We start from the raw sequence: 57,671 nt of genomic DNA on the forward strand, positions 1-57,671 counted from the left end.
GCTGGGGTAAAGCACCCGAAGAATTGAAGTTTGCAGGTGCTGATGGCTTCATCAAATTTGCTTTGGGAGAGAATGTGAAACAAAGTAATTTTGGTTCTGGAGCCCGTTTTCCGGTAACACGTATGGGCGTGGAACAAACATTTGCAGATGAATTTACCCGCGCAAAAGAATATGAAAAAACAACTGCGGTAAAGGGAAATAACGTTCGCCGGGATTTAGAACTGGATGCGATTGTAGAAATTTTAAAGAATAAACGTTTCATCACCTGTCATTCTTATGTGCAGAGCGAAATTAATATGCTGATCCATGTTGCTGATAGTCTTGGCTTTAAAATCAATACGTTCACTCATATTCTGGAAGGCTATAAAGTTGCCGATAAGATGAAGGCTCATGGCATTGCTGGTTCAACCTTCTCAGATTGGTGGGCTTACAAAAATGAAGTCGCAGAAGCTATTCCTTATAACGGAAAGATTATGCATAACGTAGGGATTACAACAGCTTTCAACTCTGACGACGCAGAAATGGCCCGTCACTTAAATCAGGAAGCTGGTAAAGCAGTTTTATATGGAAATGTGCCGGAAGAGGATGCCTGGAAATTCGTGACGCTGAACCCGGCAAAAATGCTTCATATCGCTGATAAAGTGGGTAGTTTAAAAGCCGGTAAAGATGCTGATGTGGTGATCTGGTCTGCAGACCCGCTTTCGATTTATGCCAAAGCAGAAAAAACTTTTGTAGATGGTGTGCCTTATTGGGATATCGATAAAGATGCACAGCTGATCAAAAGCCAGCAAACAGAAAAAGCCCGTTTAATTCAAAAAATGTTAGACAGTAAAACCAGTGGTTCCAGTACACAGCGCCCGCTTGGAAATGCCCCGCGTCTTTACAATTGTGAAACTTTAGAAGATTATTCAGCAGAATTAAATGAATCAGAACATGTACACTAATATGAAAACATATCTACTGACCCTGGCTCTATCAACAGCTGGCCTGGTTTCTTTTGCACAGGCTAATATATCGCCTGCAAAAAAACAAAGTAAAACTATAGCCGTTACAGGAGCAACCATACATGTCGGAAACGGATTGGTCATTGAAAACGGGACTCTCCTTTTTGGAAATGGCAAGATTATATCGGTCATAGCTGATGGACAGGTTCCTCAGGATGATGTGATGAGAATTAATGCCAGCGGAAAACATATTTATCCGGGATTTATTGCTGTCACAACTAATTTGGGGTTAACAGAGATTGAAGCTGTAAAAGCGACGCTTGATTTCTCAGAGATTGGAGACTATAATTCGCATATCCGTTCGATTGTTGCCTATAATGCGGATTCAAAAGTACCTGCAACTTTGCGCAGCAATGGTATCCTTCTGGCACAGACAACCCCGCAAGGCGGAATAATTTCAGGCAGTTCTTCTCTGGTACAATTAGATGCATGGAACTGGGAAGATGCAGCAATTAAAATAGATGATGCGATGCATATGAGCTGGCCAACTACCCCCCGTTTCAGAGGTTTTGCCAGGAGTCAAACCTCAGCAGAAACACTGGCAGAACGTACACAAGCAACAATCAATCAGCTGACTTCCTTCTTTGCAGAGGCTAAAGCTTATGCAGAAATGGGTAAACCTGAGGTGATCAATACAAGGTTCGAAGCTATGAAGCCTGTTTTTACAGGTAAAGAAAAACTGTTTATAGCAGCCGATAAACAAAAGGATATTGTTGCAGCGGTTAATTTTGCAAAGAAATTTAGTATTACACCTGTCATTACCGGGGCTGATGAGGCTTATTTAACTATCCCCTTTTTAAAAGAGAATAACATCACTGTAGTGGTCAAACAACCGCATGCTTTACCCGATAACAATGATGATGATGTGAATATGCCCTATAAGAATGCTGCTGTTCTGGCTAATGCAGGTTTAAATGTGGTATTAAGTATCGATGGCTACTGGCAACAGCGCAATTTACCTTTCATGGCAGGCACAGTGACTGCCTGGGGACTGGATAAAGAAAAAGCATTGTCAACTATTACATTGAATGCAGCAAAAGCTATGGGTGCAGATCAGACTACCGGTAGTATAGAAGCAGGAAAAGATGCTACATTCTTTATTTCAGCAGGTGATGCTTTGGATATGAAAACGAATAAAGTTGAACAGGCTTTTATCCAGGGAAGAGCCATTAACCTTGATAACCTCCACAAGCAACTGGATAAAAAATTCAGTGATAAATATGCCGCTGAAAAGAAATAGTTCACAGCATATATCCTGAATATTTCATATTTCTTCTAAAAAATGCCGCCTGTTAGGGCGGCATTTTTTGTTTATTTTGAATTTATCTAAATAATTTTCTACGCTATCCAGCCCCCAATTTCAATTTCACGTAGAGTATATCAAGATTCGCGTAATAAACTTAAAAGTTAATTACAATGCACTAATTTTGACAAATAAAATAAAATCAATTAATCAAGAGTATCAATTTATTAAACATGTCATTATATCTGCACTTTATAACTGGTTACTATGCTAAAAAGTAACTATATTTTTATTATACCGAACTATCTGTTTATTTCTCTATTTACTATCAGCCTTCTGGCCTGCAAAAAAGATACGCCGGTAAACCAAGTTCCGGTTTCACCTGCAGAGGTCATTGTAAAAAAGAATTATAGTGATTATGAATTCCAGAATATGGCTGCAAAGTCAGGATATTATATTATAGATACGATTTGGAATAAAGATAAAATCTCAGACATTGTCATCAGAAAAAACTTCGAAAATGAGTTCTTATACCCTATCAACGGTGATTATAACGCCCTTTATCTGGGTTCACCAATTGATGGAAAATACTTTATGGAAAATAAAGGGGTATTTAAATCCTATACCAGGTATACAAGAAACCCACTCCGGTTAGTAACCACAAATGCTTATAATTTTAATGCCCCGAATTTCAGATTGGATGTACCAGTAAATAATCTGGCAGGGATGGATAGCCTTGTCCGTGAATATTTGAAGGGGGCGAAACCCAGTCTGTTTGGTTTTTCCCGTTATGAGTATTATCATTTTTCTAACTATAACGAGTTAAAATTATTATTTGGAGAAAATTCAGACATCCGCAATCTGTTTAAAATTAGCAGCAATACCGATTTGGAAAAAGTAGAAAATGGATTAGTTTACTATAACAGAAAAGAAACATTCTCTTTAAGAATGGCCGACACAGAGAAAGATTTTTTTAAACAGCCATATAGCCTTGATGTGCTTAAAAATGAAGAAAGCGGTTTTATTGACAAGGTTACTTATGGTAAAATCTCTATCATGACTATTGACGCTAAGCTGGATTGGCGGGAAATAAGTAAAATCATTCAGAATGTTACCGGAAATCTGCCGGTTTCTGACAGTGACCTTAAAAAATTAAGTACTGCAAAAGTATATACCTATCTCAGGGGATATAGTGCCGTAGAACAAACTAAACTTAACAATAATCTGGGTAATGTACTGGAAACTATTAAGACTTTTTCAGCGATTACCAGCCCTCCTTCAAATTTTGTCAATAGTGGAACATTCAGTTATGAAGACTGTGGAGTCCCTATAGCATTCGAATTAAGAAATACTTATTCAAGTGACAAATTTCTAAAGAATTTCAATTACCCAAAAACCATAAATTTCAATTAAAATGAAGAAAGTACATCTACTCTCTATTCTAGCAATCGGACTAACAGTGTCCTGTAAGAAGGAAGCAAAAATTGCTTCACCTGATCAAAACGAACAATCAAAAGACGGACAGTTAAGCGTTTTCCAGGACAGAAAAATTATCGCAAACCCTATCGTTGAGATTGGAAAAGGTTCAATCCTTAATTTCAACCAATTAATTAATGGCCAGAAAACCAGTGGCGGAATTGTGAGAGACAGCACCTGGTCAAACGGTGGCGGAAAAACACTTTTTGTGGAAACCGACGATGTTATGGTTTCAAACGAGAACGCGGATCTTGCCTACCCTGGTGCAATTTTCAATAGTAAATCTATTGTAAATGGTTATTTATTTAACCCGCTAAGTGTAAGGGATTATGATGCCCTGCCAATACGTGCAAGTCTTTCCATTCCCGGAACTAACGTTGGCGGTGTCATCGAGAGCCCTGATATTGTAAGTACCCGTGATTTTATTGGCCAGGTAGTAGCAAGACAAGGAACTGTTCCTCAGATCAATAGCTTCTCTTATACTTCAAGTGAATTTACGGATTATAATGAACTTAAATACACATTTGGTGCAAACGTAGATATCGGTAAAATAGTAAGTATCGGTGTTAATGGTGGTGGAACTAAAATTAAAGCGCGTACAGGGGTTATTGCCAAATTTGTTCAGGAAAACTTTACTGTTGATATGTCACTGCCTAAAAAAACCGAACTAATCAGCCCTGCTGATGCTAATGCAGTAATGGATGAATATGCACCAGTGTATGTTAACTCTGTTACTTATGGAAGATTCGGGATGTTTATGGCCGAAACTGATGCTTCATACCAGGATTTCAATGTGGCTTTTAAGGCAGGCTTAAACATTGGTATCGTAAAATCTGATGTTAACGTAACCAGCGCTCAGAAAGCATTACTGGATAAAGCTAAAATCACTATTTACATGAAATTTGGCCCGGGCCAGGCTTATACAGCAACAGTAACGGGTTATGAGGCATTCAAAAATGCAATATTGGCTGGTGCTTCGGTAACAAGCGAAAGTTATGGCGGACCAATTTCATTCAGAATGAGAAATCTGAAGAACTTCGCTTTGTTTAAAACGATCTTCAAAATTAACCTTGCCAAATAATTAAAGAATAGCAATCATGGATGTTACTCAATTAAGAAAAACAAGGATCATTTTGTTAAGTGTTTGTTCATTACTGATGATGAGTATTTACGGATGCAAAAAAAACGAATCTCTGACAGCTGGCCAGAGTTCAGTGAATCAAGAGTCAGGAAAGCGTCAAATCCAAAGCCTGGTCGAGTCATCTGATTTCACGGTAATGGATAACAATGCTGACATCGTTTATCTGGGCAACATACTTTCAGGAAAATTGCTGACTGATTCAGCTCAATTCTGGGGTCTGAGTGGCTATCAGAAATTACCAATCAGAATCAGCTGTTCATTTCCAGGACAAAATGTTGGAGATGTGATTAATATCCCAAGAATGTCTTCTTTCAGACAGACTTTGCAAAACATTTTAAGGAGAAACAATTTCCAGAATACACAGATTGGGGCATTTTCCTATACTTACAGACCATTCTATGATTATGATGAGTTAAGAAAGGAATTTGGTTATAATTTAAGTGTAAGAGGACTATTTTCTTCTTCTTCCTCTAGTTTAAATCATAGCGTAACTACCATCAAGAAAAGATTTGGTTTTGTAGCTAGTTTTGAACTTGAAAACTTTACTGTTGATACACCATTACCTAAAAAAACTGAATTAATCGGGGAAACTGAACTCGCAGCTCTGATAGCAGGAGGCCAGGACCCTGTGTATATCAATTCAATTTCATATGGTCAGAGAGGTATTTTATCTGTAGAAACAGATCTCAATATGGAAGAAACAAATAAAGCTTTTACGAAGGTAACGAATAAGATTTTCAAGAAAACTACTGAAACACTTACCGAATATGAAAAACATCTGATCCAGCAGTCTACCATAACTCTATTTTTAGTTGGCGGACCAAATTCAGGGAGTCCGATGTCTATAGACGGATACAATTCATTTATTACCTATGTAACTTCTTTAGGGGATTTTTCTGCCGACAATCCCGGTTATCCTATCAGTTTCAGATTAAGAAGATTAAGTGATTACTCGCTGTTTAAGCTTAATGTAAACCTACCTAACTAATCGTAATAAAAACACGGTTTTTAATTCTTCATAACAGCTTCCTGTAAAAAGGAAGCTGTTATTCATATCTGGTTCCAAAACCTATTAATCCATTTAGTCCTATGAAATTACGCTATACCCTATTTTTAGTCATCATTGTCTTTTCTTCTTGCAAGAAACAGGCAATAAATATCAAAAGTGCCGGCCAAAATACTGAATTAAAATCTCCGGAAGGAGGCAATGTCAGTATTAACAGCGGCTCACTAAATGCGTTCCACAGCTGGATTCAGGAAGGATCATTCATCAAATCCAGGATAAACTCCGGAAAAACAAGTGGTGTGGAATTCCCAGACAGATTAATGGACATTGGTTCATGGAATGACAGAACAATCGGAGCAGTCCATATCAGAAAAGACAGTATGTGGCTTGGCGATTTTGCCGGAAGATCTTTTATTGGTTATGCTGATGAATTTACAATGCTACCTGAATGGCTGGGACAAAAGGACAATTTTTACCTGGGTAACCTGATTAAGGGAAATACGATCTCCAGTCTTGACATGACCCCATTATCAGAAAGACTGGGACAGTATGAATCCAGACCGATCAGTGCTTCTGTTTCTTTACCAGGAAAAACGGTGTCTGGAATCTTTAACCCCAATGAACTCTCGGCCTCACAATTCTACAGTAAATTACTACAGGATAATGGAATGCCAAATACTCAAAATGCAGCTTATAGCTATAGTCTTCAGGAGTTTACCTATTATGATGAACTTAGAACTGTTTTTGGTTCTAATGTAAAAGTAAGCGCATTGTTTTATGGTTCAGGTTCTACAAGTACCAACGGGGTGCTTAGAATAGCCAAAAAATCAGGTCTTGTGGCCAAATTTATACAGAAAAACTTTTCGCTGGACATGGACGTTCCTGAACAAGGTGAATTGTATGCCAATCTTGATCTGAATGCTGTGGACGGTTACTGGCCAGCTTATATCAGCAACATTACTTATGGATCTACAGGTATACTGGTCATTGAAAGTGATGAAAATCAGGATGTAGTGAACAGTACCTATAAGAAAGCATTTAATGTACTGGGCGGATTGGTTTCAGGAACATCATCTCTGACTTCTTCTGAAACAGCGACCATCAATAACTCGATGATGAAAATATATTTTATTGGTCCGAATGGTGCTGAAGCCGTTAAACAGATTTTTTCTATTGATGAATTAGTAGGATTTATTAAAAAAGGTTCTTCTTTCTCTGCACAAACTCCGGGAGTACCTATCTCCTTTAAAATGAAATCTTTGAAAGACAATAAAATAATCAATAATAATTTCAGGATTGATGCCCCGGTTGAAAAAATCTATGTAAAACTGACCAGAACGACTGAAGGAAATAAGTATAGGGCTTATCTGAATTTTTATGCAGATCCGCAGGCAACTTTACCGATTATAGCACCAGCGAGAATAACTTTCAGTCTGAACAATTTTAGAATGGTTCGAGAAGGTTCGCATAGAGACGGCTTTTCAATGGTAAGAGAAGGTGATGCATGGCGTATTAACAATACTGCGCACTTAACCAGAATAGATGCGAATTACCAGGGTGATCCTCCAATAAGGTATGGTAGCTCTGATTCATCTTATGTAGTAATACTTCCTTAATAATGAACTCATTTAATCCTATTGGTTTGAAGCATTTTGTAGTCTTTTTTATATTGCTGGCCTTTGCCAGCTGCAAAAAATCTGAGTCTTTAACTATTGAAAAGGAAAACCCTGGCGATTTACTCGTCAGGGATTCTGTTTTTTCTTATGCAAAGGAAGTTTACTTCTGGAATGATAAATTACCTTCTTATCAGGCTTTCAACCCCAGAGGTTACATTACGCTTGATCAGGAATTGTTTGATATCAGCCAGTATGCAATAAATCCTGAAACACAAAAGCCTTTTGAGTATAATCCTCAGAATCCGAAAGCTTCTAAATACTCGGCGATAGTTGTCAACGATAATGCAGCTGAAAATAAAGTCCCTGATGGCAGCCTGAATGCAGGTTTCGGTTTAACGTTTGTTTCTGTTCAGGAAGATGATATCCGGATAGAATATGTTATTTCAGGTTCACCGGCTGCGAAAGCAGGACTGCAGCGAGGAATGAAGGTTGTTAAATTCAACAATACCCCTGTTGAGACTAAAACCCTTTTTTACAAATATCTTAATTCTATCGTGAGCAGTGCTCAGATCAGTATAACTATTGAAAAATCAGCACTACAACCAGAAAAAACTTTTACGTTGCAAAAACAGCAATTTGTTGCTGAGCCGATAACCAAGGACACTATATTCAATTATAATGGTGTAAAAACCGGTTATCTTTCCTATCTAAGATTTAGCAGTCCAAACGGACAGGATAAACAACTTGACGAGGTATTTTCCCGTTTTGCGAACGAAAATATTACCGAATTGATTGTTGATTTACGCTATAATCCTGGTGGATATATTTCAACTGCTGATTATTTTGCTAACCTGATTATTCCGTCTGCTTTTGATAAACAGGTGATGCGTAAAGAGAGGTACAATGCAGTGATGCAGAGCAATGCAGCTAAACTATTGAAAAATCAGCTCTTAACTGATGATAACGGACGCCCTTTGTTCTATATAGATAACCGCCCGGCAACTATGGCCGATGGTGATTATTCTCTGAATTCAAACACCTATAACTTTGATAAAACGGCAGGAATAAGCTCTTTGAAAAGAGTTATTTTCATCGTAAGTTCCCAGACTGCTTCTGCAAGTGAATTATTGATTAACTGTCTCAGACCCTACCTTGATGTCAAACTTGTTGGAGTTTCAACCAGTGGTAGTCAGCAGGTTAAAACATATGGTAAACCCGTTGGGTTCTTTGGCCTTAAAATAGGTAGAAACACGGTTTACTATTCCATGTTTCAAAACTTAAATGCCAGAGATGAGGGGAATTATTTTGATGGAATGCATACAGACCTGACTACAGATGATGATGCCAGATTTAATTTCGGTGATACCAATGAACCGGGGTTGAAAGCTTCTTTAGGACTAATTTTCCCATCTAAATTTGCCAGACAAGAATCATTCAGAAAAGAGGCTGGGGCAGATTTCAACAGTGTTGAATTCAAAGCTGATTTAGCTATTCCGACAGGATTAATCAAAGAGAGATCTCATATCAGAATAAAGAAATTTTAAAAGAACAGGCTGGTTACTGATCCTCTGATAATTCAGAATGATAAATAACCAGTAATTTTTTTCAGAAAGGTACTTAGGCACCTTTCTGAAAAATTATTATTTCAATACCATTAAAGTATCTTTCAATACTAATTCTTTACTTGAAGAACCAATCATTATTCTGAAATTACCTGGTTCTATAACAGTTTTCATCTCTGCATTCAGCATTTCTAACATTTGAGGCGTAATCTCAAAAGAGACCTGTTTAATCTCTCCTGCTTTTAAGTGAACGCGTTTAAAACCTTTCAATTCCAATACAGGCCTGGCAACACTGCTCAGCAAATCACGGATATACAACTGCACCACTTCATCACCAGCATATCTTCCAATATTACTTAAAGTAAAACTTGCAGTAACAGCCTCTTTTCCTGAAATCTCTTTTTTGGTTATTTTCAAGTCTTTATAGTCAAATTTCGTATAACTCAAACCATATCCAAAAGGAAAAAGAGGTTCCCCGCTCAGGTTATTATAATCATCGCCCCTGCCAGTTGGTTTATGATTGTATACCAGCGGCAACTGTGATTCATGAACAGGATAAGTAACAGGTAAACGGCCCGCAGGGTTGTAATCACCAAATAGTGTTTCTGCAACCGCATTTCCGCCTTCTTCTCCTGGATACCAGATATTCAGAACCGCAGCAGCGTCTGTTAACCAATTGTCCATCGTAATTGCACTGCCGCCAACCAATAAGACCACTACCGGTTTTCCCGATTTTTCCATCGCCCGGATAAGCTGTTCCTGGTTTCCCGGTAAATTCAACATGGCACGATCTTGAAATTCACCCTCTTTTATTCCTGCAGTTACGACAATTACATCCGCATTTGCGGCTAGTTTAATTGCTTCATTTAATTCCTTGTCCCGATTATCTGATACTCCATAGTTCCAGATCAGTTTAATATGTGCGTTGCCTCTGGGTTCTTTAAATTCTATGCGAACAGGATATGTTTTGTCCTGTTCAAAATCAAAAGATACTAATTCGGTATGATATGATATTTTTTCCCATTTGTCAATTAATAGTTTTTCACCCAGATAAAGACGGTAACCGTCATTCCCTTCCAGACCAACCTGATAAGTCCCGGATTTTGGTGCTTTAAGCCCTCCTGTCCACCTTATTGCGTACTGATCTTTAGCCAGACGCTTATCAGGAGAGGAAAGTGTCCACATAAAATCTACATTTTTATCTATTCTGCTAAATACCGGCCGACCACTTAAAGTAAGGTTATCAAAATAAGCAGCAAAAAGACCATGAGCAGTATCTGCTTTTAAAAACTGCTGCGCAATAGGTATATATGAAACAGGATTGCGGCTGCTCCCCTTGCTATACGTTACCTTAATTTGTTCACCTGCCCGTTTCTTTAACCCTTCTACGATATTAATCTTCCCATTACCAGTTCCGCTATAGCCGCCTAAACGAGCCTCCACTGCATCTTCTCCAACAACAAGTATATGTTTGATGTTTTTTAGTGGTAAAATTGATTGCTCATTTTTCAGCAGTACAAATGATTCAAGAGCTGCCTGTTTGGCAATAGCCTTATGACTTTGATCATTTAATGCTTTTTGCGCCTCCTGCTCAGATACATAAGGATTTTCAAAAAGCCCCAGTTCAAACTTTGCTCTTAAAACCCTGGAAACAGCATCATCTATCCGCTTTTGCGAAATCGATCCATCTAAAAATGGGGTAATAAACAATTTATAATGTTCGTATTCAGTCTGAAAGATGACATCCAGCCCGGCAGTAATTGCTTGCCTGGTTGCATCAGCATAACCACTGGAAGTATAATGTAATACATTTGCGCCGCCAACTGCCCCGGCATCAGAGATCACAAAACCTTTAAAACCCCATTCTGTTTTCAGCTTCTGAGTAAGCAGATAGTTGTTAGAAGTTGCAGGAACACCATTTAACGAATTATAAGCAGTCATCAGCGAGCGGCTTTTCCCCTGTTGTATAGTCGCTTTAAAAGGAGGAAAATAGAGTTCTTCCAGCAAACGTTCATCATAGTGAACAGGGTAACTATCCCTGCCGCCATCACCAACATTGGCTACAAAATGTTTGGGCGTTGTGATGATATTCTGTTTTTCAAATGCACTTACAAAAGCCAGCCCCATTGCAGAAGAAAGAAAGGGGTCTTCACCATAGGTTTCTTCTGTACGTCCCCAACGTACATCAGAGGCTATATTGACTACTGGAGTTAAAATATCTCTGATCCCTCTTAACCTGGTTTCCTGAGCAATTGTACCTGCTACCTGCCCCATCATAGCTGTATTAAAACTAGCCGCCAGACCAATAGACTGTGGAAAAGCTGTAGCTCCTTGTCTGACTAAACCATGCAACGCTTCATCAAACGCAATGACAGGAATTCCTAAACGGGTCTCTTTAACAAAATAACGCTGTATCGCGTTTATCTTTTTTGCCAGTGTATATGCATTTTCCTGTGTATTATAACTCAGCATTTGCCCGGCGCCACCGCCACCCTGCGAAACAGCACTCACCTGTAAACCAAAAATACCGTTTTTGTAGCGGTTTTTATCTACGCCATCCAGATCACCGGGGATCATAAACATCTGCCAGAATTTCTCTTCAGGGGTCATTCGGGATAATAAATCCGCTACTCTTTTTTCAATTGGTATCTTTGGATTTTTATACAGCGGAACTTTTTTCTTAACTACGCTGATACTATCATTTGCAATTGCCACATTGCTCAGCAGAACCAGCAACAGCATAATTTTAGTAATTATATATTTCATCAGTCACATTTTATTTTGTATAACATAAAGCTTGTAAAACACTAATTAGCAGGAGTAAATGCAAAAGACAGAGCAGGCTCTGCCCCCACCAGCCCAACAGGTAAGGTTACTATGGTCTTTCCATTTGAACTGCTCCATTTTAGTTTTTTACCATTAGCTACCATAGTCAGTGCCGTTCCCTTTTCAGGTACATTACCAGTCCAGCTGATTGTTCCGGCGGTGTTTTCACCAACGTTTCTGCAATAGATTGCATAGCGGGTTTTTCCGTCTTTACTTTGTGTAAACCAGGTCTGCCCGCTATGATAGTTTTTAGTAATTCTTGTATTGTAAATCGCCTTACCATTTTTTGAGGTCCATTGACCAATATCATTTAATCTGGTAACAACTTCAATAGGTAAAGTCCCATCTGCAGCAGGCCCTACTCCTAAAAGTAAACTTCCACCCTTAGCTACGATTTCCACTAATTTATGAATGACTTCGCCAGCTGGTTTATATTGATCTTTATTCACAAAACCCCATGCACCCCCCAGGGTCATACAACTTTCCCAGGGATGATCTAACTGATGATCTGGTATCTTTTGTTCCGGGGTTTGATAGTTTTCATAAGGGCCATGCACAGTTCTGTCCACCATTAATAAACCAGGCTGTGCTTTTCTGGCCATACCGGCAATTTTAGGCATATCAATATCCTGGCTCCATTTTGGGATATTGGCACCCCAGGAAAGTACTTCTTCGTTGACCGTTTCCAAAGGTCTTACCCAGCCCCCATCCAGCCATAAGATATCAATCCCTCCATAATTTGTCATCAGCTCCTGAATCTGGTTAAAAGTAAAATCTTTAAATTTATTCCATCTCCAGGGGTTCTTTTTGATATCATAATTATTATTGCGGTCGGGAGTAGCATATTTTGACCACCAGTAATACGGGGAGTGCCAGTCTGGTTTAGAAAAATAGGCACCGATCATAAAACCTTCTTTTCTGAAAGCATCAAAAACATATTTGGCAACATCTGCCTTTGGGTTACTCGCAAAAGGGCCTTTGGCAATACTGAAATCAGATTCTTTTGTATCAAACATGGCAAAGCCATCATGGTGTTTGGTGGTAAACACCAGGTATTTCATCCCTGCACTTTTACCAGCCCTGGCCCATTGTTCAGGATTGAATTTTACCGGATTAAAACTATTGCTTAAACCCCAGTACCACTTTTTATAATCGTCATAAGTCTTTGTACTATCACGGTCTATCCAATCTTCAGAACAGATAGACCAGGATTCAATGATACCTGGTACAGCATATAAACCCCAGTGTACAATCATCCCAAATTTCTTATCCTGCCAGTTTTCCAGTTTCTGTTTGACCAGCGGATCAGAAGGCCATTCATAAACTGTTGATTGCTGATGAACCCCATTTTCCTGTGCCGTTAATTTTCCAAAAGCACTAACAAGCAAAGCCGCAATTATAATTCTTGTTTTCATGAGCATCTATTTTTTGAAATGGTTCATTTCCTGAATATAAAAATGTCCCGGCTAAAAAGATGTAACCGGGACTTATAGGTGTTAAAAATCAGCGCAACATTATTGTTGCCAGAATATTTTTGTTTTACGGGTATCCTTAGCCTGCACTGCCTGATAGTTGGCGGCATTTAATACTTTTTCTTGTGAAGGATAAATTAACCTGGTTGGAGGCGTATCAAAACCAGATAATTTACCAGCAGAAGGGAAAGTTAAGACAGGAAATCCTGTTCTTCTGTATTCAGACCAGGCTTCAGTAGATTGAAGAACACCTAAATGTACCCATTTCTGTGTATAGATATTAGCTAGTTTATTTGCCTGAGAGCCAGTATAAGCAGCCGATGACGAGCTTATCCATGCATCAATATCAGTTGCTAAAGGAGCTGGAGGATTAACATACCCACCACCTTTATTTAAATTATTCAGATAATAGTAGAAAGTAACAGACTGTCTTAAAGCGCTTTCATAAGCTGTCTGAGCACTTGCTGAACTTCCCCATCTTTCAAAAGCCTCAGCTTTCAGCAGGTTTACCTCAGAAGCAGTGATCACAATACCTGGTAATTTCTGATTATAAAGGAAAGTTGCTGAATCAAGTACAGCATAATCCGGGAAACTGGTCTCCTGATCTGATCCGCTCATCGTAACCGGCATTGCTTTGTAAGTCTTATTTGGTATAAATTTACCATTTACTGTTCTGCCATACTTATCATAGATTACCGGAATACGCGGGTCATTTGCAGGCACCATCACTGTATTCAACATATAATCTGTAGCATACCAGCTTCCTTCCATAAAGGCAGCACTTAAATCGCTCGTACTATTGGTTTGTGGCTGCAATAATACGTCAGATGAACCTGGATTATATAAAGCACTGTTCGCACCGTCTATCAGTGGGTAATTTGCCGAATTGCTTAGCATATCCATTACCGCAGTTCTTGCTGTTCCTTCATCTACTTTTGAAATACGCATTAGTAGTCTCAAACGTAATGAATTAGCATAACGGGCCCATAAATTCATGTCACCTCTAAGCAAAATATCAGCTTTGGCAAAATCTTTATTCGTAGAGTTTGCTTTAAAATAAGCCGCTACTGTTGCTAAATCACTGATAAAACCAGTGTATAATGCTTTTTGATCATCAAATTTAGGGTTCACAATTGTACTGTTTTTTTCCAGACTACCAGCTTCAGAATAAGGAATATCACCCCATAAATCTACCATTTTTGCAGCCTGTTCAATTAAAACAACTTTAGCAGCCTGCATCAGCGCACTCTGACTTGTTTTGTCTGCATCAGAAAGGGTGCTGAACTTTGTTTCCATAGAACGATATTGTGCCATAACCCCGCTTCCATTACCACCTGTGGCATAAAAGTCATCCCAATAATTTTGAGAATAACCATCGCTCTGCTGATACACTGAATTTGCATTTGGGAAATACGACGTTTGTGCATATACACCAGGCATCTGACATAAAAATGTACGTACGTTCCAATATTTGGCAGCAACCCTGTCATTATTTAACATGGCTGTAAAAAGTCCGGAAAGACTTGCATTGATTGATTTTTCCGGGTTATAGAATTTTTCATCAACAGCTTTTTTGCAACTCACCAATGATGTTACTGCAACTAAAACAAAGCTTATATTTATAATTAATTTTTTCATGTTATCTGGATTAATGCGATTAGAAATTCGCGCTTATTGAAAAACCATAGCTTCTTGATGCAGCAGTCGAGCCCACATCTACCCCTTGTGACCACCATCTGCTTCCTAACGGAGCTTCTGGATCCAGGTCTTTCAGCGTACGCCAGATATAGAATAAATTACGGCCGGTAAGTGCAACTCTCAGGTTAGTAATTTTAAGTTTGCTGGTAAATGAAGCAGGTAATTTATAACTCAATACGGCTTCTCTCATTTTAATGAAACTATTGTCAAAGATCTCCCCTTCTGCTAAAGTTCCCTCTCCCCAGTTATAAGTATTGATGTAATAATCAGCAGCAGAAATAATTTTTGTATTTGCTAAACCTGTAGTTTGATTTACGCCAGGTAACAATACGCCATCATCATAGGTTTTACCATTACTTGTATACGTTAATCCACCATGTGCAGCATCTCTGTATTGCATAGAGTTTTCCAGCATTCCTGCCCCACGCATAAATTTAAGATTTGGTGAAACCATCTTTCCGCCAAAGCGGCCGTCAATAGTGAAAGTCAATGATAAATTACCGTAGCTGAAAGTGTTAGAAATACCGCCAACTACTTTAGGCATAATGTTTCCTGCTTTCACATAGGTACTATTATCCATCACATACAATCCGTCATCATTAATAATATAATTGCCCTTTGCATCAGTTGCTCTTGGACGGATATAAATATTACCTAAATCTTCGCCGGCTTTAGCAACAATTTTAGCAGTAGACTGATCTGAAGAATAGAAATTCAAATCAGACATTCCCTCCATTAATGAAATTACTTTTGATTTATTAGAAGAGAAATTCAAACGGGTATCCCAGCGGAATTTTTCGCCTTTTACTGGTGTTCCGTTTAAGGCTACTTCCCATCCTTTGTTACCAATTCTTCCCACATTTACAAGCTGGCTTTTAGCACCATTAGTCGTACTTATCTGTAATGGCAGGATCTGATCTTTGATATAGTTAGTATAGTAACTTACATCAAGTCCTAAACGGCCATCTAAAAAGCGGGTTTCAAAACCAAACTCAGTCTCATACTTCATTTCTGGCATTAAGGTATTATTCCCATAAGCACTAGCAGTTACCAGTGAAGGAACTGATCCGTTTATAGTTTGAAGAGAGGACTGCGTGTAAACGATATTTGCTTCGTACGGAGGCGGCGCATTACCTACTACACCGTAAGACGCTCTTAATTTACCATAGTTCCAGAATTTCGGTAATTTGATAACATCACTGAAAACAAAGCCACCATTCATAGAATAATAAGAGTATTGATTATTCTGAGGAGGCAAAGTAGATGCATACTCGCGGCGTGCAGTACCTTCTAAAAACAAGAAATCTTTATAGCCTAAGTTTAAAATTCCTAAATAAGCATATTTCAATTGTTTTTTTCTGGTGTCAGACGTTTCGGCAATACCGTACGAATTACTTATTGAAAACCAGTTTTCTGATACTAATCCATCTTTCGTGTTGGATTGCTGATCTTTATAAGTCTCGTTTCTAGCCTGATAACCACCACTTACCGATAAATTCAGATCTTTACCAATTTTATTAGAGTAAGTCAGTAAAGCGTCTCCATACAGAATAGCATATTGCCCTTGTGTAGTAGTATATCCCCCTGTACTGGTATTACCGTTCAATGCTATCGGCACTTCTGTATACTGATTATTCTCAGATCTCAGTCCTGTATAATCATTACCGATACGTCCTCTAAACTTTAAGTTTTTAGCAACATCCCAGTTTAAAGTGAAACTTGACAATAAACGATTTTCATTTTCAGTATACTCGTTTTTTAATTGCTGCCAGTAAAAGTCAAGTAAATTGGTTGCTCTGATATTGTAAATAAATGGCTCAGGGCGATCTAATTGATTAAATTGCGCATACTTGTATCCATTGCTGGTCTGGAATTTTTCTTTCATTAAGTTCATGTCCTCAGCACGGCTGAAGTAACCGCCAAAAGAACCTAAAACCTGCCCAAGCTGATAAGGTCTGTTTTTAGTGATCGTGTTTACATAACTTACAATCACATCTGCTGACACTTTAGATCCAAGCTTAACAGTAGAATTTAAGTTAAAGGAATTCTTTGAACCTGTATTTCCTGGCTGTGTTCCTCTATAATCAAGACGTGAAGCAGAGAAGCGATAATTGATCGCATCACTTTGATTTGAGATAGCCACATTTGCATTTGAAGTATAACCAGTTTGATATACATCTTTATAGTTATCAGGCTGTGGAGAGTAAGAACGGATTGATCCATCCCACCACTTTACCTGCTGGCCTTCCATTTTTGGACCAAAATTCGCATAAGCTCTAAAATACGGTCTTAATCCTGTTGGAGAACTCGCATCAGCAATCCAGCCATCTTCACGGCCAGCATTGGCTAAATTTGTTGCTCTATCGTAACCCGGACCATATACATTCTGAAAGTTAGGCAAAAATGCAACTTTATCTATGGAACCCTGGTAATTGAAATCAACTCCCAGTCCTCTGTCTTTTGATCCTTTTTTAGTTGTAATCACAATTACACCACTAGCTGCATCCGAACCATATAAGGCAGATGCACTGGCTCCTTTTAAAATGGTCAGACTTTCAATATCTGCTGGGTTGATATCCAGAATACCATTTCCCCGGATACGCTGATCACCCCAGTAATCATTGTTATTAGCACCTTTCGCCCCGTTTTGTGCGTCATTTCTAATCATTACCCCATCCACAACATATAAAGGCTGCTGATTGTAATTGATAGAATTGATTCCACGGATCTGGACATTGACCGCACTGCTTGCGCCACCTGGCGCTGTGGTAATTTTCACACCGGCAGCTTTACCATATAATGCAGATGCAAAGTTTGTATTTCCGGCTTCTGTCAATTGTTTAGCTGTTACCGTACTTACGGCATAACCAAGTGATTTTTCCTGGCGTTTAATACCCAGCGCTGTGGTCACCACAACTTCATTCAGACTATTTTCACTTTCGGCCAGGGTAACGTTCAGTGAAGTTTGGTTGCCAACAGGAACTTCTTGTTTAGCATAACCTACCGCAGAAAAAGACAGGACATCATTTGTACTGACGGCGATGGAGAATTTTCCGTTACCATCTGTCTGGGTAACTTTGTAGCTTCCTTTTAAGGAAACACTAACTCCGGGAATCGGCCCCGAAGCATCCCTTACTGTTCCAGTAAGGTTTTTTTGTGCAAAAGCGCTGACTGTCAACAGAGTTAACAGAAAAACACTTAAATACTTTAAGTAAATTTTTCTCATGTTTGGTGTGGTTTAGGTTATTAATTCGATTTAGTTTTATTTTATTAGAAACGCATGTGTGAATTCAAAAGATAATTATTCAAATAGACTATGTTCAATCACCAGGCTGGCTGATGCCAGTAATTCTGCATCTGCTGCAAGTTCTGAAAGTACAACTGTGGTCTGAGCTGCAATTCTTGGAATACAGAATTCATTGATAGCCTGCTGAATAGGCGGCAGAAGTATTTTTCCTGCTGCTGCACCGCGCCCACTCAGAACAATGCATTCGGGATTCATAATATGGATTAATGTAGCTACCCCTTTTCCTATATGGAACGCTGCTTCAGAAAGTATAGAAACTGCCAGAGGATCGTGGTTGCGGGCAGCCTCCAGAAACAATTCTCCAACATTTCTGCTTTTGTCTTTAAAAAGTTCGGTCATACTGGTTGCTGCACCGGCTTCTATTTCTGCTTTTGCTTTTTGCGTCATTACTAATAAAGACGTCTCCACTTCCAGACAGCCGCGTTTACCGCAAGAGCACAGTATCCCGGTATTGGTTGACAATGGAATATGGCTAAACTCACCTGCATAACCGCTGTTTCCACGATATAACTGACCGTTAATGATCATCCCCAAACCTGTACCCCAGCCAATATTTACCACCATGACATCCTTCATTCCTACCGCTGCACCGAAATAAAGTTCAGCATTTGCAATCAGGCGTGAATCGTTCTCCATGAATACAGGAAGGTTCAGTTTGCCAGTCAGATATTCACCCAGCTGTGAGCCATCGTTCGTTTTCAGATTAGAATAATTTGCGCCCTCTTCCGAGCTGATAAAACCCGGCATACCGATGCCTACTCCCAGGAGATTTTTCTTATCGAGACCAGAAGCTTCAATGTTTTTCTGAATAAAGGAAACTAGTTTATCTACGGCTTCCTGATCATCTGAGAGTTCAAGCTCCATCATTTCAACAGGGTGGATAATGTTATTAGCCAGATCGTATATAATCATACGTGCAGTAAACTGATCGGTCGCTACAGCAACAACATATCTTTGTTTTTCAAGGTTCAATAAAAAAAGAGAAGCTCTTCTGCCCCCGGTTGAAGGGCCAAGGCCTTGTTCCTGAACATATCCTTCTTCTACCAGGTCATTTACGACCTTAGTTACAAGCGGCAAACTTTTCTGAGTGAGTTTACTCAGCTCTGTAAGAGAGAGTGGATTTTTATAATAAAGTTGCTTAATAATATCAACCCTCAGGAGCCCTCTATTTTTCATCAGTATAATATGTTGGTTTAGTTGCCTTTACCAAACTTAATAATTTAATATTAAACAAATGCAATACTTATTATTTTTTTTAATAAGTATATGGGTACTTAAAAATATATTTTAATTCTTTGAGGGATTATTGTTGTATTTAAGGTTATTTCCAAAAAACCATTTTCAGTCAGGTTTGTTAAGCTGGAAATTCATAGAGAAACAATTATTAACCTTTTAAGATAAAATCCTAAAATTATGGCCAAATACTCAAAAAAGGCTTCAGAGAAGTTAGAAGCTACGATGCACGAAATGAAAGAAGGAAAATTGAAATCAGGAAGCGGGAAAAAGGTAACTTCTAAAAAACAGGCTGTCGCTATTGGTCTTTCAGAAGCAAGAAAAGAAGGGGCAAAAGTGCCCAAAAAGAAATGAGGTGTTTATCCTGCCTGAGTTATTTCAGGCAGGATACTATTTACACTGTTCATCAGAGCACTTCATGCCATCAGACTTTTATCCAGGATAATGATTAAATCACAACATTTGCTGGTCATGATACAGATCAATTTCATGTCCTATCTGTTCAGCCAGATATTCAGTAAATTTTAATTCCAGATGTTCACCTTTTAAATCTGGATCGTATAGAGGTAAATCTCCAGCCGGAATATCTTCTGGCTGAACCATTACCCAATCTTCTCCATCAAAATACAAGGCACCAAGTATACCTCCAAAATAAATTACTTTATAATACGCTTTCTGATCAGGCTCTGGTAATATAGTCAAAGTAACATCTTTTTGATGATACTCAAGCTTAATATTGAATGGTTCCATATGCTAATTGTTCCCTCTGTTAATAGGTGAAACGATTAAACAAGACCATGCTTAAAATGTTTTTAATTTCTACAGGATAAGAATTTATTCAGAAAAGCTATGTAAATATAAAGAAGGCCGCACCGAACCACTTCCGTTCCATCCTGTATGAACTCCAGCCTTTTTAAAAGCCTCAACAACTATTCCTGCAACCCTTTCTGTATCTTTAGCTTTCCCCTCAGGGGCTCCCCAAACAGCTAAAGGAAGTTCACTGGTTCTTTTAGCACGGTTAATATCTTGTCTGGTATAAAAACAAAATCCGACAATTGACTGCTGATCCTTATGTTTATGGAATTCTTCTGCACAATCCTCAAAACCATCTGATTGTGTAGCCCCTGCATCCTGCAAAGCAATTAAACCAGTATTTTTCAATTCATTGAATACGACGTCAAGAGCTAATTTTGCTTTTTTCCATGCTGCAGCATTCATCTTCAAAGACTGTGGACCGGGTTCAGGCTCCGCAGGAACCGCTACTCCGGTTAATTCAGCTAATAATTCTTTGACCTCAGGCAGAAATGCATTATGAACAATATGGTGGTCATTGACATAAATATCAGGATTGGCACCTGCTCCTATAAGAAACTGAACGGGTTTTATCGAAGAAGAAAATTCTGCACATAGATAAAGCGGGGTCCTCCCATCACTGGAAAGGATTTCTAAAGGACTGCCTGCATCAACCAAAAGCTTTAATACTTCCAGAATTATATTTTCTTCTACAAGATTACTTCCCATTGCAGCACAATGTAAAGCTGTAAATCCATAGACATTAAATGCAGACAAATCCGGTTTTGTTAATAATATCTCTTTTAATAAAGGAATGTTTCCCTCGTTTGCTGCTTCAAAAATGTCTTTATTTGCCATGTGCTATATCTTATTAAAACTATTTATCAAGTTTACAATTTCAGTTTGTCCGGTTGCCATTGCCCTTTCTAAAGGACTACCATCGTAAACCATCATTTTACCTTTGAATTTGACTTTTGTTTTAAAATCAACGCCAACTTCTAATAACAATTCGACTATATCTTTATGTCCTAAACTGCAAATCCAGAATAACAACTCAGACTTTGGCGTAGTCTCTCCCCTAAAATCAGTACCACAATCCAGCAAGTATTTTGCTATTGCAGGATTATTCCTCCAGCATGCCCATTTAAAAGCAGCAGGAAAATACCTGTTACTAATTCCGTTTTCTACTAATGTTTTAGCTGCATCTAAGTTCCCTCCTTCCAGGTTTGTCGTAAAATCAAGCAGAGAGCTTTTCAGACTATCAACTAAATTTACATCAACACCTTTTAATAATAGTAATTCTATTATTTTCCGGCTTCCATAAACACAGGCAAAATGAATTGGCTGTAAATTATTAGGCCCTTTAGAATAGATGTCCGCCCCTATTTCTATCAAATAATCAATGATATCATAGTGGCCATTGCTCACTGCAATTGATAAAGGAGATTGCCGGGCAACATCTTTAATCTCTTTATCGGCACCTGCTTCAATTAAGAGTTTTACAATATTCAGGTTCCCATTTTTACAAACAAGCTGCAGGGGTGTCCCCTGAACCGGGTTATCATAGTCAACAAGCTTTTTATTTAGTGCAACAGGTTTTACAGTTAACAAGAGCTGCTGCACCAATGCTATATCCTGCTGATAACAAGCCATACGCAATGCCGATATCTCCGTATTTTTAGTCATTATTATTTTTTCTAACCGCGTCCAGCAATTCTTCTTCCTGATCCGTATCTGCGTCCACCTGTGTAACTAAAGTCCAAAAGTCTTTTGATGTACTTATTTTTTCAAATGCTTTACTATTTTCAAGCCTCACCATTACCTTTCTTAAACTGTGGAGGTAACCAGCTTCAAATTCGTCAATAAAATCAGCATCATTAAGTTCTATAATTTCATCAAAAGCATCCTGAATATGTTCATACTTATCTTGCCAGAGTTCTCCAATTTCTTCGATATCAGCTTCCATAACTTCATTTGTCCAATCCGGTGGATAATACCCCTGTTTACGCAAATCAACACCTGTGCTCGTATCAAAACTTAAAGAAATGTCCCCGCTTCCACAATTGAATGCAAATGCTCCGAACACTTCTTCTTTAAAATCCCCAGACTTTGCAATCAGCTCAAAAGATGCATTGGTCAATTCAAATACTGTATTTTCAAAATTATACTTTTTCTCAAATTCTATCCAGTTATTCATATACATTGCTTTAGAAACTCCTAACGATTAAATGCTTTATTAATTACTATCAATAAATATATAATTATTAGTTAACGTGATTCACAACCCAACTATTAATTTGTATAAAACCTTGCTATTCAATAACATTAATTAACAAATCATGAATAGCTTAAACAAAAATCATCCTGTATATATTAAATCAGAGAAATAATAGTAGTTTTAAAATTATTCATCATAAAAGCATTTACTGTAGTACGGGAACGTTCCCGAAATATTAGGATCTGACTGAAAATGGTACCATTGAAAAACATTAAACCAAATAAATAACCAAATCGTATGAACAAAAAAACATCTTACCTATCGGTGAGAACTGCCCTGTTTATGGGTATTTTTCTCTCCTTTTCTGCTTGTAAAAAATCAGAAACCATTAATTCTCCTCTACCCAACGTCCAAAAACAAATTGCTGTGGATGCAGCTACAGGATCTGGCAGCGATGTGATGATGCAGGCATTTTACTGGGACGTTCCTCAGGGCTCCTGGTGGAATGTTCTCAATGATAAAATACCAGCATGGAAGGCAGCAGGCATTGGCGCAATATGGTTACCACCAGCCACTAAAGCACAAGGTGGCGGAACAAGTATGGGTTATGACCCTTATGATTATTTCGACTTTGGAAGTTATAATCAAATGGGAACGACAATTACCCGTTTTGGCGATTCAACAAGCCTGAGCAAATTGATAGCTACCGCACATAACAATAATATTAAAGTATATGCCGACATGGTACTTAACCATTGCAGCGGAGGAAATTTAGAAACCAATCCCTATACAAATACAAATACCTATACTAAATATACCCCTCTTTCGGGCAAATTTAATCGTACTTACAACGATTTTCACCCAAATGATATAGAAGCCAGTGATGAAGGTGCATTTGCCGGTTTTCCTGATCTCTGCCATAAAAAAGCCAATGTATCTAACTGGATCTACAATGCTTCTTATAGTATGTCTAAATTTTACAAGAACAATATTCATTTTGACGGATTTCGCTTTGATTATGTTAAAGGATATGGCGCATGGGTAGTGAAGAACTTTGTCAATAGTGTTGGCGGACCGGCTGCAGTATTTGCTGTTGGTGAAGAATGGGATGGAAATGCCGCAAATTTACAGAACTGGGTAGATGCAACCGAACAAACTTCTTCGGCATTTGATTTTGCTTGTTTTTATGCCATGCATGATGCCTTTGACGGTAATGACCTGACAAAACTTAATGGCGATATGTTATTAAAAAGGAACGCTGCCAAAGCCGTTACTTTTGTAAGTAACCATGATACTGACATTACTTATAACAAATATTCTTCTTATGCTTATATCATGACTCACGAAGGATATCCATGTATATTCTATAAAGACTACGAAAATCTATTAGATAAAAACAGGATGAATAACCTGATCTGGATACATAAAAATCTGGCGGGGGGTACTACTTCTAATTTATATTCAGCACCTGATCAATATATAGACAGAAGAAACGGATACGGAACACAGCCTGGTTTAATTGTCTATTTCAATGGCACTGACAATTGGCAGCAGCAATGGGTAACCTCTAACTGGGCTAATCAAAAAATAAAAGAATATACAGGTATTTCGAACTGGGTACAAACAGTTGCAGCTGACGGACGTGTATTGATACAAGCGCCCCCTCATGCCTATTCAATCTGGTCTGTGACCGGCTTATAAATAAAGTTATTAATTTATGCTAATCGGGAGTTGAAGTTCTCCAGCAGGCTTCAACTCTTTATTACTGATCATAAACCATGAAAAGAATCATTCCTTTAATCCTCGTTACCCTACTTTTTGCCTGTAAAAATCATACCGAAACTAAAAGGGTTAAAGGTAATTTGAATTACGCAACTACTGCTATAAAATCCGGGCAGATTTCAGTTACAGCAAACCTGACTGCGACTATTAAAACACAGGAGTTACAGGCAGACCTGCAACTCAGCAACCCGGGCAGCACTACTTTAACCATTAGTGAAATTGAAATAGCTACTACCGAAGGGCTCCGTACAATACCTAAAACAGGAACAGCTTCTATGATCCTCAAACCTGGAGAAAACAAAGCTGTCCTGCTCAACTTCCAGCCTTTAAATGAGCTCAGAGAAAATCAGCTTACCGGTAGAAATGGATACTTAAAAGGTGTTTATAATCTTTTGATTACTTATAAAACAGAGGAAAAAGAATCCGGATTATCTACTTATAGTTCTCCGTCTCAAACCTATAAATCCCCAACAGTAATGAGCCTGCCCGCAGTTCTGGCACCTTCAGACTATAAAGCATATCTCAAAAAGTATCAAATCACTGCTACCAGTTATTCATTTAATACTAAATCTGATTTTACTGCAAAACAGAAAGCTTACCTGACTACTTTAAAACAAATTAAACAATCCCCATTTGTATTTGTCAGTGCTCAGGAGATTGCACTTTCAGGAGTGAATTTCAGGCTAAGGAGTTATTGCGAAAATGACACACTGAACGCAGAGATATTTATAGTAAACCATTCAGATTTTTCTTTAAAAATCAATCAGGAAAAGCTGGATATCCGCTATCCCGGTGAACTGGTATCAGCCCGTTCAAATGCTTTGGTAAAGGTTGAAAAAATATCGGGATCAAGAAAAGCCCCCTATGAGATAGAAAAGGGTGACCGTGTGTTAATCCGGCTTAAAAAGCCCTTTAAAAACAATGAGGACAATGCCGTTTTACTATTCAATAAAGCTTTCACGTTGAATAACCAAATTGCGCTGTTTAAGAATAACATAGAACTGGTTAAAGTCAACTTACCTTAAAACCCTTTACAGGGCATTATCATAAAAAGACAGTTATTATGATTGTTTTAGCTGTTTTAATGCCCTGTTTAAACTCCTCACTGTAATACCTAAATAGGCTGCCATATCATCTCTTGAAAGTACAATCTGTTCCTTCTGCTGCAGCTGCAATAATTTAGAAAGACCATGCTCTAAAGAATACAATTGCTGAAAGGATGCTCTGCTGCTCGTATTAAGGATACGGTCTGCTAATACCTGAAGCAGAATCTTATTCATTTCAAGATTTTTATCCAGCAGGGACAGAAAAAAAGATGCAGACATAACATAAGCATTCACTGCACTTATTGCTTCTACGGTACAAAGACATCCCCTGTTTTTCAGCGCTTCTATTTCACCTATAATCTCCCCCTTACCCAGGAATTCAAAAAGATAATCTTTGTCATTTTCTTCCGTGATAAAACACTTTGCCACTCCATCACTGATTACCATTACTTTACTTATTTGCACATCCTGATCGAGCAGCCTGTCGCCTTTACTGAAAGACCTCAGGATAACATCTTCCTTTCTTGTCTGCTGTGTATAAAGCCGCCCGATAAAGGCTAATAAATCAGTATTGGTTCGTAACATATAAATGATCCGGGACAATTGTCCTTTTTATGATAATAAAGTATTTTACTTTTGCTGCTATTCAAAACAAAAGTAATGATCACAAATCAAATTCAGGTTATCGCATTCGATGCAGACGATACGCTTTGGGTTAATGAACCCTATTTTCTGGAGACAGAAAATGCGTTTTGCCAGTTACTGGAAGAATATATGCCACATGATATTTTGTCTAAAGAATTGTTCAAAACCGAGATGGATAATCTATCACTTTATGGATATGGAATTAAAGGATTTATGCTCTGTATGATCGAAACCTTAAGCCGTATATCTAATGGGAGGGCCCCTATCGCAATGGCAGATAAAATCATGGAACTGGGACATGCTATGTTACAGCAGCCTGTAATTTTACTGGAAGGTGTAGAAGAAGTTTTAAAGCACCTCAGGAAAAATTACAGATTAGTGATGGCGACAAAGGGTGATCTGCTTGATCAGGAAAGGAAACTGAAGAAATCAGGATTACAGGACTATTTCCACCATATTGAAATTATGAGTGATAAACAGACCGCTGATTATCAAAAATTAATTAAACATCTGGATTGCCAGCCTGAGAATTTCTTAATGCTGGGGAATTCTATCAAATCTGATATTCTTCCGGTATTGGAATTGGGTGGTCATGCTGCTCACATTCCCTTTCATACCACCTGGGCACATGAAAAAGTTACCGAAAGCCTGGAACATCCAAACTTTATGCCCTTAAATACAATGACTGAAATTATTGAACTCTTAAAAAAATAATGGAAAAAGAACTAGACATAGACCAGTGGAAAAGAAAAGAACATTTTCATTTTTTCAGAAAATTCGAAGAACCTTTTTTTGGTGTAACTGTAAATATAGATTGTACTAAAGCATATGCACATGCTAAACAGTCAGGAAAATCATTTTTTCTCTATTATTTATATCAATCGTTAAAAGCGGCAAACACAATTGAAGAATTCAGGTACAGAATAAAAGCCGACAAAGTCATCATCCACGATCAGGTTGATGCTTCTGCGACCATTGGCCGTCCCGATGAAACTTTCGGTTTCTCCTATATAGAGTTTAATGAAGATTTTGAGCAGTTTTATATACTGGCACAACAAGAAGCAGATCGGGTTTCAAAAGGAACCGGACTCTTCCCTGCTATATTAGGGGAAAGTGTAATTCATTATTCAGCACTCCCCTGGCTGGATTTCTCTGCCCTATCTCATGCAAGATCTTTTTCATTTGAAGATAGCTCACCTAAAATATCATTCAGCAAGCTGATCACAGCAGATAATAAAAAAACAATGAATGTTTCAATTCATGTCAACCATGCTTTAATGGATGGTTATCATGTAGGTAAGTTTGTAGAAAAATTTCAGGAGTTAATGAACCAGTAGCCCATAAATATTATTAAACTTATTTTTAATTCAACAGATAAAATCAGCTTAACTTTGCAGTATGAATAAAGAAATTGCAGTAATTTTTGATATGGATGGCGTTATCTGTCATACTAATCCTTACCATTCCCTGGCTTTCCGTGAATTTTTCTCTGCCCGTAACCTGAATCCTACAGATGAAGATTTTGCAGCACATATGTTTGGAAAAAGTAACAGTTATATCCTTTCCCATTTCTTAAAAAGACCTATCACAGGCGAAGAATTGCTGCAAATGGAAAATGAGAAAGAAAGTCTTTTCAGAGAAATCTATGCCCCACATATCGAACCAATTGCAGGAATAATTGAATTCATTAATGATTTAGCAATTAATGGGGTAAAATTAGGGGTGGCTACTTCTGCTCCATATGCTAATCTGGATCTTATCTTAAGTGAAGTAATCATCCGTGAAAAGCTAGGTTCTATTATGGCGAGCGAAGATGTAAAAAAGCATAAGCCTGATCCTGAGGTATATCTTACTTCTGCCAGAAATCTGGGTGTTTCACCTGAACAATGTCTTGTTTTTGAAGATTCTTTCTCTGGTATTTCTGCCGCATTAAATGCAGGAATGCGTGTAGTGGGTGTATTAAGCTCACACACTATAGAAGAATTGCCGGAATGCAATTTATATATAGATAATTATACAGATTTATCGTACGATAAAATTAAAACATTATTTATCAATGCATAAACATGGCATCAATTGTATTTAGCCGATCAATTGATTAGTCCAATTCAGTGGTGCATCAGTGTTTAGTTTCACAATAAACTTTTCACTGTCACCAATTGAAGTTCCATTCAGATAGATTTTATCAGTTCCATTTACAGGATTTACCTGCAAATAATAACGTTTATTAAAATTGTAAGAATTATAGTCCTTGAATACGATAGTATCTCCATCTTCAAGAATTTCTGAATTACCATTTGCCTTTTTCACAATCTCCAGTTCCAGAGATTTTAAAGACACACCATTTTTAGGAAAGTAATAATAGTCTCCGCCATTCAGGATATTCCAGTACCAGAAGTTATTAAGCCTTTCGCTTAGCTCCACACGAATTTTACCATTAACAATTTCATTGTATTTGTCCGGACGGTCGATATTGACGAGGTTAAAATGAGCAGACAAATCTTTTGATGTAATCCCATTTACAGTCAGCCAGTCATTCGGTTTGGAAAGATCATAATTAATGAATTTACCCGTTTTAACTGACTGGAATGATATATGATCATATTTTCTATATTTCATGCTGCTTGCAGGAACTTCTTCATCAGCATTGATAAAAGCAGCAACAGGATAATGATCTGAGTAATCTGCCCAGTACCTTCTCTCCCTTAATAAATTTGTATAACTCATTAAAGAAGAACTTACCGGGTCAAAAGCTAAATTCTGCCATTTTGAAGGATAAAAGTGATCTTTTGATACAAAAATATAATCAATGTATTCTCTTTTATTTGCCGGATACGGGTAATGATAAGAAGCCATTGAATTGGTTTTCGTATCCCAGGTATAAAGCACTCCAGAATAATCGGGCTCTCCCACATTCAGATATTTCAGCATCTCAGTATACTCTGATGTTCCTTTGATTACATTAAAATCACCGCCAAAAATTACTAATTCAGTTTTAGGAATATTTAAATTATCCACATACGACTTCATCATTTCAAACTGTGTTTTGCGTATAATGACATCTCTGCCCTCACAGGATGGTTGCGTAGATTGTGTATGGCTTGCTACAAAGTGAACACGTTTACCATCTTTAATAATCACCGCATATACAAAACCTTTCAAAGAAAATGCGTCGGCATGACAACCTGCAGGATATATATGCTGCATCATCTTTTCTATAGGCCATTTACTTGCAATCATAACCCCTCCACTAGTTCCCGCCCCCTGTAATAAGTCACGCCAGGTACCACTTGTCTTATCCCACCCTGCTTTAGATCTGCCAAGCACCGGGGTTTGATAAGGAAATTCTGATGCAAGGTTATCTTTTAATACTTTACTGGCACTATTATCAAAACACTCTTGTAATAATAATACATCATAATCTTTCAAATAATCTGCCGATCCGATTATAGCTCCCCTTTTTGCTTGCGACCATTGTGTAGTTGATGCAACAACTACATCAGGTAAAAGAAAGAGATTATGTGTAAGCACTTTGATTGCAGGTGGATCATCAGACCCACTACTGAACTGATTATTATTTAGAGAAGCATTTAATGAACTGTTTTCTATTAGCATATTTTCCTTTTTGCAAGAAGTACCGGACAATAATACAGCTAAAATAATCAACAACCTTGTCTGGCCAATAGTTTTTCTGATCAGCGTTAATTGTAGTTTCATATTAAAATTACAACTTATTTATTGGCTCAAAACTATCTCAAATACAAGCAATTGGGATTAACTCAACGTTATCAAATCATCAAAACGGATTAATGCATAAAGGTAGTCTCACAATACAGCATTCAGAATTTTATATATTTTATTCACATATAAAATGAATATAATTCGGATTAATCATATATTTATAGAATGATAGTCGAAAACAACATTAATTTAGATCATATTGATCTTGCTATATTAAGATTAATGCAGGACAACGCCCGGATTTCTAATGTCCATCTGGCAAAAGAACTGGAAATGGCCCCTTCTGCTGTTTTGGAACGTGTAAAAAAACTCGAGCAGAAAAAAGTCATTCAGCAGTATACAACCAGAATTGATCCTGCTGCTGTAGGCCTGAAATTACTGGCATTTATCTCTATGAAAGCGTCCCACAGTCTTGGTTGTACAACCACGGCGCTCGAACTTTCTAAAATCGAAGAGGTACAGGAAGTACATGTCATAGCTGGTGAAGACTGTTATTTAGTTAAAGTCAGAACCGCCGATTCGGCTTCTTTAATGGAACTCATGCGAACGTCTTTTAGTAAGATAACAACGATTGTATCTATCCGCACTACTATCGTACTGGAAACAGTAAAAGAACAACAGCAATTAGTAATCCCTGAAAATAAAAAAACGTCATGACCAACAAAAACGCTTCTCCGCTCCTCGTTTATCTCGCCTTTGCTATTGTATACATTGTTTGGGGTTCAACTTATTTTTTTATTCAGAAAGCACTTGCAGGTTTTCCTCCTTTCATTCTCGGAACGATCCGCTTTATCATTGCAGGTACGCTTTTAATGACCTGGTGCAGGTTAAAAGGGGAAAAAATATTCGACTGGAAAAACATTAAATATGCTGCTGTAAGTGGTATTCTGATGCTGGGTGCCGGAAATGGAATGGTAATCTGGGTTGAGCAGTTTATTCCAAGTGGCCTGGTAGCGATTATGGCCGCATCTGCAGCCATCTGGTTTGTGATTCTGGATAAATCCAAATGGAAAGAAAACCTAAGCAGCAAATCAACAATTGCAGGACTGATTATTGGCTTTACAGGAGTTATTTTATTGTTCTCTGAACAGGTTATTCTGGCATTAAACACTCAGCAAAGCAATAACCAGATCTTAGGAATGGTTCTGGTAGCACTTGCTCCGGTTGCCTGGGCAGGAGGATCTTTATATTCAAAATATCATACAGCTCCAGACAGCTCTGTTTCTGTAAATACAGCATGGCAAATGCTTGCAGCTTCAATTATATTCATTCCTGGCAGCTTCATCAGTGATGAATACAGTAAATTTCATTTTAGCAATGTTCCTGCTGATGCCTGGTTTTCTATCATTTACCTGATTATATTTGGTTCTATTATCGCATTTAGTGCCTATGTCTGGTTATTAAAAGTGCGTCCGGCAACACAAGTAAGTACTTATGCTTATGTTAACCCGGTTGTCGCACTTTTATTAAGTATCTGTTTTACCAGCGAAAAAGTGAGCTGGATACAGATTCTCGGATTAGTAGTGATTCTTTGCAGTGTATTACTAATTAACCTGGTTAAATACCGGAAAGATAAAATACCCGCAGGCTCAACTGTTTTATAGAATTTTATTCTGCTTCATAAAGTCCCTTTCTGCATCAGTAATATGATCATCATCAATTGCAGGTGCAGTAGTGATTTTAGTGACAGACAACTCGTCCATAATATCTACGAAGTTTTTATAGGTAGCGCCAGATGTAGGCTTGATAATAACTGCCAGTGATTTTTCAGGATCATTCGCATTCTTAAAAGCTACATTGTTTTTATTGTTCAAAATAGAGTTTCTTATTTTTCTGTAGTCTTCTATACGAGGTCTGCTTTCACCGGCTACCCCCATATACCAGGCAACTTTATTGTCTTTACCTAATAAAATCGTCATCGTCCGGGATGCAGCCAATTCCAGATTAACATTCGGAACACTGCTATCCGGCTTAGCAATATCCAAAGCCACCGGCTTAGAAAGCGATGTAGTCAGCATAAAGAAAGTAATGAGTAAAAAAGCCAGATCTACCATTGCTGTCAGATCAACTTTTGGAGTTTCTTTTCTGTTTCGGGAGGTGTTTAATTCGGCCATAATCGTTTGGTTTAACATCGCGCTGAGCGAATAGGTGATTGATTTTAATAGATGATGCAACTAAAAGCCGGTTTCCATAACCTGCATCAACTAAAAACTCTAGCTCCTTACCTCCGATCAGGCGATTAACGAACCGTACTTTTCACAAACATACCGGTCACCTGTTTGATACATCTTGCGGGTTTCTTTTCATCCTGAACAATGATTCTAAATGGTCCGTCTGCAACAGGCAAAGGTTTTCCATCCATTTCATTGGCAAGGATAATAAGGCGGTCTGTAAATGCCTGATCTAATTCAGCTAAAGCAAAAACGACCTGATAACCGTCAATAGCTTCAACAAGCAAGCATTTATTGAGATTACCACCTCTCAAATCTTTTCCAAGGGCAGCTCCTGCCTTCCACAGCAAATCAGATAAAACGACTCCCGAATAAACATGATTATTACCATCCTTATCTTTTCTGTTGACCAAAGTTTTTTTTAATGTATTAAATTCAGCGTCACTGAGCGTTAGCGGTTGCGTTACTTCCCCGCCAATTCTAACTAAAGCAGCCTTTCTGGTAACCTGAGCCTGAATTAAATATGGAGATGTAATTAAGGCGAAAATGAAAAGAATTCTTAACAGTCGTGTTTTCATCGGATATATTTATGATCTGCTAAATCTACCAAATCCTTATTAGCATAAAAAATCAAAACTGGTTTTTTATAGCCTGAGAAGAACTATAAAAAACCAGAAACTGTTAAGGATTTACCGGAGAAGGATTCCGGCCATTTCCAGATCCGTTTCCCTGATTGCCAGGATTATTACCCTGGTTCCCCGGGTTATTTCTGTCATTTACTGTTCCATTAACCCCCGATGTATCTTTTCTGGCAGTATCAATAACAGATGTATCTGCCATTTTACTGTTCAGGGTATCACTACCATTCTTGTTTTTGTCCGAATGACATGCCGTAAAAACCATCCCGGTTAAAGCTACGACCGCTAAAAATTTAAATTTCATTCTCGTTTGTTTAAGGTTATCATTGCTGATCAGTGCAGTTGTGCATTGATTTTTTTTGTAAACAACCATTATTTCCAACAGTTTAATTTATTATCAATCCGGCTTCAATGAATTCAAACTAAGTTTAGAATTTCAACGTTATCTTTGTAAATTTGCACATTAAACCCTTCGGGGGATTAACAAAGACACCAAAAAACTGCAAAAAATAATGTCCGAAAACATTAAAAACAAAAGAGCCTTCAGAACTGCCTTTACTGTTCTTTTTCTGCTTAGTTCTTCCTATATATACGCTCAGACACCTCAGCAAGTACAACCAGCACAACAAATACAACCAGCACAATCCACTGCGCAAACTCAGCCTGCTCCGGCTACCAAACCAATGATCATTGTTATTGATGCTGGTCATGGCGGAAAAGACGGTTCAACAAGAGGCTTGTTTTCTAAAGAGAAAGATGTCGCTTTAGCCGTTGCACTGTTGCTGGGACAAACTATTGAGAAAGAAATTGAGAACACAAAGGTGATCTATACGCGTACAGAAGATGTATTTATCCCTTTATACGAACGGATTGATATTGCAAATAAAGCACATGCTGATCTGTTTATTTCTATTCACTGTAACTCAATGCCTTCAAATATGAGAGGCAGAACTGAGACATCCGGTGTTGAAACTTTTGTTTCAGGTTCAGGAAGATTAGGAGAACAGGAAACGGCAGTTAGAGAGAATGCCGTAATTTTGCTGGAAAAAGATTACAAAGACAATTACGATGGGTATAATCCTAATGATCCGGAGAGTTTCATTGTCCTTTCTTTAATGAAAAATGCTTACCGTCTTCAAAGTATTAAGCTGGCTACTTTAATCCAGCAGCAATATATTAAAGTTGGCCGTGTTAACCGGGGTGTGAAAGAACAAAGTCTGGCTGTACTGGCCAGGGCAGGTATGCCAGCTGTGTTAACCGAAATTGGCTTTATCAGTAATCCGGCAGAAGAAGAGTATATCAACTCTCCAGGCGGAAGACAGGAAATAGTCCAGAATATCAAAAACGCAATTCAGGAATATAAAAAACAATTGTTTCCAAATTAAATGATAAGAGCCTCTTTACAGGGGCTCTTATCATTTAATCCAGATCCTTTGAAACAGGAATATCATTTACTGCCGGAACAGTAAAATAAATCGTAGTGCCTAAGCCCGGCTCACTTTCCAGCCAGATACTTCCACCGCTTATTTCTACAAATTCCCGGCAAAGCCTGAGTCCAAGCCCTGTTCCACGTTCATTCTGTGTTCCTGGTGTAGAAAAACTACTATCCATTTTAAACAGCCGTTCTATATTCTCCTTTTCAATACCTATTCCTGAATCCTTAACAGCAAACAATATAGCTTCCTGATGTTTATGCGCTGTGAGGACAATAGTCCCATTGGCATGACTGAATTTTATAGCATTAGCAATAATATTCCTAAGCACCGTATTCATCATTTGCCTGTCGGCAAGAATTTTACCAGGGCAAACCTTTTCAATTTGAATCTCTATTCCCTTAGCAATTGCAATAGAAGAAGAGACCTTTTTCATCTCTTCCAGGATATCTTCCACATTAAGCTCCTGCAAATCAGGCTCTAAAACTCCCGTCTGCATTTTTGACCAATGCAAAAGATTTTCCAGCAAAGTATAAGCTTGTTTAGCAGAATCATTCATCCTGAATGCTAAATTTTCAATCTTTTCTAAACTTAACCTGTTTACATTTTTATAGATCAGTTCACTGAATGATATCAAAGAAGTAAAAGGATTTCTAAGGTCATGTGCAATAATAGAAAAGAATTTATCTTTTGTAGCATTCAACTCCTGTAACCTCTTTTCTGTATTTCTGAAATCGGTGATGTCATAACAAATAACCAAATAAGTTTCTTCATGGTTCTCCAAACCATATTCAGGAATTATCTGTATAGAGAAAGACTTGACATAACTATCTTCATTTAAATCAAAATTGATCTCCCTGGTGGTTCTTGTTTGCTTGACCTCTATCAACATCCGTATCAGCAAATTCTCAAAAGATACAGGAAACCCCAGGTGGCTTAATTTTTTACCCGCATAAGATTCATGTTTATGAGGAAGGAATTCTTCAAGTGCGCTATTAGCGTATAAACACCTGAAGCTTCTGTCAAAGCGGAAGATCAGTTCCGGCAGATTTTCTGCAAGGGTTCTATATTTTTCCTCATTGTCCTTCAGATCTTTAAAGATAACATCTGTAGGCCTCGTAAAGCCCGTTTCCACATTAGCTTTATAGATTAGAAAAAAGGAAATCAACTTTGCATAGTGCCCCATTTCACTTGGAAAACTAGAAATTGATACGTACAGTGTAAAACAAAATTCACTGACGATTGCAAAAAGCAACGACAATATTAAAAGCCTGAATACAGATAGAGTAAAGCTTTTTTTTGAACTATAAAGCAAAAAGCAAGCGAAAAAAAGCATCGCTATAATGACATATTCTGCAGCTATTTTAAAAGGTGTCAGTCCTGTTCCTTCTACATAACAAACAGGAAATATCTGCCAGTACAAAATAGAAAGTATAATCAGCAGACTTACTATACAGTAAGATAAAATTGTAATGTCGCCATTCAATGTCTTTTTTCTTTTCAAAAACCAAAAGCCCATCATCAGGCTAAATGCCTCCAAAAACCTCGTAGCTACCCAAAATTGATTGGTATAATAAATAGTTCCGGGAATGATATGCATTCCAGGGTAAGTAATCATATGAAGCAGGTCCAGCCCGCCAATAAAGATATAAGCTATTCCAACAAAGTACAGATAATTATTATCAAGCATTCTCCTGGTATTCCAGGTAACTATAAAAACAGCAAAAGCTATAACGATAGATGACAACTCAACTATCGTATGAAATAACAGAAAATTTTGCTTTGCACTTATCTTAAATATCAATGCCAGTAAAGCCACTGTAAAAATGGTTCTGTAATTAGCTTTAATAAAACTATGCAGATAAGCTTTCAACTTACAATTGGTTAGATTTTTACCCGCATAAATTTAAGCTAATTGTTTCTATAAACAAAGCTCCCTGATCACGCTACTCATATTGTGCATCTTCATGACAAAAGAATACACCTTTTATACCTCTTAACTTTTTCATCAGGAGGATTAATTATTATTGTTTTAGTCAACCAAAAACCTAATGGATTATAAGCTAACCCTAATTAAAACATATATTCCTATGAAAAACCTATTATTTGCAATTTGTTGTGCAACTACATTATTATGCGCTTGCAAACAAGACCATATCACCCCGTCTAACGGAAAAAAAACCGAAACAAATGCTGCAGCAGGCGGTACATTAAGAGTTTTCGATCAGATTTTATTCTATGACGGTTATGCTGCAACTGTTTCAGAACCCGTACCTGAAGGTGTCACCAGAGTGAATAATTCAAAATATGTAAAGAAATTAAGTAAGACACAGTTAGAAAGCCTGGGTGACGTTTTACAAATGAAAGTGACCATTAAGGCCGCTTGTGATAATTATGACCGGATCGCCTATGCAGCACTTGCGTTAGTGAAGAAAAACGCGGTTTATAATGATGCCGATGCCAAACATCTGGAGATAGGCCGTTTCATTACCCCTTTTATGAATAAAAATAAGAAACCTGATGAAGTACCTTATCTATTCAGTGTGAATAACGTAGCAGCCATATTAAAAGATCCGGCTATCAATGCCGATTATGATATATATTTTGAACTCAGTGTATTTGGAGTCCCTTACGCTGCCAATAAGGAAATAGCAGGATGTGCAGGCAGAAACGATACTTTCTTCGGAACTGTTGATTTAATCAGCAGTACTAGTGGAAAAACGGGTACAGCTCCAGCGGTTGCTCTGCAACCTCTTTTTTTTAATCAAAACATCAATAATTATGACAATACAGACGTAGCTGGTAAAACAGTAAAATCAATTATGGTTAACCTGGCTGCGGAAGTTAAATCAGCCAGATTATATTTGATAACTTCCAATCATGGCGCTAATTCTGGCGGGGAAGAATATAGCAGGCGTGATCATTTTATCTATTTTGATAATACACAAAAACTGACCTACAAACCTGGTGGTAAATCATGCGAGCCCTATCGCCCTGCCAATACACAAGGCAACGGTATTTATGGTTCCAGCCCAAAAACAGAGGCACAATGGGCTTCCTTTAGCAACTGGTGCCCCGGAGATGCTATTCCTATCCGTGTGATTGAACTGGGTAACTTAACTGCTGGCAATCATACTTTTAAAATAGAAGTTCCTGATGCGGTTTTCAAAGATAAACAGGGATATATTCCTCTTTCTGTATACCTTCAGGGAGAAAAATAACACTTGATAAGAAGAGGTTATTTTTTAATAGCCTCTTCTTATTTTTAACATTTAACAATGCTGTTATCAGCTAATTAATGGTTTCAAACCATACCCGATTTTAAATAGAATTTCTGATATTCCAGCGGGCTTTTCCCGGTGATCTCTTTAAATTGTTTATGAAAGCTGACTACGTTCTGAAAGCCACATTCATATCTTATCTGCTTTACATTCATACCACCTTCAATAAGCAATTTACAGGCTTGTCCGACCCTGACATCCAATAGGAATTGTTTATAGGTCATTCCGATATGGGTTTTAAAATATCTGCTAAAAGAAGCAACACTGATATTTGCTAAATCAGCCAGTTCTGCTATACTTATCTTTTTATTAAAATTAACAAGGATATGGTTATAGATATTACTAATCGGACTGTTGTCTTTGATCGATATATTGTTGAGGAAATCTGCAGACAATAGAGTAAACCCTTTAAGGTCATTTCCTATAATTGCCAGGATTTCCAATAATAAAAGCAATCGCTTTGCCCCTACACTAAGAAATATCTGCTCCATCAGCTTTCCTATTTGCTGACTATTGCTATCCTGAACCTGGATTCCTTTTTTAGATCTCTGGAGAATCTTCCGGATCATCTTATTTTCGGGCAGGTTCAAAAAACATTCTCCAAGAAAATCTTCACAGAAATGAATCACAATAACATCAATTTCAGCCCCTTCTGCCGAAGAGAAATATCGTTCATCGAATTTCCAGTAATGCGGCAGATGGCTGCCTACAAGGACAATATTGCCGGGTTTAAAAGGTATGGTGCTATCCCCGATAAACTGGGTTCCTGAACCATATTTAAAATAGATCAATTCTATTTCACGGTGATAATGCCAATAATTGTTTACATCTGGCACGCTGTCGCGCCGGATACTGAAAGAATTAACAGTCGGCGGTGGGATTTTAAGTAGTTGAGCTCTCATTTGTTGTTTTGCATGGTAGTGCATTTCGTACTTTGATTTATCCAAAGTACTGATTAACAGTTTTTCGAGAGGTAATTATAGTCTAAAAATAGCTATAATTATTTATCCTACAAAAGCAATAGAGTAAGTTTATACTAAATAAATTTCCATCAGAAAAAATTAAATAATTTTATCAGAAATCAACATTTGAAATAATTAAGCCGACCTATCAGATAATCTTATAACACAAAGAATTGATAAATAATAAGCTACAGGATACAAATCAGAATCCATAAACAATCTATGGCTACAGCCAGGCACCAAAGGCCCAGTAAAATATCAGATTTCATTTCTTTAACCATTTTCTTATTGCCAGAATCCCTGAAGTTTAATACTTCCGTTAAAATCGTTTCTTTGCTTTAAATGTGTACGCAGTTGCATGGCTGTCGGAATATGACCAGCAATATATACCGTTTCATTACTCAATTCCTGCTGATCCAGCCAGGATACCAGAGAAATATCCCATTTTTTTTCTGGTATAGGCTGCAGATAAGTATCAAAATAATTTGAGAATTCAATTGCATGTGATTCCATGCTAAAGCTTATCGCGCCATATACTTCCCCGACACCTAAAGCCAGTTGTTTCAATGCAAGAAAATGTCCGATACTGCTGTTATCTCCTAAACATAATAATTTACTGTCAGCAACAGGTTTATGAAAAGTAGATCCAATACCAAGATAAGAGATCGTATCTCCTTTTTTTAAGGATGACACCCATTTACTTCCAGGTCCGTCATGGTCAGAGTTGACACAGAGCGTACAGGTATGAGTCTCCTCATCCCATAAGGCAGGCGTATAATCCCGGTAAGTATATTCAGAAACTTTAACTTTCATGTGCTGTACACTGGTCCATTTTTCCATATCCACATCAGGGAGATGTAAATCGACTTCAAAAAAAGTCGCTGGATTCCATGCTCTTACTTCCAATACACAACCTTGTTTTAAAACCTGATTTTCGAAAATTGACAGGAATTTCTTTTTGATAATATTCATGGCGTTTATTTTATACAAAACAACGATAAAACAAAAAGCCATTCAAGAGACTATCCAAGGTTTGAATTGGACTATTCGCGGTAGTACTTACGAAATTTGACTGCCGGGATACCAGATACTTTGGTAAAAAGTCTGGAAAAATAAGCATGATCATCATAACCCAGTGAAAAAGCAATTTCTTTCACGCTCAAATCACTATAATATAACATTCTTTTAGCTTCCAGAACAACTTCCTGATGTATCCAGTAACTTACTGGAGAACCGGTCACAGCTTTAACCACTTCATTCAGATAAGATAAAGAAAGTGAAAGGGCATCAGCATACTGGCTTGGATTTTTAAGGGTTTTAAACTGTCGGCATACCATTGCCCTAAATTCCCGGGTAATTACCTCTGGTCTTAAATTCTGCTTATCTTTCCCAGGGGCGCTGCACTTATAAAGATCTGCAAAAAGCCCAATATAAACAGAAGCTAAAGAATGAATTATCGTTACCGGCATTGACGGTCTTCCCGAAGAATCAAACATTCCTGACAACAGTTCCATACATTTAATTAACTGGTTAAGTTTTTCAGGGTTAACCTCCAGACTTTGCTGATGAAGTGCCTGTTCTTCAAAAATCTGATTATAATTCTTATCTACCAAAGAGGAATCTATGGCCATAAACCAGCCAGATGTCTGTTCTGATTCGGGCACATGATGCACCTGCCCCGGCAGAATAAAAAGAACAGCGCTACCTCTTACAATTATTTTTTTGAAGTCCAGAACGATACTGCTACCTCCATTATCCTGCATAATAAAGATATAATGATCATCCCTGTGCGCACCGAGATGTCTCATATCTTCCTTTTTGAAATGGGTAAAATAGCGAAGCTGTATCCCCAGATCCGTGCGTTCCTGGAGTTTATGAATAGGTATGGTCGTGCGCTTGCTCTTTAATCGTTTCACAATAAAAATATTGGAATTTATATGTTCAAAGATGAGAAATTATAGCTGTATAATAAAAAAGCTCCGATGAATAGCTGAAATATATTTTCCAGTCATTCACCGGAGCTTTTATCAATTGATAAAATTTATTCAGCTGTCTTTCCAGCTGCTGCCGGAACTGTAGTTAACGGAGCTGCAAACTTATCATATGTTTTAACTACAAAACCTTTTTTCTTTAAACCCGGAACAAATTTCTCCTGGTTACCCACAATGACAACACGTGTATCATCATAACCAAAATACTTCTTGCTTACACGCAAAATATCATCTGCTGTAACCGCATTAATCTTTTGAAGATAAGTACGGTAGAAATCTTTTGGAAGATTGTTGATCAGGATATTACTGGCAAAACCGGCCATACGTGCCGGATTTTCCAATCCCAATGCAAAAGATCCGTTGTATAAATTCTTCGCATTCTGAAGATCATCAGCACTTACTTTTTCTGTACGCATCACTTTGATCTCATTCAGAAATTCTACTACCGCACTATCTACTTTTTCATTTCTTACAGCTGCATTTGCACGGAATTGCGCTTGAAAACGTCCCGTACCTGCTGATGAATATGCACCATAAGTAAATCCATGTTTCTCTCTCAGATTTCTGAAAAGTTTAGCATCAGCCCCACCGCCCAAAATCTCATTTGCCAATAAAACAGCATGATAATCCGGACTGCTTAATGGCAGATCAATCAGATTTGTGACCGTAATTTCTGACTGTACAGCATTGGGTACATCAACGACATCAATCTCTGTTTGAGCAGGATTACTTACTTTTGAAAGTACCGGAAGCGTTAAAGAAGCACCTTTCCAGTCTCCAAGCGCTTTAATAGCCAACGCTTTTGCCGCCTCAGGCTTAATATCTCCAACAAAAGTAAGGTAGCCTCTGGATGGGGTAACATATTTGCTGTAAGCTGTTTTCACATCATTCAACGTAATTGAATTGATGCTTTTTTCGGTTTCAAATTCTCCATAAGGATGATTCACACCATAAGCCAGTGCTTTAACTACACGCCCTGAAATCGCTTTGGCACTACGTTCGCTTGATTTCAATCCGGTAAGCGCCTGAGATTTTAACTTCTCAAATGAAGGCTCCGGGAAAGAAGGATGACGTAAAGCTTCGGCCATTAGCAAGAATGCACTATCAAAATAACGGGTTAATGCAGAGGTATTACCGCCACCGGCAGAAACACTGACATCCGCTCCTAATTGATCAACAGCTTCATCAAACTGGTTTTTTGTTTTAGTTGTTGTCCCTTCATTCATTAATCCGCTAAGAAAAGACATCACTCCTGCTTTAGCACCTTCAGTGATTGGTCCGGCATCGATACTAAAAGTAGCAGATACTTTAGGTAATTTATGGTTTTCGACTACAAGCACTGTAATTCCGTTAGGAAGCTTATAGATTACAGGATCGGCAAAGGTAAGTACAGGTGCCGGGCCTGGTTTTGGTTTCTGACTTCTGTCTAATTTTTGCGCCGCAACATTCTGAACAAACAGTGCTGCTATGGCAAATATGAATATCTTCTTCATTTTCTGATTTTAATCTTGATTAGAATTATACTATTTCTTAGGTAAGTAGTAAAGAACAATACGCTGATTTTTATTCAAATATTTACGGGCTACATCCCTGATTTCTTCACGCGTTATGGATCTTACCTTTTCCAATTCTTCATTAATATCATTGGTATCCTTATCGTGAAAAGTATATCCACTGGCAAGATTTTGAGCAACGCCAATCATTTTGCTATTTGCACTTACATAACTATTCTCAAACTGGTTCTGCAATTTCTTTAGTTCAGACTCACTGATCAGCTCAGTCTGTAAACGGGCAACTTCTGCATCAATATCTTTTAAAAGATCATTGAGCGGGGTATTATTATTTGGTAAAGCCAAAGTAATATAAGCACCGTAATCTTCCAGACTATAGTTGAAAGCTGCGACCTGAAGAGCCGTTTTCTTTTCATCTACCATTTTAGTGCTTAATCTTGAACTTCCGCCACCAGAAAGCAATGTGCTGATTAATCCTAAAACTTTACTATCATGGCTTTTCATACCCGGAACACGGTAAGCTGCGAATATGGCAGGGATCTGAATATTTGCATCATAAGCTGTATCAATAATCTCCTTTTCAATTGGTCTTAACGTATAGGCCGATCTCACAACCGGTGCTCCTTTTGGCACTTCATCAAAGTATTTCTGTACCAAAGCTTTTGTTTTGTCAATGTCCAGGTCACCCGCAATAGTTAACACGGCATTGTTTGGGACATAGTATTTCTTAAAGAATGCGATAAATTCACTCAGTTTTGCTGCGTCAAGATGCTCCATAGAACCAATTGGCTGCCAGCGGTAAGGATGACCTTCAAACAAACGGGCAAATATCTTTTCTGTGAATTTACCATATGGAGAGTTGTCAATGCGCAACCTTTTTTCTTCTTTAACAACTTCATTCTGTGTTTTAACACCTGCTTCATCAATCTTTGGATGCAGCATGCGCTCACTTTCTAACCATAAACCCAGTTCCAGCTGATTAGAAGGAAATACCTCATAATAAAATGTTCTGTCCTGTGAAGTATTCGCATTATTCTCTCCTCCATTACTGCTCACAATTTTCATGAACTCACCGCGTTTCATATTATCGCTGCCTTCAAACAGCAAGTGTTCGAAAAAATGCGCAAAACCAGTTCTTTGTTCTTCCTCATCTTTTGAACCTACATGGTACATCACAGATACTGCTACTACAGGTGCTGTTTTATCCTGATGCAGAATAACATGTAAGCCATTGTCCATATCATATTCGGTGAATTTTACCTTTTGCGCCGAAGCACTCAGGAACAAACCCGAAATGGCCATTGTTAGTAATAATTTTTGTTTCATAATAAGGTTATCCGTTTTTTTATAATTATTAGCCTGATTTTTCCTGACACCAGTTATCTTTCTGCTGTTGATGTACAAAAAAGACAAAAGAGTTCCGGGAAATAGAGCAATTTAGTTCTAAGACTCCGGTATTAGTCTAAAATTACAAAAAAAGAAAAAAGAAAATTAAGAGTTTTCCGATTCAGAAGGCATAACAGCCGAGATTTCCCGAACCAGATCTGCATCAATAAACGGTTTAGTAATTAAACCAGAGAACCCTTTTGCTTTAATATTTGCATCTTCGATTTCTGCCTCATTGCCACTAATTACAATAACAGGTATTTTATTGATGGGGCTATCAGAATTTCTGATGGCCGAGAGCAGTTCATATCCATCCATTTCAGGCATCTGAATATCAGTAAGAACAATGTTTACAGGTGTTTTACGCAAAATGGCCAGAGCCTCAATGCCATTGGATGCCTGATGAAATCTGACATTCCATTTACTGGTCATCATTTTCAGAAACATTAAATTCAGTTCATTATCATCTACAGCAAGGATACTTATGCCACTAAGTAACAGTAACTGAGCATCTGTCCCGGTTTTATCGGGTGTATTCTCAACCGTACTACCATCCTGATAAGGAATATAGAATTTGAAAGTACTGCCTTCACCAGCCTTACTTTCTACGCTGATCTCCCCCTTTTGTAACTCCACCATTTGTTTACAGATATAAAGCCCAAGACCTGTTCCGGTCTTTCCTTTAGCAGAATTAGTCTGATAGTATTTAGAGAATAAGTTTGCCTGCTGTTCGGTACTGATCCCCATACCTGTATCTGTAATACCAATCTCTAACCTGGTTTCCTGTTTTACATTTATCAATTTAGCATTTACAGTAATCCCTCCGGTATTGGTATATTTAATGGCATTACTTAACAGGTTAACCATAATTTGTTTCAATCTGAAACTATCACCTGATAATACCGCTTCTTTATTTCCTTCGAAATTATAACCGATTGCAAGTTTTTTCTTGGCCGCACTGAACTCCATACTTTCTATCACCTCTTTCAAGGCATAATCCGCGTTAAATGGTTCTGCATTGATCTTAAACTCATTGCTTTCCATTTTTGCAGCATCAAGCGTATCATTCAGGGTAAGCAGCAGCATATCAGAAGATAATGTAATAGAACCCAGCATTTCTTTTTGACGTGGAGAAAGGTTTGTTCTGCTGAAAATATACAGAAACCCTTTAATTGCTGTTAACGGGTTACGTATCTCATGGCTCATATGTAACAGCAAGTCCATTTTTTGTTGCGCAATAGTAACTGCACGATCATTTTCCTGACGCAGAAATACCTCTGACTTATCAAGTTTAATGATGAAAATAATCAGCAATACAGCAAATATCAGTACCAGAGTTAATGCAGCAAGATAGAATTTATTCAACAAAGCCGTAGTTTCCTGATAGCTTTTAAAAGCCATTTCTTTAAATTCAGCAACGATACTATAATTAATCTCCTTCACTCCATTAATGATCCGTTCCATCTCATTGTTGATACGGATATTCAGGGTAATTAATTCCTTTTGCGTAGTCAGTAACCTTGCATTGCGCTCCTGTAACTGTTGAATCCCTTTGGTATAGGCCCTTTTATCTCTTCCGGCAATTTTCATCGTAACCGAATCAATAGAGCCACTGGTACGGTTATGATTGATCTCAATAATGCCTGCACGGGATGCATTGGTATTGGAGATAGCATCCTTCAATCTCGTAAAAAGACCTTTCTTTTTAACGACTACATCTTTACGTATCGTATCAGTATCGGTCTTCGCATTTTTTTTACGGGTATGAATTACCGTACTGATTGCCGGCAGATTTTTCTGATTCTGATTGAGATCAGTATAAGCGGTAAGCAGTGAATCAAAATTATGCTTAAGCGTATATAGATTTTCTGAAAGTTTTATTTTCTCATGGTACCAGTAACGAACTTTATCACGTTGTAAAGCTGATAAACCTGCTGTGTCAGTATCTTCCTTAAGCAGCGAATCAATCTCATCAAAAGCTTGCGACAGTTTCACTTTATAGGCATTATTTTTAGTGCTGTCAGTACTTAAAAGGGACTCCTGAAAATCATCCTCCGCCTGGTGAAGTAATAATAAAGCACGTTGTGGTTTAGATTGATCCCGCTCAATATGACGCGTAAACTTTGAAAGGTTCTCTAATTTATGCGTAATAGAATAACGTACAAAAAGTGCAGCTATAGCAAGGATAATAACTCCAGCCACAAAGGCAAGAATAATCTTTCTCGATAGAAATTTAGTGTAGGTTGGTTTCAAAGCGTTGTTATTTCATTCATACAGAAGCACAAAAATACCATATTTTTTTATGCTTTCTTCATATTTAGGTCAGATGCTGCCCCTATGGCCAACCTGTATCCCACAGGGGCTGTTCTGATTACAAATAAATCTTAAGTGATCCTATCATATTCTGGTGCATCTCTATGAGCTGAATAATATAACGGCCAACACCAGATTCCTGCAGTTCGTTGCCAAAATAAGCCGCTTTTTTCTGTAACCGGATGATCAGACTTTCATGGTCTTCCAACAAATCAGCAATAGCTTCCATACCGTCATTTTTAAGCTCGTATTGTTCAGCAAGATGCTCCAGTTCCAGAAATACTTCCAGCGTAGCCGGAATATTGTAGCCTGTAGAATGAATACGCTCTGCAATACTGTCCATAATAATCTCTAATTCTTCATATTGTGCCTTAAAAAGCATGATTTTGCGGTGGAGATCATTCTTATCTAAATTACTATGCACGTTTCTTGTTTTTGTATAAAGCAGAAATTCATCTGCTAAAACTACATTCAGTGCTTGTGCTGTTTTGACAGAGTTTCTTTCTATAACTCCTAGAATTGGTTCCATATGATTAAAAGATTTGTGTGTATGTATTAAAATTTGAAGGCAGCACCTGCGGTAACCAGACCTCTGTAACCCCAGCCAAGCTCTGCAAAACCTGAAATCCTGCTATTACCGACCCGCATTGCGATGGGGTTAATCTGATAAATAATTTTATCAGCGTCTTTGCGTTTTTCATTTACAGGCTTGTCCGGATAATCAATTTTCCCGGTATGTATACTGTACCCGGCGCTTACCATACCATAAAACTCCACTGTTCTGCCTTGCGAATAAGTAAAATCGGTGCTTGCTGCGAATGTGAATTCATTGACCTTGTTTCCTGAATAACTACATCCCTGATAACCCAGATCCCCTCCGATTCTTATCTTTTCTATAAACTGATACCGGTAACCCAAAACAGTTAACATAGAAAAATCTGATTCTGCTCTTATAAAACTTTGTGATAATCTGATGCTATTTACTCTTCCCGGCCTAAAATCCTGGGCTTTTGCCTGAGTCAATAGCCCCGTTATCATCATAACAACAGCTGCACCAGTGATTTTTCTCATATCCTAAGTTTTGATGATTTTCTCCTTTTGTTAATAGACGACCAGAACAGCAAATACCCCCACTCCTTATTTTATTTTTTTTCAAAACATCTATATGCCTGAACAATTACAAATAATTTTACCTTTGCGCTATAACAAGCCTTAACAGGACCACGGCTGTTAACCTATGCACACAAACGAACCATTATATTCAGATTTTCAAAAGTTATTCCGGCTGCATCATCATACCTTATGCATGCATGCTTATAAATATCTTGCGGACAGTGATGAAAGTCAGGATGCTGTACAGGAAGTTTTTGTTAAATTCTGGGAGATAAAAAAGGAAATGGTCAATGATAAAAATGCATTGTATTACCTGATTACTGCTGTACGTAATAATTGCATTTCAAGACTGAGAAAAAAGGTTCATACAATATCCATGGAGGATGAAGTTGTTTCTAATCAAATAACAGACACCCCGGCAGAAGAAGACACGAAAGAAAATACAGATATTCAGGCACTGGTTGATGAGGCTTTAGCCCTCCTCCCGCCAAAATGTGGTGCAATTTTCAGAATGAGCAGAATTGATAAATTAACTTATCAGCAAATAGCAAATGAACTGGGGATTTCTATTAAAACAGTAGAAAACCAAATGGGAAAAGCAATTGGAATCATGCGTGAATTTGCCCGCACGCATTATATCCCCTTTTCTATTTTACTTTCACTTATTTTTTTTATCGGGCATAGGGGTATCCCAAATTTTTACGTTTAATTTCTGTTTAACAGACAACATGCAAAATCAAGACATTAACACTCTTCTGGCCAAACATTTCAACGGCGAAGCTCTTCCTGAAGAACAGGATATAGTAGCGCTGTGGATTGCATCCAACCCACAGGAATATAAACGTCTGCAAGCATTGATAATGCAAACCGATCAGGCTGCTTCCCGTATACCTGAATTTGATTTAGAAAATAGCTGGAATAAAATAGACACGCAAATCAGGGGAAAGCAAAATAAAACCATTAAACTGGTTGAGAGAGCTCCACAGCGCAGGTTATGGATGTCTGTCGCTGCTGCCTTATTCCTGGTTACAAGTTTTGGCCTGATCTATTACAGCAGCTATTACAATCCGCTCATCACAGTTACCTCAGGAAATCTGGCCAATAAACGTGTTACACTTGAAGACGGTTCAATCGTTTCACTAAACGCAAACACCACATTAAAATATTTCAAGCATTTATCTTCTGATAAAAGACAGGTAAGACTCGAAGGAGAGGCCTTTTTCGAAGTCACAAAAAACCCCGCAAGGCCTTTTATTGTCGATGCAGGAAAAGGAGAAATTAAAGTATTAGGAACCTCTTTTAATGTAAACACCGGTTCGGACAAAGTAGAAGTTATTGTAAAAACTGGTAAAGTTCAGTTAAGCAGTACGACCAAACGTGATGTTATGGTTACACTTTTACCTGGAAACAGAGGGATACTAAATAACAATCAGCTGGAAAAAGACTCAGTTCTTTCAGAAAATGAGCTCTCCTGGAAGACAGGCCGCCTGGTTTTCAAAAATGAGCAGCTGGCTAACGTAGTCAAAACACTCGAAACCACTTATCACAGAAAAATTATATTGGATAGTAATGCTTCATCCTGCGCGGTGACAGCTACCTTTTTTACAAACAAATCATTAGACAGCGTTCTGGATGAATTAAAACTCATTCTTAAGTTTAATTACGAGGTTAAAAAAGATTACATATTAATCCATAATTTAGCCTGTGAGAATGACAACAGGCAATAAAATCTATTTTTTTCTTTTCCTGATACTGGTTCCTGTGTTTTTAAATGCACAGAATAGGACCAGCTTATTAAACACGCCTGTTAAACTCCCGGTAAGAAAAGGCCATATCTCCTACTTCCTGACCCAGGTAGAACAAACTGGTGTACTATTAACCTACAATCCGGACAATATCCGGATGAAACGGCAAGTAAGTTTGTCTGGCAGAATAAAAACCGTCGGAGAATTACTGGAAGAAGTCCTCCGTGCAGAATCTGTCCGCATTAAAGAATATGAAGGCAAAATACTTTTAATCAGCAACCCCAGATTAATCACTATTAGTGGTATAATCAAGGAACAGGGTAGCGGTGAAATTATTATTGGAGCTAATGTCACAGAGCCAGAAAGTCACAGCACTGCAACCTCCAATGGATTTGGTTTTTATAGCATTAGTCTTGAAAAAGGCACTTATTTACTCAACATCACGCATACAGGCTATGATCCTGTTCGTATGGAAGTTGATCTTGAAAATGGGAACATAAGAAAAGATATTTATATGAAATCGGGTCTGGACCTGCCCGAATTGAAAATCACAAAAAGTACAGAAGCCCAGAGCAATCTAAATCTGAGAGGAGATCATGTCGATTTGGAAGAAGCCGGTAAGCTGCCTTCATTTCTTGGAGAAAAAGACGTTGTAAGGGCCGTACAGCTCTACCCCGGTGTGGCTGGTAATAGCGGAGGCTCTGTAAGTATGTTTGTAAGAGGCGGTAATGCCGATCAGAACCTGGTTACACTGGACGATATATCTATATATAATATCAATCACTTTAACGGAATGTTTTCTATTTTCAATCCCGATGTATTAAAAAGCGTAGATTTTTACCGTAGTGATTTCCCTTCCAAATATGGAGGCCGTCTTTCTTCAGTGCTCAATATCCGCTCACGTGATGGTAATATGGAAAAATATCATGGCCATGCGACTATTGGGTTACTTTATGCATCTGTAGGGCTTGAAGGACCAATTGTAAAAGAAAAAGCATCCTTTTCATTCAATATGAGAAGAAGCTGGCTGGATTTACTGGGTGCAAAAGCTTTGGAAAATGCAGGTCTATTTTATTATTTCTCCGACATCAATTTAAAACTAAATTATATAGCTGATCCAAATAACAGGTTTTATATCAGTGCCTATTTAGGGAGTGATGCCTACCGGCAGAAGACTAATCTGATTCCTGATTCAACGAATACGCAGAAAGATTACAGATCCACACTGAAATGGGGTAACCGGCTCATTGCTTTCAGATGGAATAGAATTCTAAGCCCCCGGCTCTTTAAAAACACGACAGTTACTTTTAGTCAGTATACAAACAGTTTTGATAGCAAAGAACCATTAATCATTGATGCACTGCCGGACAAGATCTATTCTACGGTGAAAGACTATGGTATAAAAAGCGATTTCAACTACTACCTGAGACCTGACCTTAAACTGAATTTTGGAGGGGGTGTGAACCTGAATTCATTTATATTTCCGGCCGTCTTTACCTCCTCCGAAAGCATAAAAATCAACACATTGAACTTCAATGCTTATGTTGAAGACGAAGTTAAAATCGGAGATCATGCAGAACTTATTGCAGGCCTGCACTATGCAGGGTTTAAATCTGGTAAAACAACTTATCATACCCTACAGCCGCGTATAAGGCTTTCTTATCGCCTAAATGAAAACCAGGTGCTTACTGCATCTTATTCAAAAATGGCTCAGTTTATCCATCAGTTTACCGTTAATGGATTTTCATTTCCCACTGAATTCAGGATCCCAAGCGGCAGATATATCAAACCAGAAATCTCAGAAATCTTAAATCTCTCTTATCGCCTGCAGGCTGGTAAAACAAGCAGTTTCACTATCGAAGCTTACTACAAAGAAATGACCAATTTACTAGCCTTGGGTTCCGGACAGGACATTGCGAATGGTTATTTCGCCAAGAAAATAGAAGATCGCCTGGTTCCTGGAAAAGGGATAAGTAAAGGTATAGAATTCAGTTATGTACAACAGTTCAACTGGCTGAGATTCCAAATGGCCTATACCCTCTCCAAAACTACCGGTCAGTTTAAAGCACTTAATTTAGGAGAGAGTTTTCCTTTAAATCAGGATTTCAGGCATAATTTTAATATTGCAGCCAATGCTTCTTTAGGAAAAAGACTTGGAATATCTGCTTTATGGACCTACACAACCGGCCAGCATATTACAGTACCTCAAACGATCCATAAAAGTCTGGACGATGTACTGGGCAATATTTCTGCTCCTAATACTTATATAATTTCCGGCTTAAACAACTACACCCTTTCCAGTAATTACAAACTTGATCTCGGTTTGAACCTTACCCGGAAGTTTAGAAACGGACATGAAAGAATCTGGTCTTTAGGTATGTACAATGCGATTGCTAATCCTCAGTCCAAAACGGTATTGACATCAATTGATAATAGTACAACGCATGTTTATATTCTGGAGCAGGACAAATTAAAACTAATTCCTTATTTTACATTTACTTATAAATTCTAAGTATGCATATTTACAGTAAGAAAAATCTTCTGGCATTACTCATTTTACTATCTATGAGCAGTTGTGAAAAAGAAACGAATGTAGATATCAGTAAAAATCCTGCAAAACTGGTTGTATTAGGAGAATTTAACCAGGAAGATGATGCATTAATCAATCTGAGTACTTCTGTTTTTTCCACTGCAAAGGGAGCATTTCCTGATGTTGAAGATGCACAGATCAGCCTATTGGATAAAAATAATACGCTGATAGAAAAATACACTTACCAAAGCAAGGGAAATTATACGGGTAAAAAAGCAATGACTGGCCAGCAATATAAACTGGCAGTCAATTATAATGGAGAAACTTATCAGGCCCAAACCACTATACCTTCGGCATTTAATTTGAATCTTATTGAGCAGGATGCCAGCTCACTGATAGCAGAAATAGTTGATTTGAGCCTGGAAATCAATGCCTATACTTTTGAAATACTTGCAAAACCATTTACTGTAGACCGTTATTATCTGGAGAACGGACAAAAGATAAAAGTAAATTCAGAAGCTGAATTTACTGAACTGCTCAAAATTAAACCCAACCTGGAACCCAAACGTGATACAACCTTTAATACAAAATTCAGCAGAATATATATTGAAACAGCCGACAACAGAACTGAGAATGTAAAATACAATGTCTTAAAAGACAATTCAGGCAGAATTTTTTTAACGGATAAAACATTCAACGGAGGTAAAACTACTTTGGAAATCTACTATCAGAATCTGTTATCAAATACGGCAAACATTCAATATGTACTTGTTGTAAAATCAACTGATCCTGTATATTTTAATTACTTATACAGTTCTGATTTGCAGGCTGCAAAAAGCCTGGCTGGTATAACAGATGTTCCGATTAAAGGAAATATAGTTAATGCACTTGGAATCTGGGGAGGTGCGTATGTCAAAAAAATCATACTAAAGAACTAAATATGTTCCAGCTGTTGCGTAAAAACATAGAAAAGCACATTCAGATTACAGAGGAAGAATTTGAACAATTCTGTGCAAATTTTCAGCTCAGAAAAGTAAAAAAGAAAGATTTTCTATTAAGAGCGGGCGAAATATGCAGATATGAAGGCTTCGTCACTAAAGGATGTTTTAAAGTCTATTACCTGGATGAAAATGGTTCAGAACAGATCCTTTATTTTGCTACAGAAGACTGGTGGGCAACAGACATAGATAGTTTTACTAATCAGGTCCCTGCTATTCTGAATATTGAGGCCTTAGAAGACTGTGAGGTATTATGTATCAATAAACCTGATAAAGATATTCTTTACAATCAATTAGCCAAAGTCGAAAAGCTTTTCAGGATTATGAACCAGAGGACACTGGTATCATTTCAACGCAGGGTCATCTCTTCTATTGGCAAGACTGCTGCACAGCGTTATATAGAATTCATAGAGAAATATCCGGGTTTAGAGGATAGGTTAACTCAATTACAGGTAGCGGCTTATCTTGGTATCACCCACGAATTTCTAAACAAGATCAGGAAAAAGCTTTTTCGAAACTGATTATTTTTCAAGGCATTGAACTAGTTCAATTTTTCGTAAAAAGAGCTGCTGTACTTTTGTTTCATAAAAAAAAATGAACATGAAAAAAGCAATCTTAAACATCGGTGCAGGCTGCCTGCTTACCATCTGTAGTATTCCTTCTGCCTCTGCTCAGAAGCCTTCCAATGCAAATACTGCATTAATTGTTATTGACATTCAAAATGATTATTTCCCAGGTGGTAAAATGACACTGGTTAATGCAAATGAAGCCAGTAATAACGCTAAAAAACTAATTGAAAAAAGTAGAAAAGCAGGTATCCCCGTTATTCATGTGCAGCATATCGCGTTGCAGGAAGGGGCAACTTTTTTTCTTCCGGACACAAAGGGTGCAGAATTACATAAAGATGTTACTCCTTTAAAAAATGAGAAACTAATCGTAAAGCATTATCCTAATAGTTTCCGTGAAACAGATTTACTTGAATACCTTAAAAGCAAAAACATTAAAAATCTGGTATTTGCAGGTATGATGACGCATGTTTGTATTGATGCCACAGTCAAAGCCGCCAAAGATTATGGCTTTAATTGCGAAGTTATAGCAGATGCAACAGCCACAAGGGACCTGGAAGCCAATGGTCAAAAGGTAAAAGCAGAAGAGGTTCAGAATGCTTTAATTGCAGCACTGAATTTCTATTATGCAGAAATAAGTTCTACTGAAAAATTTCTTAGGCAAAACTAACCGCAAGCACAAACAGGTCAGCATTCGATCGAAAAGATAACACACATTGAATCAGACTTCTAAAATCACAATTCCTGATAATAGCAATCTGGTATTTTAAATGCATTTAGCAAAAAAATATAAAATTTGAGCTGTTTATGATGAGAATAATTACCTGTTATTTTTATATACTTGATAAAAAAACAGGTAATTAATTGATTTAAAAAGGTGATTATGGATCCAGAAAAGAGCGTCTACAGTTACTTTAGCGACACCATGTTGTTAAAGTATTTAAAACAGGGTGACCGGGGGGCATTTGATGAGATTTTTAACAGATATTGGAAGAAATTATATAACAATGCTTATAAAAGATTAAAAGACAAAGATTTAGTAGAATCAATTGTACAGGAAGTATATTTCAATCTATGGAAAGAAAAGGAAAGTCAAAAAATTCATAAACTACTCCCTTATCTGTTATCGTCTTTACGGTCCAATGTTTTGAAGTTATACCGGGAAGGTAAGGCCGGACCATTTTTTGAAAGAGGGCTGAAATACATCATGTTAGCCTCAATACATAACGGCGTAAACTAAATTACTCAATCGGGATCCAAAACTAAAAAGAGCATTGATTAAACTGAGTTTCAGTTTAATCAATGCTCTTTTTATGTTATTGCTGCTTATTGAGGCGTAAATTTAAAGGAATGAATAATCATTTCCACTTCCTGACCATTTACAGGTGCATGCCCGCTAAACAACCATAAATTCATGTGTACTGGCAAAGCCTCTGTACTTACAGGAAAGCCTGCCGGCGTACTATAGGGATAAAAAGAATTGGCTTCATTTTGCGTATGCCCATGATAAGCTTTATAAGTTACCGCCTGGTTTGTACGTGTAAATTTATAAGTACTATAGGTTCCGTTTAAAGCAAGTTCATAAGTCTTTGAATCTCTTGTCTCAGGATTACCATAAGCAGGATATACTGTATAATTGAAATTAGGCCATTGCGAATTGCCCCATCTTGCAAATTCAATATCCACTTCATGATGCCCGTCATCTCCGTCTTTATAATTGAATAAACCAAATACAATATTCGGATCTAATTGATCCGGACGGCCTTCTACTTCCCAGACATAAGAACCATAGCCAAATTTTTGCTGTGAATAAATCTCCGCGCAGTTCCATCTGCCTGTTGCCGGATCTTTCTTTAATTTTAAATGCAGAAAGCCTTGCGCATCTACCCAGACACTACTGCCTGACCAGTAATTTGGCCCGGGACCAACTGTTGTGTTTCCCAAATCTTTGACATTCCAGGTAATACCACTAAAAGAAATAGTACTCACTGCAGCAACGGCATTTTTTCCATTTCCCTGTCCTGCAGCATTTACATCAGTAATTGCCTGATCTTTTTTACAAGAAACGGCAAGCATCGCAATGATTGCGATAAAATACATCTTTTTCATACGTTTTTGGTTTTAGATTGTTAGGTTTGTTATCTAACCTACTGACACACAAACATACTATCAGGGGTAATCAAAGCTAGAATATTTTTTCTGTCCATACTAAAACATCCGAAATGATAAACCATTTTGATCATATTGTAATTACAGTGAGTAACATTGAGCGCTCCGTTGACTTTTACGAATCCGTACTCTTTATGACCCCTATTACCTTTGGCAATGGCAGAAGAGCATTAAAATTTGGCGATCAAAAGATTAATCTTCAGCTTTTAGGACAAGAAACCAGGAACAAAGCTGGTATAGGGTCGGCAGATATTTGCCTGATCAGCGACTGGACAACTGAAAAGGTGATCACACATCTGACAGAAAAAAAGGTCACCATTATTGAAGGGCCTGTTGAAAAATCAGGGGCAAACGGAATAATTATATCCGTTTACATTAATGACCCCGATAAAAACCTGATAGAAATAAGCCGTTATAAATAAACCTTAACGACTTAAAATCATTTTATAATAAAGATTGCCGGATTCCTCCTGCTGTTTACCTTTTTTCTGGAAACCCATTTTCTCAAACCAGGTAACCAGTGCTAAAGGTGAATGCACCTCAAGTGCTTCATTTTTTTGCACAAGTAGTTTATCAATAAGGGCTTTACCTACCCCAACACCTCTATACTGTTCTAAAACTGCTAATCCTTCGATTTTAAAACCTGTTTTAGTTTTACGGCAACTGCAGGTTCCGGCGGGCAGATCATGTACAGTAGCCAGAAAATTTAAGTTTTGATCATCCGAAATACCTGCAAAAGATTGTTCCGCATCAATTTTCCTTAAAACTGACTTTACTATTGCAGCAGAAGTCTTAAATGCTTCAGTGGTTTCAACCAGCCGCACCTCTATCTCAGCTGCTTCCGAAGACTTTTCAGACCGCTGTTCTTTCATCGTTTCTACCAGCTGCTGCGCCCTTTCAAAAAAGCTTTTCTTGCGCAGCTGTTCCTCAGTCTCATTCAAAGCCTGCAGTAACTTATTCTCTGTCTGGGTAACCTCAGATAAAACTTTGATCATGACCTCCCATACCGGTTTCATTTTCTCGATCAATTCCCAGGCCTTACCTGTTAATATAATCAGACGTTTACGTTCATCCGTTTTATCACGCAAAGAGCTGATCAGCTTTTGCTGTTCCAGCTCTTTTAATAAACTAATAGTTGAAGGGTGTGCATAACCGATTTCTGATGCCAGCTCCAGGATACTCAGAGGAGATTTAAATTGTAAAGTATAGATTACAGGAAACCACTTGGGTTCAAACTCTATACCAAAAGCTTTATACAGCAAAAGCCCGTCCTTTCGGAATTGATCACTTAGCCGCTGTAACCGTGTGGATATAGCTAATATACCAGATTCATCTATCAGATTAACAGGTTCCTTACTGCTCATTTTCCAAATGTAAAACAAAAAAATGAGTGTCCACCTTCATTAAAGGTATACTGGCTGGTAAATTAGTCTTTTCAATAGGCATAAAACCATTACGCTCATAAAACCTGATTGCAGCCTGCAAAAGAAGAATAGTCCCCAGGTAAATCGCCTTTATCCCTTTTTCTCTGGCATAAGCAATCAGGATATCCAGTAATTGCTGTGCTATTCCCCGTTCTTTACCTCTAAAGTCCTTATGAACAAACATTTTACGGATTACCCCGATGCCATCTCCCACATTGATCAGTGCAATAGAACCTATCACCTGGTCCTGATGTTTTGCAACCCAGAATTCACCTCCCGGCACCTTATAAAATTCTTCTATCACTTTTAAATCAGGCTGATCTGCAACTGTAATCGGAATGTTAAACTCCTGTTGTTGAATAGTAAGTATTAAATCTATGATTTGCTCAGTTTCTGCAACTGTTGATGTCTTGATTTCAAATTGTGTTTCCATCGCTTTATAGTATATATGTGTAAAAGTACGTAGTCAACTACATATATACAAATTAATCTAAAATAATTGTATAAGACAAAGCCTTTATAAAGCTTGAATTTGGAAAAACAGAAAATAAGGACTACCATTGCTTCGCATAGAAGCAAAGCTAAAACCAAAGCTGTATGAAGAAAATTATCCTAACCTTATTGGCCATTTCCTGCCTGCAAATCTCCAGCGCTCAGGAAGGCAAAAACTATCAGCTCGTCAAAAATCCGAATGGCATTGTATTAGGCTATAGTCCTGCCTCAGGAGTCACTATATTGACTATTGAAGGATTAAAATTCAAAGACCTGAACAAAAACGGGAAACTGGACAAATATGAAGACTGGAGGCTCCCGGCCCAAGAAAGGGCAAAAGACCTTGCCCACCAGATGACTATCGCACAAATCTCCGGACTAATGCTCTACAGCAGTCACCAGATGATCCCTGCTGCCGATTCAGGGTTTGGTTCTTCCACTTATAATGGACTGGTTTTTAGCCAGGGCAAAGCTAAAGCTGATGACCTGAGTGATGCACAGAAGAAATTTCTGAAAGAAGACAATCTCAGGCATATATTAATCACCAGAGTTCAGAGTCCGGAAGTTGCAGCAGCCTGGAACAATAACATGCAGGCTTTCGTAGAAGGTACCGGTCTGGGTATTCCAGGAAATACCAGTACAGATCCCCGCCATACAGCAACCATCAATAGTGAATTCAATGCTGGTGCCGGGGGTACAATTTCCATGTGGCCCGACGGATTAGGTATGGCTGCAACATTTAATCCTGCAATAGTCCAGGAATTTGGACATATAGCAGCACAGGAATACCGTGCACTAGGCATTTCAACCGCACTCTCTCCACAAATAGATTTAGGTACAGAACCCCGCTGGTACCGTATTGCGATGACTTTTGGTGAAAGCCCTCTATTGTCAGCAGATATGGCCCGCGCCTATATAGATGGTTTTCAAACCTCTTTCGGAAAGGATGAAATCAAAGACGGATGGGGATATAAAAGTGTAAATGCCATGGTTAAGCACTGGCCCGGTGGCGGCGCAGAAGAAGGCGGAAGGGACGGACACTGGGCTTACGGTAAATTTGCTGTTTACCCCGGAAAAAATCTGGAGCAGCATATTTATCCCTTTACCGAAGGGGCATTTAAATTAGCCGGAAAAACTAAA

52 protein-coding genes (2 of these 52 cut by a window edge) are annotated in these 57,671 nt (G+C 37.9%); 26 read left to right on the forward strand and 26 right to left on the reverse strand.

All coding sequences use genetic code 11. The features are described from left to right. From HDE68_RS14900 to HDE68_RS14930, 7 genes are all read left to right on the forward strand, one after another. Positions 1-944: the 3' end of an amidohydrolase family protein gene (locus HDE68_RS14900; protein WP_183883005.1), read on the forward strand. The gene continues 2,068 nt to the left of window position 1, outside the view; only the last 944 of its 3,012 coding nucleotides appear in the window; its start codon lies off the left edge, out of view; it ends in the stop codon at positions 942-944. Between the two features lies 1 nt (position 945). Then, positions 946-2,244 carry an amidohydrolase family protein gene (locus HDE68_RS14905; protein WP_183883006.1) on the forward strand — a complete coding sequence of 433 codons (1,299 nt, stop codon included), beginning with the start codon at positions 946-948 and terminating at the stop codon, positions 2,242-2,244. A gap of 270 nt (positions 2,245-2,514) precedes the next feature. Then, positions 2,515-3,660, forward strand: a complete 1,146-nt coding sequence (locus tag HDE68_RS14910) for a hypothetical protein (RefSeq protein ID WP_183883007.1) — start codon at positions 2,515-2,517, stop codon at positions 3,658-3,660. 1 nt (position 3,661) lies between these two features. After that, positions 3,662-4,804, forward strand: a complete 1,143-nt coding sequence (locus tag HDE68_RS14915) for a thiol-activated cytolysin family protein (RefSeq protein ID WP_183883008.1) — start codon at positions 3,662-3,664, stop codon at positions 4,802-4,804. A gap of 16 nt (positions 4,805-4,820) precedes the next feature. Next, positions 4,821-5,852, forward strand: coding sequence for a thiol-activated cytolysin family protein (locus HDE68_RS14920; RefSeq protein ID WP_183883009.1), 1,032 nt, complete (start codon positions 4,821-4,823; stop codon positions 5,850-5,852). A 101-nt stretch (positions 5,853-5,953) separates the two neighbouring features. After that, a complete protein-coding gene (locus tag HDE68_RS14925; protein WP_183883010.1) occupies positions 5,954-7,486 on the forward strand; it encodes a thiol-activated cytolysin family protein in 1,533 nt (510 codons plus the stop codon). 2 nt (positions 7,487-7,488) lie between these two features. Further along, a complete protein-coding gene (locus HDE68_RS14930; RefSeq protein ID WP_183883011.1) occupies positions 7,489-9,030 on the forward strand; it encodes a S41 family peptidase in 1,542 nt (513 codons plus the stop codon). Between the two features lie 96 nt (positions 9,031-9,126). On the opposite strand, the gene HDE68_RS14935 is transcribed toward HDE68_RS14930, so the two are convergent. From HDE68_RS14935 to HDE68_RS14955, 5 genes are all read right to left on the reverse strand, one after another. Next, positions 9,127-11,814 (reverse strand): glycoside hydrolase family 3 protein, encoded by a 2,688-nt coding sequence (locus tag HDE68_RS14935; RefSeq protein ID WP_183883012.1) that lies wholly within the window; start codon positions 11,812-11,814, stop codon positions 9,127-9,129. A gap of 41 nt (positions 11,815-11,855) precedes the next feature. Next, positions 11,856-13,289 carry an alpha-L-fucosidase gene (locus HDE68_RS14940; protein ID WP_183883013.1) on the reverse strand — a complete coding sequence of 478 codons (1,434 nt, stop codon included), beginning with the start codon at positions 13,287-13,289 and terminating at the stop codon, positions 11,856-11,858. 99 nt (positions 13,290-13,388) lie between these two features. Then, a complete protein-coding gene (locus HDE68_RS14945; protein ID WP_183883014.1) occupies positions 13,389-14,984 on the reverse strand; it encodes a SusD/RagB family nutrient-binding outer membrane lipoprotein in 1,596 nt (531 codons plus the stop codon). 19 nt (positions 14,985-15,003) lie between these two features. Then, positions 15,004-18,270 carry a SusC/RagA family TonB-linked outer membrane protein gene (locus HDE68_RS14950; protein WP_183883015.1) on the reverse strand — a complete coding sequence of 1,089 codons (3,267 nt, stop codon included), beginning with the start codon at positions 18,268-18,270 and terminating at the stop codon, positions 15,004-15,006. Between the two features lie 75 nt (positions 18,271-18,345). Next, a complete protein-coding gene (locus tag HDE68_RS14955) occupies positions 18,346-19,527 on the reverse strand; it encodes an ROK family transcriptional regulator (RefSeq protein WP_183883016.1) in 1,182 nt (393 codons plus the stop codon). Between the two features lie 237 nt (positions 19,528-19,764). On the opposite strand from HDE68_RS14955, the gene HDE68_RS14960 reads away from it, so the two are divergent. Continuing rightward, a complete protein-coding gene (locus HDE68_RS14960; protein ID WP_183883017.1) occupies positions 19,765-19,938 on the forward strand; it encodes a DUF6496 domain-containing protein in 174 nt (57 codons plus the stop codon). A gap of 99 nt (positions 19,939-20,037) precedes the next feature. Here the strand turns inward: HDE68_RS14960 and HDE68_RS14965 are convergent, their stop codons facing one another. The 4 genes from HDE68_RS14965 to HDE68_RS14980 form a co-directional block, all read right to left on the reverse strand. Continuing rightward, positions 20,038-20,334, reverse strand: coding sequence for a hypothetical protein (locus HDE68_RS14965; RefSeq protein ID WP_183883018.1), 297 nt, complete (start codon positions 20,332-20,334; stop codon positions 20,038-20,040). Positions 20,335-20,418: 84 nt separating this feature from the next. Continuing rightward, entirely contained in the window at positions 20,419-21,234 is an 816-nt protein-coding gene (locus HDE68_RS14970) for an ankyrin repeat domain-containing protein (RefSeq protein ID WP_183883019.1), read from the reverse strand. 3 nt (positions 21,235-21,237) lie between these two features. Continuing rightward, entirely contained in the window at positions 21,238-22,062 is an 825-nt protein-coding gene (locus tag HDE68_RS14975) for an ankyrin repeat domain-containing protein (RefSeq protein ID WP_183883020.1), read from the reverse strand. After that, positions 22,055-22,573, reverse strand: coding sequence for a DUF4303 domain-containing protein (locus HDE68_RS14980; protein ID WP_183883021.1), 519 nt, complete (start codon positions 22,571-22,573; stop codon positions 22,055-22,057). Before HDE68_RS14980 ends, HDE68_RS14975 begins: the two co-directional genes overlap by 8 nt. A 318-nt stretch (positions 22,574-22,891) precedes the next feature. On the opposite strand from HDE68_RS14980, the gene HDE68_RS14985 reads away from it, so the two are divergent. After that, positions 22,892-24,295 carry an alpha-amylase gene (locus tag HDE68_RS14985; protein ID WP_183883022.1) on the forward strand — a complete coding sequence of 468 codons (1,404 nt, stop codon included), beginning with the start codon at positions 22,892-22,894 and terminating at the stop codon, positions 24,293-24,295. Between the two features lie 77 nt (positions 24,296-24,372). Further along, complete coding sequence (locus tag HDE68_RS14990) at positions 24,373-25,401, forward strand: hypothetical protein (protein WP_183883023.1); 1,029 nt, start codon at positions 24,373-24,375, stop codon at positions 25,399-25,401. 36 nt (positions 25,402-25,437) lie between these two features. Here HDE68_RS14990 and HDE68_RS14995 read toward each other — a convergent pair whose 3' ends face one another. After that, complete coding sequence (locus tag HDE68_RS14995; protein WP_183883024.1) at positions 25,438-26,007, reverse strand: Crp/Fnr family transcriptional regulator; 570 nt, start codon at positions 26,005-26,007, stop codon at positions 25,438-25,440. 75 nt (positions 26,008-26,082) lie between these two features. Here HDE68_RS14995 and HDE68_RS15000 point away from each other — a divergent pair, with 75 nt between their 5' ends. The 3 genes from HDE68_RS15000 to HDE68_RS15010 all read left to right on the forward strand — a co-directional run bounded on the left by HDE68_RS15000 (position 26,083) and on the right by HDE68_RS15010 (position 28,131). Further along, complete coding sequence (locus HDE68_RS15000; RefSeq protein WP_221300746.1) at positions 26,083-26,781, forward strand: HAD family hydrolase; 699 nt, start codon at positions 26,083-26,085, stop codon at positions 26,779-26,781. After that, positions 26,781-27,404 (forward strand): chloramphenicol acetyltransferase, encoded by a 624-nt coding sequence (locus HDE68_RS15005; RefSeq protein ID WP_183883025.1) that lies wholly within the window; start codon positions 26,781-26,783, stop codon positions 27,402-27,404. The genes HDE68_RS15000 and HDE68_RS15005 overlap by 1 nt, the downstream gene beginning before the upstream one ends. A gap of 61 nt (positions 27,405-27,465) precedes the next feature. Further along, on the forward strand, positions 27,466-28,131 hold the full coding sequence (locus HDE68_RS15010) for an HAD family hydrolase (RefSeq protein ID WP_183883026.1): 666 nt from the start codon (positions 27,466-27,468) through the stop codon (positions 28,129-28,131). An 18-nt stretch (positions 28,132-28,149) separates the two neighbouring features. On the opposite strand, the gene sph is transcribed toward HDE68_RS15010, so the two are convergent. Continuing rightward, positions 28,150-29,784, reverse strand: a complete 1,635-nt coding sequence (sph, locus tag HDE68_RS15015; RefSeq protein ID WP_183883027.1) for a sphingomyelin phosphodiesterase — start codon at positions 29,782-29,784, stop codon at positions 28,150-28,152. Between the two features lie 189 nt (positions 29,785-29,973). Here sph and HDE68_RS15020 point away from each other — a divergent pair, with 189 nt between their 5' ends. Together HDE68_RS15020 and HDE68_RS15025 are read left to right on the forward strand one after the other, a co-directional pair. Further along, positions 29,974-30,465, forward strand: coding sequence for an Lrp/AsnC family transcriptional regulator (locus HDE68_RS15020; protein ID WP_183883028.1), 492 nt, complete (start codon positions 29,974-29,976; stop codon positions 30,463-30,465). Further along, positions 30,462-31,412 carry an EamA family transporter gene (locus HDE68_RS15025; RefSeq protein WP_183883029.1) on the forward strand — a complete coding sequence of 317 codons (951 nt, stop codon included), beginning with the start codon at positions 30,462-30,464 and terminating at the stop codon, positions 31,410-31,412. Before HDE68_RS15020 ends, HDE68_RS15025 begins: the two co-directional genes overlap by 4 nt. Here HDE68_RS15025 and HDE68_RS15030 read toward each other — a convergent pair. The 3 genes from HDE68_RS15030 to HDE68_RS15040 form a co-directional block, all read right to left on the reverse strand. Then, positions 31,407-31,922: an ExbD/TolR family protein gene (locus tag HDE68_RS15030; RefSeq protein WP_183883030.1), complete on the reverse strand. Its 516-nt coding sequence runs from the start codon at positions 31,920-31,922 to the stop codon at positions 31,407-31,409. The two genes, HDE68_RS15025 and HDE68_RS15030, sit on opposite strands and share 6 nt — an antisense overlap. A gap of 125 nt (positions 31,923-32,047) precedes the next feature. Further along, a complete protein-coding gene (locus HDE68_RS15035) occupies positions 32,048-32,557 on the reverse strand; it encodes a molybdopterin-dependent oxidoreductase (protein ID WP_183883031.1) in 510 nt (169 codons plus the stop codon). A 103-nt stretch (positions 32,558-32,660) separates the two neighbouring features. After that, positions 32,661-32,921 carry a hypothetical protein gene (locus HDE68_RS15040; protein ID WP_183883032.1) on the reverse strand — a complete coding sequence of 87 codons (261 nt, stop codon included), beginning with the start codon at positions 32,919-32,921 and terminating at the stop codon, positions 32,661-32,663. A 208-nt stretch (positions 32,922-33,129) separates the two neighbouring features. On the opposite strand from HDE68_RS15040, the gene HDE68_RS15045 reads away from it, so the two are divergent. Next, entirely contained in the window at positions 33,130-34,002 is an 873-nt protein-coding gene (locus HDE68_RS15045) for an N-acetylmuramoyl-L-alanine amidase (protein WP_260171773.1), read from the forward strand. A 34-nt stretch (positions 34,003-34,036) separates the two neighbouring features. On the opposite strand, the gene HDE68_RS15050 is transcribed toward HDE68_RS15045, so the two are convergent. After that, entirely contained in the window at positions 34,037-35,923 is a 1,887-nt protein-coding gene (locus HDE68_RS15050) for an MASE3 domain-containing protein (protein ID WP_183883033.1), read from the reverse strand. A gap of 217 nt (positions 35,924-36,140) precedes the next feature. Here HDE68_RS15050 and HDE68_RS15055 point away from each other — a divergent pair, with 217 nt between their 5' ends. After that, positions 36,141-37,271, forward strand: a complete 1,131-nt coding sequence (locus HDE68_RS15055; RefSeq protein ID WP_183883034.1) for a peptide-N-glycosidase F-related protein — start codon at positions 36,141-36,143, stop codon at positions 37,269-37,271. Between the two features lie 83 nt (positions 37,272-37,354). On the opposite strand, the gene HDE68_RS15060 is transcribed toward HDE68_RS15055, so the two are convergent. From HDE68_RS15060 to HDE68_RS15095, 8 genes are all read right to left on the reverse strand, one after another. Next, the gene (locus HDE68_RS15060; protein ID WP_183883035.1) at positions 37,355-38,233 is read right to left on the reverse strand and encodes an AraC family transcriptional regulator; all 879 of its coding nucleotides are present in this window, start codon (positions 38,231-38,233) and stop codon (positions 37,355-37,357) included. Positions 38,234-38,578: 345 nt separating this feature from the next. Continuing rightward, positions 38,579-39,265: a hypothetical protein gene (locus HDE68_RS15065; protein ID WP_183883036.1), complete on the reverse strand. Its 687-nt coding sequence runs from the start codon at positions 39,263-39,265 to the stop codon at positions 38,579-38,581. 71 nt (positions 39,266-39,336) lie between these two features. Further along, positions 39,337-40,209, reverse strand: a complete 873-nt coding sequence (locus tag HDE68_RS26655) for a helix-turn-helix domain-containing protein (protein WP_183883037.1) — start codon at positions 40,207-40,209, stop codon at positions 39,337-39,339. 125 nt (positions 40,210-40,334) lie between these two features. Further along, a complete protein-coding gene (locus HDE68_RS15075) occupies positions 40,335-41,777 on the reverse strand; it encodes a M16 family metallopeptidase (RefSeq protein WP_183883038.1) in 1,443 nt (480 codons plus the stop codon). 30 nt (positions 41,778-41,807) lie between these two features. After that, positions 41,808-43,121: a M16 family metallopeptidase gene (locus HDE68_RS15080; RefSeq protein WP_183883039.1), complete on the reverse strand. Its 1,314-nt coding sequence runs from the start codon at positions 43,119-43,121 to the stop codon at positions 41,808-41,810. A 165-nt stretch (positions 43,122-43,286) separates the two neighbouring features. Next, a complete protein-coding gene (locus tag HDE68_RS15085; protein ID WP_183883040.1) occupies positions 43,287-45,434 on the reverse strand; it encodes a hybrid sensor histidine kinase/response regulator in 2,148 nt (715 codons plus the stop codon). Between the two features lie 118 nt (positions 45,435-45,552). Next, positions 45,553-46,023, reverse strand: a complete 471-nt coding sequence (locus tag HDE68_RS15090) for a Dps family protein (RefSeq protein ID WP_183883041.1) — start codon at positions 46,021-46,023, stop codon at positions 45,553-45,555. A 26-nt stretch (positions 46,024-46,049) separates the two neighbouring features. Beyond that, positions 46,050-46,565 carry a hypothetical protein gene (locus HDE68_RS15095; RefSeq protein ID WP_183883042.1) on the reverse strand — a complete coding sequence of 172 codons (516 nt, stop codon included), beginning with the start codon at positions 46,563-46,565 and terminating at the stop codon, positions 46,050-46,052. A 166-nt stretch (positions 46,566-46,731) separates the two neighbouring features. On the opposite strand from HDE68_RS15095, the gene HDE68_RS15100 reads away from it, so the two are divergent. The 7 genes from HDE68_RS15100 to HDE68_RS15130 all read left to right on the forward strand — a co-directional run bounded on the left by HDE68_RS15100 (position 46,732) and on the right by HDE68_RS15130 (position 53,686). Next, positions 46,732-47,316, forward strand: coding sequence for an RNA polymerase sigma-70 factor (locus HDE68_RS15100; RefSeq protein WP_183883043.1), 585 nt, complete (start codon positions 46,732-46,734; stop codon positions 47,314-47,316). 19 nt (positions 47,317-47,335) lie between these two features. Next, positions 47,336-48,334 (forward strand): FecR family protein, encoded by a 999-nt coding sequence (locus HDE68_RS15105; protein WP_183883044.1) that lies wholly within the window; start codon positions 47,336-47,338, stop codon positions 48,332-48,334. After that, positions 48,318-50,864 carry a TonB-dependent receptor domain-containing protein gene (locus HDE68_RS15110; RefSeq protein ID WP_183883045.1) on the forward strand — a complete coding sequence of 849 codons (2,547 nt, stop codon included), beginning with the start codon at positions 48,318-48,320 and terminating at the stop codon, positions 50,862-50,864. Before HDE68_RS15105 ends, HDE68_RS15110 begins: the two co-directional genes overlap by 17 nt. A gap of 2 nt (positions 50,865-50,866) precedes the next feature. Next, a complete protein-coding gene (locus HDE68_RS15115) occupies positions 50,867-51,820 on the forward strand; it encodes a DUF4249 family protein (protein ID WP_183883046.1) in 954 nt (317 codons plus the stop codon). A 2-nt stretch (positions 51,821-51,822) separates the two neighbouring features. Continuing rightward, positions 51,823-52,401 (forward strand): Crp/Fnr family transcriptional regulator, encoded by a 579-nt coding sequence (locus HDE68_RS15120; RefSeq protein WP_183883047.1) that lies wholly within the window; start codon positions 51,823-51,825, stop codon positions 52,399-52,401. A 79-nt stretch (positions 52,402-52,480) separates the two neighbouring features. Next, on the forward strand, positions 52,481-53,116 hold the full coding sequence (locus HDE68_RS15125; protein ID WP_183883048.1) for a cysteine hydrolase family protein: 636 nt from the start codon (positions 52,481-52,483) through the stop codon (positions 53,114-53,116). A 213-nt stretch (positions 53,117-53,329) separates the two neighbouring features. Further along, positions 53,330-53,686 carry an RNA polymerase sigma factor gene (locus tag HDE68_RS15130; RefSeq protein ID WP_183883049.1) on the forward strand — a complete coding sequence of 119 codons (357 nt, stop codon included), beginning with the start codon at positions 53,330-53,332 and terminating at the stop codon, positions 53,684-53,686. An 86-nt stretch (positions 53,687-53,772) separates the two neighbouring features. Here HDE68_RS15130 and HDE68_RS15135 read toward each other — a convergent pair whose 3' ends face one another. Next, a complete protein-coding gene (locus HDE68_RS15135; RefSeq protein WP_183883050.1) occupies positions 53,773-54,555 on the reverse strand; it encodes a glycoside hydrolase family 16 protein in 783 nt (260 codons plus the stop codon). Positions 54,556-54,668: 113 nt separating this feature from the next. Between HDE68_RS15135 and HDE68_RS15140 the strand changes: the two genes are divergently transcribed. Then, positions 54,669-55,037, forward strand: coding sequence for a VOC family protein (locus HDE68_RS15140; RefSeq protein WP_183883051.1), 369 nt, complete (start codon positions 54,669-54,671; stop codon positions 55,035-55,037). Between the two features lie 3 nt (positions 55,038-55,040). Here HDE68_RS15140 and HDE68_RS15145 read toward each other — a convergent pair whose 3' ends face one another. Then, positions 55,041-55,979, reverse strand: coding sequence for a bifunctional helix-turn-helix transcriptional regulator/GNAT family N-acetyltransferase (locus HDE68_RS15145; RefSeq protein ID WP_183883052.1), 939 nt, complete (start codon positions 55,977-55,979; stop codon positions 55,041-55,043). Continuing rightward, entirely contained in the window at positions 55,969-56,472 is a 504-nt protein-coding gene (locus tag HDE68_RS15150; RefSeq protein WP_183883053.1) for a GNAT family N-acetyltransferase, read from the reverse strand. The genes HDE68_RS15145 and HDE68_RS15150 overlap by 11 nt, the downstream gene beginning before the upstream one ends. A 164-nt stretch (positions 56,473-56,636) precedes the next feature. Between HDE68_RS15150 and HDE68_RS15155 the strand changes: the two genes are divergently transcribed. Then, positions 56,637-57,671 carry the 5' portion of a glycoside hydrolase family 3 protein gene (locus tag HDE68_RS15155; RefSeq protein ID WP_183883054.1) on the forward strand. Its footprint extends 1,275 nt past the window's final position, so only the first 1,035 of its 2,310 coding nucleotides appear in the window; the start codon lies at positions 56,637-56,639; its stop codon lies off the right edge, out of view.

This window comes from Pedobacter cryoconitis (genome assembly GCF_014200605.1).
GTDB lineage: Bacteria > Bacteroidota > Bacteroidia > Sphingobacteriales > Sphingobacteriaceae > Pedobacter > Pedobacter cryoconitis_B.

Excerpts from the sequence above, each read along its gene's own strand:
- HDE68_RS14905 (WP_183883006.1), top strand. The coding sequence starts at position 946 with ATGAAAACATATCTACTGACCCTGGCTCTATCAACAGCTGGCCTGGTT.
- HDE68_RS14910 (WP_183883007.1), top strand. The coding sequence starts at position 2,515 with ATGCTAAAAAGTAACTATATTTTTATTATACCGAACTATCTGTTTATT.
- HDE68_RS14915 (WP_183883008.1), top strand. The coding sequence starts at position 3,662 with ATGAAGAAAGTACATCTACTCTCTATTCTAGCAATCGGACTAACAGTG.
- HDE68_RS14920 (WP_183883009.1), top strand. The coding sequence starts at position 4,821 with ATGGATGTTACTCAATTAAGAAAAACAAGGATCATTTTGTTAAGTGTT.
- HDE68_RS14925 (WP_183883010.1), top strand. The coding sequence starts at position 5,954 with ATGAAATTACGCTATACCCTATTTTTAGTCATCATTGTCTTTTCTTCT.
- HDE68_RS14930 (WP_183883011.1), top strand. The coding sequence starts at position 7,489 with ATGAACTCATTTAATCCTATTGGTTTGAAGCATTTTGTAGTCTTTTTT.
- HDE68_RS14935 (WP_183883012.1), bottom strand. The coding sequence starts at position 11,814 with ATGAAATATATAATTACTAAAATTATGCTGTTGCTGGTTCTGCTGAGC.
- HDE68_RS14940 (WP_183883013.1), bottom strand. The coding sequence starts at position 13,289 with ATGAAAACAAGAATTATAATTGCGGCTTTGCTTGTTAGTGCTTTTGGA.
- HDE68_RS14945 (WP_183883014.1), bottom strand. The coding sequence starts at position 14,984 with ATGAAAAAATTAATTATAAATATAAGCTTTGTTTTAGTTGCAGTAACA.
- HDE68_RS14950 (WP_183883015.1), bottom strand. The coding sequence starts at position 18,270 with ATGAGAAAAATTTACTTAAAGTATTTAAGTGTTTTTCTGTTAACTCTG.
- HDE68_RS14955 (WP_183883016.1), bottom strand. The coding sequence starts at position 19,527 with ATGAAAAATAGAGGGCTCCTGAGGGTTGATATTATTAAGCAACTTTAT.
- HDE68_RS14960 (WP_183883017.1), top strand. The coding sequence starts at position 19,765 with ATGGCCAAATACTCAAAAAAGGCTTCAGAGAAGTTAGAAGCTACGATG.
- HDE68_RS14965 (WP_183883018.1), bottom strand. The coding sequence starts at position 20,334 with ATGGAACCATTCAATATTAAGCTTGAGTATCATCAAAAAGATGTTACT.
- HDE68_RS14970 (WP_183883019.1), bottom strand. The coding sequence starts at position 21,234 with ATGGCAAATAAAGACATTTTTGAAGCAGCAAACGAGGGAAACATTCCT.
- HDE68_RS14975 (WP_183883020.1), bottom strand. The coding sequence starts at position 22,062 with ATGACTAAAAATACGGAGATATCGGCATTGCGTATGGCTTGTTATCAG.
- HDE68_RS14980 (WP_183883021.1), bottom strand. The coding sequence starts at position 22,573 with ATGAATAACTGGATAGAATTTGAGAAAAAGTATAATTTTGAAAATACA.
- HDE68_RS14985 (WP_183883022.1), top strand. The coding sequence starts at position 22,892 with ATGAACAAAAAAACATCTTACCTATCGGTGAGAACTGCCCTGTTTATG.
- HDE68_RS14990 (WP_183883023.1), top strand. The coding sequence starts at position 24,373 with ATGAAAAGAATCATTCCTTTAATCCTCGTTACCCTACTTTTTGCCTGT.
- HDE68_RS14995 (WP_183883024.1), bottom strand. The coding sequence starts at position 26,007 with ATGTTACGAACCAATACTGATTTATTAGCCTTTATCGGGCGGCTTTAT.
- HDE68_RS15000 (WP_221300746.1), top strand. The coding sequence starts at position 26,083 with ATGATCACAAATCAAATTCAGGTTATCGCATTCGATGCAGACGATACG.
- HDE68_RS15005 (WP_183883025.1), top strand. The coding sequence starts at position 26,781 with ATGGAAAAAGAACTAGACATAGACCAGTGGAAAAGAAAAGAACATTTT.
- HDE68_RS15010 (WP_183883026.1), top strand. The coding sequence starts at position 27,466 with ATGAATAAAGAAATTGCAGTAATTTTTGATATGGATGGCGTTATCTGT.
- sph (WP_183883027.1), bottom strand. The coding sequence starts at position 29,784 with ATGAAACTACAATTAACGCTGATCAGAAAAACTATTGGCCAGACAAGG.
- HDE68_RS15020 (WP_183883028.1), top strand. The coding sequence starts at position 29,974 with ATGATAGTCGAAAACAACATTAATTTAGATCATATTGATCTTGCTATA.
- HDE68_RS15025 (WP_183883029.1), top strand. The coding sequence starts at position 30,462 with ATGACCAACAAAAACGCTTCTCCGCTCCTCGTTTATCTCGCCTTTGCT.
- HDE68_RS15030 (WP_183883030.1), bottom strand. The coding sequence starts at position 31,922 with ATGGCCGAATTAAACACCTCCCGAAACAGAAAAGAAACTCCAAAAGTT.
- HDE68_RS15035 (WP_183883031.1), bottom strand. The coding sequence starts at position 32,557 with ATGAAAACACGACTGTTAAGAATTCTTTTCATTTTCGCCTTAATTACA.
- HDE68_RS15040 (WP_183883032.1), bottom strand. The coding sequence starts at position 32,921 with ATGAAATTTAAATTTTTAGCGGTCGTAGCTTTAACCGGGATGGTTTTT.
- HDE68_RS15045 (WP_260171773.1), top strand. The coding sequence starts at position 33,130 with ATGTCCGAAAACATTAAAAACAAAAGAGCCTTCAGAACTGCCTTTACT.
- HDE68_RS15055 (WP_183883034.1), top strand. The coding sequence starts at position 36,141 with ATGAAAAACCTATTATTTGCAATTTGTTGTGCAACTACATTATTATGC.
- HDE68_RS15060 (WP_183883035.1), bottom strand. The coding sequence starts at position 38,233 with ATGAGAGCTCAACTACTTAAAATCCCACCGCCGACTGTTAATTCTTTC.
- HDE68_RS15065 (WP_183883036.1), bottom strand. The coding sequence starts at position 39,265 with ATGAATATTATCAAAAAGAAATTCCTGTCAATTTTCGAAAATCAGGTT.
- HDE68_RS15075 (WP_183883038.1), bottom strand. The coding sequence starts at position 41,777 with ATGAAGAAGATATTCATATTTGCCATAGCAGCACTGTTTGTTCAGAAT.
- HDE68_RS15080 (WP_183883039.1), bottom strand. The coding sequence starts at position 43,121 with ATGAAACAAAAATTATTACTAACAATGGCCATTTCGGGTTTGTTCCTG.
- HDE68_RS15090 (WP_183883041.1), bottom strand. The coding sequence starts at position 46,023 with ATGGAACCAATTCTAGGAGTTATAGAAAGAAACTCTGTCAAAACAGCA.
- HDE68_RS15095 (WP_183883042.1), bottom strand. The coding sequence starts at position 46,565 with ATGAGAAAAATCACTGGTGCAGCTGTTGTTATGATGATAACGGGGCTA.
- HDE68_RS15100 (WP_183883043.1), top strand. The coding sequence starts at position 46,732 with ATGCACACAAACGAACCATTATATTCAGATTTTCAAAAGTTATTCCGG.
- HDE68_RS15105 (WP_183883044.1), top strand. The coding sequence starts at position 47,336 with ATGCAAAATCAAGACATTAACACTCTTCTGGCCAAACATTTCAACGGC.
- HDE68_RS15110 (WP_183883045.1), top strand. The coding sequence starts at position 48,318 with ATGACAACAGGCAATAAAATCTATTTTTTTCTTTTCCTGATACTGGTT.
- HDE68_RS15115 (WP_183883046.1), top strand. The coding sequence starts at position 50,867 with ATGCATATTTACAGTAAGAAAAATCTTCTGGCATTACTCATTTTACTA.
- HDE68_RS15120 (WP_183883047.1), top strand. The coding sequence starts at position 51,823 with ATGTTCCAGCTGTTGCGTAAAAACATAGAAAAGCACATTCAGATTACA.
- HDE68_RS15125 (WP_183883048.1), top strand. The coding sequence starts at position 52,481 with ATGAAAAAAGCAATCTTAAACATCGGTGCAGGCTGCCTGCTTACCATC.
- HDE68_RS15130 (WP_183883049.1), top strand. The coding sequence starts at position 53,330 with ATGGATCCAGAAAAGAGCGTCTACAGTTACTTTAGCGACACCATGTTG.
- HDE68_RS15135 (WP_183883050.1), bottom strand. The coding sequence starts at position 54,555 with ATGAAAAAGATGTATTTTATCGCAATCATTGCGATGCTTGCCGTTTCT.
- HDE68_RS15140 (WP_183883051.1), top strand. The coding sequence starts at position 54,669 with ATGATAAACCATTTTGATCATATTGTAATTACAGTGAGTAACATTGAG.
- HDE68_RS15145 (WP_183883052.1), bottom strand. The coding sequence starts at position 55,979 with ATGAGCAGTAAGGAACCTGTTAATCTGATAGATGAATCTGGTATATTA.
- HDE68_RS15150 (WP_183883053.1), bottom strand. The coding sequence starts at position 56,472 with ATGGAAACACAATTTGAAATCAAGACATCAACAGTTGCAGAAACTGAG.